The sequence below is a fragment of the Bacillus sp. FSL K6-1012 genome, assembly GCF_037964915.1.
Taxonomy (GTDB): domain Bacteria; phylum Bacillota; class Bacilli; order Bacillales; family Bacillaceae; genus Bacillus; species Bacillus halotolerans.
In genome coordinates this window covers 3,917,506-3,975,176 of record NZ_CP150175.1, presented here as the reverse complement: position 1 = coordinate 3,975,176, position 57,671 = coordinate 3,917,506, and the positions used below count along the sequence as shown (strand labels likewise).

Below are 57,671 nucleotides of genomic sequence, written 5' to 3'. Positions count from 1 at the left end.
CGCTATCGACAACTTAATCACATCTTGGCTGGCCGTAGAAGGAGACGTCGTATCCCAATCCAAAGAAGCGTATACCACATCGGAGGAAAATCTGGCACTCATGAAGGCTGAAATCGACAGCCATCCCAAGCAGGTAATAAAACAAATTGACGAAATGATTCAATTGCTTGAGCCGATTGCTTCGAGCAGCTACAGCTGGTGGGACGCGGCATTGATCCCAATTCGAGAAGGGATGGAGGCGCTGCTTGTCATCGGGGCGCTTTTGACCATGACAAAAAAAGCCCGTGTCACCCGTTCTTCTGCATGGATCTGGGGCGGCGCGTCAGCCGGCATGTTCGTTTCCTTAGCAGCCGGAATCGGCGTCACCCTCCTGTTCTCCTCGAATGTATTCGGAGAAAACAATTTCTTGCTAGGCGGAATCACCGGCTTGCTGTCCGCTGTCATGCTTTTGTATGTCGGGGTGTGGCTGCATAGAAACGCCTCGATGGACAGGTGGAGAGAAAAAATCAATATCCAGAAATCACAGGCACTGAAAAAACGAAGCCTGCTGTCCTTTGCGCTCATTGCATTTCTGGCAGTCGTGAGGGAAGGGCTCGAAACAGTCATCTTTTTCATCGGCCTTGTTGGAAAGCTCTCTCTCACTGAGCTGATCGGCGGGACAGCCGCGGGGCTTGTCGTTCTCGTCATCGTCGGTGTTCTTATGATGAAGCTCGGAATGCGCATTCCATTGAAGCCGTTTTTTCTGCTGTCAATGGCGGTTGTCCTGTATATGTGCGTGAAATTTCTCGGAACAGGCGTCCACAGCCTGCAGCTCGCGGGGATTCTTCCGTCTGACGCAGAAAGCTGGCTGCCGTCTGTGTCCGTTCTCGGAATTTATCCGTCCGTGTACAGTACGATTCCGCAATTACTGATTTTGCTATTTTTACTGATTGCGCTTATCTCAGAAGCGGCAAAACATTATACAAACGGAAAGGAACTGACAAAATGAATATCACAAAGATTGCTGTAACAGCCGGATGCATCCTTGCACTGTGTGCGGGATGCGGAGCCAATGACACTTCGTCAACTAAAGAAAAAGCTTCATCTGATAAAAGCGGAGTAAGCAAAGAGATCGCAGCTTCCGTTGATAAAATGGAGAACATGATTTCCGAGCTGAATGAATCAGCTGAAAAAGCTGATCAAAAAGAGATTCAAAAGAAGGGGAAAGAATTAAACAGCTACTGGCTTTCTTTTGAAAATGATATTCGCAGCGACTATCCGTTCGAATACACAGAAATCGAAAAGCATCTTCAGCCAATCTACACAGAAGCGCAAAAATCCAAACCGGATTCAGACAAAATCAAGACAGAATCCGAGTCACTGAAAGCGTCCTTAGAAGACCTGACAGAAGCGAAGAAGAGCAGCAAAAAGGCAAGCGATCAGCTGGCAAAAGCGGCAGATGAATATAAAGACTACGTCAAAGAGCAGAGCGATCAGCTTGTGAAGGCGACTGAAGCATTTACAGCTGCCGTGAAGGCAGGCGATATTGAAAAATCAAAGACGTTATATGCGAAAGCGCGCGTCTATTACGAAAGAATTGAACCGATTGCCGAAAGCCTCGGAGATCTTGATCCGAAAATTGATGCCCGTGAAAACGATGTAGAAGAAGGGGACAAATGGACAGGGTTCCACAAGCTTGAGAAAGCCATTTGGAAGGATAAACATATTTCCGGGGAAAAGGCAACGGCTGACCAGCTTGTCAAGGATGTGAAAGAGCTTGACGGTTCGATTGAATCATTGACATTAACGCCTGAACAAATTGTGGCTGGCGCGATGGAGCTTCTGAACGAAGCAGGTATTTCTAAAATTACGGGTGAAGAGGAGCGCTACTCACGAATCGATTTAGTCGATCTTATGGCAAATGTTGAAGGCTCCGAGGCTGTGTATCAAACTGTGAAAAGCGCGCTAGTAAAAGACCACTCTGATCTGACGGAAAAGCTGGATACCGAATTCAGCGAATTTGAAGTTTTAATGGCAAAATACAAAACGAATGATCAGGCCTATACGTCTTATGATAAATTAAGTGAAGATCAAATCAGAGAGCTGAGCACAAAGCTGACGACTCTTTCTGAAACCATGTCGAAGATTGCGAATGTGCTATAAAAGGAGTTTTGTAACAGCATGAGCGATGAACAGAAAAAGCCAGAACAAATTCACAGACGGGACATTTTAAAATGGGGAGCGATGGCTGGGGCGGCCGTGGCGATTGGCGCCAGCGGCCTCGGCGGTCTCGCTCCGCTTGTTCAGACCGCGGCTAAGTCATCGAAGAAGGACGAAAAAGAGGATGACCAGGTTGCTCCATTTTACGGAAAGCATCAGGCCGGAATCACTACTGCCCATCAGACGTACGTGTATTTTGCCGCGCTTGATGTGACGGCGAAGGAGAAAAGCGATATCATCACGTTATTCAGAAACTGGACCAGCCTGACACACATGCTGACGTCAGGCAAAAAAATGTCGAGCGAACAGAAAAATCAATACCTGCCGCCGCAGGATACAGGTGAATCGGCTGATTTACCGCCTTCCAACTTAACGGTTACATTTGGCTTCGGGCCTGACTTTTTCGAAAAAGATGGGAAGGATCGTTTCGGACTGAAAAGCAAGAAACCAAAACACCTTGCTGCCCTTCCGGCTATGCCGAATGACAATCTCGATGCGAAGCAGGGAGGCGGAGACATCTGCATCCAAGTATGCGCAGATGATGAACAGGTGGCGTTTCACGCGCTGCGAAACCTATTGAATCAAGCGGTGGGCACCTGTGAAGTCCGCCTGATAAACAAAGGCTTTTTAAGCGGAGGCAAAAAAGGAGAAACGCCGCGCAATCTATTTGGGTTTAAAGATGGAACAGGAAACCAAAGCACCAAGGATGACACCTTGATGAATTCGATCGTGTGGATTCAGTCCGGCGAGCCTGACTGGATGACCGGCGGAACTTATATGGCTTTTCGGAAAATCAAAATGTTCCTTGAAATTTGGGACCGCTCTTCCCTGAAAGATCAAGAGGATACTTTCGGCCGCAGAAAAAGCTCAGGGGCACCTTTTGGCCAAAAAAAAGAAACAGACCCTGTCAAGCTGAATCAAATCCCGTCAAATTCGCACGTCAGTCTTGCGAAATCTACGGGGAAACAGATTTTGCGAAGAGCCTTTTCTTATACAGAAGGCATTGACTCAAAAACCGGCTATATGGATGCAGGTCTCCTGTTTATCAGCTTTCAAAAAAATCCCGACAATCAGTTCATCCCCATGCTGAAGGCACTTTCGGCAAAGGATGCGTTAAATGAATATACGCAAACGATTGGTTCTGCTTTATATGCAATCCCCGGCGGGTGCAAAAAAGGAGAATATATTGCTCAGCGGTTGCTTGAATCGTAAAGAGAAGCCATGCAGGCTTCTTTTTAAAAAAAACAGTTGTAACTTTTATTGTTACAGTTTAAAATCAACCTATACGAAAGGAGACAATCATGACAGTACAGATAAAAGTTTATTCAGATTACGTGTGCCCATTTTGTTTCATTGGAAAAGCCGCTTTTGAAGAGGCGATAAAAGGAAAGGATGTTGAAGTCGAGTGGATGCCGTTTGAATTGCGTCCAAGTCCTTCACCGCAGCTTGATCCTGTAAACGACCCTTCCAAGAAGTATATGTGGCAAACCTCGATCAGACCGATGGCGGAGAAATTGGGAGTCGATATCAAATTTCCAAACGTCTCGCCTCACCCATATACAGACTTGGCTTTTGAAGGCTTTCACTTTGCCAAAGAATACAACAAAGGACATGAGTACAATACCCGTGTATTTGCAGCATTTTTCCAAGAGGGCCAAAACATCGGGGAGATTGATATCTTGACGAAGCTGGCGGAGGAAGTTGGCTTAGACGGAGCATTATTCAAAGCTGCGCTGGAAGCAAGAACATATCAGGACGTGCAGCGGCAAGCTCTGAAGCACGCCTATGAAGAAGCTGACATTACAGCCGTACCAACCTTTGTCATCGGCGACACCGTGATTCCAGGAGCAGCCGGCAAGGAAGTATTTGAAAACGCGATTTCTCAGGAACAACAGAAAACGTAACCTAAGAAAGCTCTCTAAACAAAAATCTGTTTAGAGAGCTTTTTTTAATCCTGATCCATATGAATTCCCGTATGCGCCTTCACTTGTATTTCCGCAAATGTATCTTCGTTAACCGTTTTATCAGAAGACAGAAGCGTTCCAAGCCACGCACCGAGGAAACCGAGCGGAATCGAAATGATGCCCGGATTAGACAGCGGGATGAGCGGCTCGCCTACAAAAATAGCACCTCCGGCCGGGTCCCACACACTCGGGCTCATCGACACGAGGACAAGTGCACTGATCAGCCCAGTCAGGCTGCCCCATAATGCGCCTGAGGCATTGAATCTTTTCCAAAACACAGTAAACACAATCAGCGGAAGATTTGCGCTGGCGGCAACGGCAAATGCCAATGCGACAAGAAAGGCGACATTTAAGGATTGAGCAAAAATCGCAAGAATGATAGACAGCGCTGACACGGCGACAGATGCCCATCTAGCCGCTTTCATCTGTTCTTTCTCAGTTGCTTCTCCTTTTCTGATAATCTGGCTGTAGATATCATGGGCAAACGCAGAAGCGGCAGACAGCACCAAGCCTGTCACCACTGCCAAAATCGTGGCAAAGGCGATGGCTGATACAAACGCGAACAAGAAATCTCCCCCGAGTGCTTTTGCCAGAAGCGGCGCCGCCATGTTTCCCGCTGGATCGGCCGTTGTAATCGCGTCAAAACCGACAAACGCGGCTGCACCAAATCCGAGAAATACCGTCATAATGTAAAACACACCGATGATCCATGTTGCTGAAACGACTGATGCCCGGGCAGTTTTGGCATCCTTAACTGTATAAAAGCGAATTAAGATATGCGGAAGGCCGGCGGTCCCCAGCACAAGTGCCAAATTCAGCGACAGGGTTTCAAGCGGGACCTTGTATTTGTTCCCTGGATTTAAAAAATCAGCGCCAAGCGGGGTAGCGGTTTTCATTTGCTCAAACATTGTATTAAGGTTAAAACCAAATTTAGAAAAAACGATGATGGAGATGACGAGGGTGCCGGCCATCAGCAAAACGGCTTTGATAATCTGAACCCAGCTCGTCGCGATCATTCCGCCGAACACGACATAAATGGTCATGAGCACTCCGACAATCAGAACGGCCGCGGTATAATCGAGCCCAAGCAGCAGTTTAATCAGCGCCCCTGCCCCCACGAGCTGAGCGATCATATAAAAGGTAGAGATGGCGATGGTATTGAGAGCGGCGACACCGCGGATCTTCTTTTCTTTAAAACGCGCCGCAATCATGTCCGCCATCGTATACTTTCCGAGATTCCGAAGCGGCTCCGCCACGATATAGAGGACAACGAGATAAGCGACAAGAAAACCGATGCTGTAAAAAAATCCGTCGAACCCATATAACGCAATCATTCCGGCAATGCCGAGGAACGACGCGGCAGACATGTAGTCGCCGGCAATTGCCAGTCCATTCTGAACACCGGTGAGCCCGCCGCCGGCCGTATAAAACTCACTCGTCGTTTTCGTTTGTTTCGCTGCAAAATACGTAATCACAAGCGTCAGTCCGACAATCGCTAAAAATAACAGAAACGCTGTCAGGTTCATGTCTGTTCACCCTTCAGCTCTTCTTTTAAAGCGTTTACAAATTGGTCGTAACGAGCTGCCTTTCGGGAATACACCGTACAGAGTGTCCACGTCATAGCGAATTGAGCGATAGCAAACAGCCAAGCCCATGAAACAGCACCAACTGCCGGAGTATTCAAAAAGGTGAAATAAGACGTTAAAACAGGGAGTGAAAAATAAAAGACAAAAAAGAAAATCGCAGTTGGAACAATAAAGGCCCGTTTCTGCTTCAAAAAGGCTTGAAAAGATGGAGACCCAGCAATCTTTTGGTAATCAGCTTGCGATCTGTACATGGCTTTCCTCCTTTTATTCTGCTGAAAAATAAGCATAAAGGTACACCAATAGGTATGTACAGAAAGTCTGATTTATTCTTCAGGATCATAAAGTGGACGAAAAAAGCAGGAAACGTGAAGATAAGAACGCGGGGGTATAAAACGGGCGAAGGTTTTCCAGCTGCCGCATATTAACAAGTTTGCTTTCAAAACCTCACCAAATGCAGCCTTGCAAAGCTGCTCTTTTTCTAAAGTCCGGTTTCATGTTCGCATCACCTCTTTATGACAATGCATGTGCCAAGAGGTGACCGCATCACCAGCTGTCTGTCATATTTTAGGCTGAAACACCGTTTGTCCTCAAAATCGGCGCAGTATATAAGCTATCGAATAGAGGAAATGGTGAAAACTCAGATCAGATGATAGAAAAGCCAGAGGTAAAAGATCCGCCTGTCCGGATTAGTCTTGGCGGACGGTTTTTTTGTGATTGGTTTTCCTCATCGCTGTTTCAGATTCTAAAAACTGCCTCACATCATGAATGCCTAACCCAATGGATCTAGCTTCTTGAATCAACATATGCCAATCTTTGTCCAAATCTTTTTTAACTTGAGTTTTCATAGTAACCTCCAATTGTATAAAATGTTTTCCTGCAACATCCTGGCAATAAAAGGCAAGCCGGTGCGATGATGAGGCGAGTACAACAAATTTCACACATAGTTGCTCGGTGTTCACAAACTGAAGGAAAAATCACCTACCTATTCCCTAAAAAAATGACTAATATAACCAATGGACCTTATTTATAATAATAAACAATTAAATACTGACTGGATAGTATGTAAATGAAAATAAATCCTATTGCCTATTAAATATGACCCCTTAACAACCGAATAGCATACCTCTGGAAAGAAATAAATACCGCAAAAGATTGATCCGGTGTAAGATAAGGGTAATCATACCGGCTGGAGAAAAATATGAAAAAAAACAAATTTCAAATTAAAAGAGAGCAAACATTTGAAAAATTTATAGAGGCTGGCCTGAATTTATTGATTGACCGAGCGTATGACCCTGTGTCTGTGGAAGAAATCAGCAGAGCTGCCGGGTACAGTAAAGGCGCATTTTATGTTCATTTTGACAACATGGAAGACTTCCTGCAGCATATCTTCGAAAATCATCAAATGAAAAAACAGATTATCATCGGCTACCTGGATGAAATCGAGCGGACATCTGCGAAACCGCTGACGCTGCATGAGGCTGCAAAACATGCCGCAGAGCTGCTGTTTTCTTACTACAAAAATAAACCATCATGGGACATCACCTCGTTTGCAATGAATATGCCGACCTTTAAAGCTGTCCAAAAATGCAAGGCTTATGTAGGGCTATACGAATTGTGGGTGGAAGAAAATACTTCATATATTCATTGGCTGAAGGAGAGAAAGCTGGTTGACGACAGTATTGATCCTGTATATACGGCTAAAATAATATGTGCGGTGCTTGACGGAATCATCAAACAATCGCGTGTATTGGGCCATCCGGCCACATTCCGCAGCTTTTTTGACGCGCTTTCCGTTTTTGTTACTTTTAACCGCGAATACGCAAAGCTAAGAAATTTGAAAAGTTTTTCAGAAAGCGAGGAACATCAGTGAAGTATAGAGAAATGATTATGTATATCATTATGGGAGTTTTCACGACAATCGTGAATATCGCCAGCTTTTATATATTGGTAGAGATCATGAATGTGGATTATAAAGCTGCTACAGTAGCCGCTTGGATTTTGTCTGTTCTGTTTGCTTACATCACAAATAAAGTATATGTGTTTCAGCAGAAGACAGATGACCTGCAAAGCCTGCTGAAAGAGCTCACTGCCTTTTTCAGCGTTCGGGTGCTGTCTCTCGGCATAGACCTTGGCATGATGATCATCCTTGTCGGACAGTTCCATACAAATGAAACGCTGGCCAAAATACTCGACAATGCGGTGATTGTTGTCGTCAACTATGTCGCAAGCAAATGGCTCGTCTTTAAAAAGACAAAAGAAGAAGGGGTATGACAAGGGCGGCAGCATATGATCTTCCGTTTTCGTTACAGAAAGACCGGGAAACAAAAAATAAAAACCATGAAAGGTGATGCACATGCGGGAAGAATTGAAGGGGATATTTGCAAGTGTATTCGGAGAGAAAGAGGGATTACGGTTTTTTTTCGCACCGGGAAGAGTGAATCTGATTGGAGAACATACGGATTATAACGGCGGGCACGTGTTTCCGTGCGCGCTGACCATGGGTACATATGCTGCTGTTGCAGAAAGAAAAGACGGGCTGGTCAGATTGTATTCGGACAACTTTCAGGAAGCCGGCATAAAGGAATGCAGTCTTGACGGCATCCGTTATCAAAAAGAAGATGACTGGGCCAATTATCCGAAAGGCGTCATATATGAATTTCAGCAAAGGGGTTATTCGATTCCGCATGGCTTTGACATCGTGTTTTCAGGGAATATTCCAAACGGGGCAGGGCTTTCATCTTCCGCTTCCATTGAGCTGCTGATGGCGGTCGTGCTCCAAAGCTATTTTCATCCTCAACTCGATGCGCTGGAGCTTGTCAAAATGGCACAGCATGCGGAAAACACATTTATCGGTGTCAATTGCGGAATTATGGATCAATTCGCAATCGGAATGGGGAAAGAACATCATGCGATGCTTCTGAACTGCGATACGCTGGACTATGAATATAGCAAACTCGATGTCTCCGGGCTTGCGCTGGTTATTGCGAACACGAACAAAAAAAGGACCTTGGCGGACTCAAGCTATAATGCGAGACGCCAAGAGTGCAGTGACGCATTGCTGGATCTGCAAAAGGAGCTCGACATTACATCACTTGGCGACATCAAGCCTTCTGACTTCGACGCCCACTCTGGCCTGATCCAAAATGAAACGAACAGACGCCGCGCAAAGCACGCCGTATATGAAAACCACCGCGCCATCAAGACCGCCGACATGTTTAAAGAAAACAATATTCAGGAAATCGGGCGGTTAATGAAGGAATCCCACCTTTCATTGAAGGATGATTACGAGGTGACATGCCCGGAACTCGATGAGCTCGTATTTGCAGCGTGGGAGCAAGAAGGAGTGATCGGCTCAAGAATGACGGGAGCGGGTTTCGGCGGCTGCACGATCAGTATTGTAAAGGATGATTTTGTTGATGACTTTATCCAAAAGGTTGGAGACAAATATCAAGAAAAAACAGGACTCAAAGCGGATTTTTATGTCGCTGATATTGGTGAAGGAGCGAGAGAACTAAAGGGGGAGTGATACATGAGCATTTTTGAACATCTGGAACAGCTGATCGAGTATGGGCTGGAACGAAAACTGATATCGATTTGGGATCAGGAATACACGAGAAACCGACTTTATGAAGCGCTGGACATCAAACATCCCCAGCCGGTCTCAAGCACACTCATTAAGCAGAGCAAGCGTCTTCCTGACTTGCTTTCTCCCATTTACAAGTGGGCGGCAGAAACCGGCCGTATAGAAGCAAATACAGACACCTATCGAGATTTGCTCAGTGCAAAGCTGATGGGCTGTTTTGTCCCGCCTCCGTCTGAGGTCATCCGCAAGTTTGAAGAGACAAAGGCGTTATACGGACCGAAACAGGCGACAAAAGAGTTTTATCAGTATGCAGAGGATGTCTATTATATCAGGTCTGACAGAATCGCCAAAAACGTTCATTGGACGGTGCCGACCGAATATGGCGAGCTGGAAATGACAATTAACCTGTCAAAGCCCGAAAAGGACCCGAAGGCGATTGCGGCTGCCAAAGAACAGACGCAGACGAATTATCCGCCGTGTGTGCTTTGTAAGGAAAATGTCGGCTTTGAGGGAAGTGTGAACCATCCGGCCCGGCAGAATCACAGAATTATTCCTGTTATTCTCAGAGACGAGCAATGGTATTTGCAGTTCTCTCCATACGTGTATTATCCGGAGCATTGCATCGTTTTAAAGGGTGAGCATGAACCGATGGAGATCAGCAAAAAGACGTTTGAAAGACTGCTCTCATTCCTCGGGCAATATCCGCATTATTTTATCGGATCAAACGCAGACCTGCCGATTGTCGGAGGCAGCATTCTAAGCCACGACCATTTTCAAGGCGGGGCGCACGATTTTCCAATGGCGCGTGCCGAAATGACGGACAGATATGAATTGACCAGTTATCCCGGCTTGTCACTGGGCTTAGTGAAATGGCCGATGTCTGTGCTCAGGCTTCAGGGAGACGATCCGCATATTATCGCTGACGCAGCGGACCATATATTCCGTGCATGGCAGCAATATTCAGATGAAAAAGCCGGCATAGCCGCCTTCACAGGTGATACGCCACATAATACGGTCACACCGATTGCAAGACGCAGGGGAGGCTCATATGAACTCGACATCGTGCTGAGAAACAATCGGACGGATGAGGAGCATCCATTAGGAATCTTCCATCCTCATCAGGAGGTTCATCATATTAAAAAAGAAAATATCGGCCTGATTGAGGTTATGGGCTTAGCGATTTTGCCGGGCCGTTTACAGGAAGAAATGAAAGCAACGGCAGCGTCCCTGTGCTCTGCTGATCCGAAAACAGCATTAGAAGAAAATGAGCTGACGGCTAAACATAAGGATTGGGCTCTTCGTCTGATGGAAAGAAGAACCATAACAAAAGGGAATGCGGAACAGGTTATAAAAGAAGAGCTTGGCCATGTATTCGCACGCATTCTTGAACATGCCGGCGTATTTAAACAGACACCCGAAGGAAAACAGGCCTTCAACAGGTTTATCCATTGTTTAGGCGTCAAACAAGTAAAAAGCCTCAACCGTTAAGGGAGAGGCTTTTTACTATTGAAAAAAGAGCCCAAAACGTGACGCTTGGGGCTCTTTTGCTCTTATCCTCTTTTTCTTGCTAAGAGGCTTACTAGAAATACAACAATGGCTGAACCGATAATCGCCGGGATAATGGCAAATCCGGCAAGGTGCGGTCCCCATGTTCCAAGCAGCCCGTGGCCGATCCAGGCACCGATAAGACCTGCGATCATCGACCCGATAATTCCTCCGGGCATATCTCCTTTTACAAACAGGCTGCCAACCCATCCGATAATAATAGCGACGATAAGTGAAATTATGAAACTCATCATGCAACACATCCTATTTTAAATTTATTTGCTTATATCATTCCTCCTTTTTGTATAAGATAAACAATTGAATGTGCTAATAAAAAAGCGGGATCAGTTCAGAGCATATCGCCGCTCTATTCAGCCTTTTCTTTCAATATTGGTTGCGTTAAAATGGTAATCGTGTGAAAAGGTGCTAGGCAAGGAAAAATTAATTCCCTTGTAGAATGTTTAACAAAATGAAATTTTTGATTGACCTTGGTTTTTTATTGTGGTAAACCTTTATTTGTCAGTAGAATTAGTTCTTCATCATCTTTCTTTACTTATATGCGGAAATAACTAGAAACTTTTCATCTTAAGCGATAGATATGAATAAAGTTGGAGCAATTTTTGTCGATTTTATGACATTTAAGCGAAAATGGGCTGAAGTTTATAAAAAAATAAAGCTAATAAGTGAAGTTTTTGATAGCATAACAAAGTAGAGAAAAGATTTTGAGGAAGTATGCACTTCAGATTTATTACATCAATAGGAAGGATGGTGATCTTCTTGTTCAGAGCAATAAAACCGTTACTTGTATTAGCGCTGTTAACTGTGGTTTTCGTCCTTGGGGGATGCAGCAATGCCTCAGTACTAGATCCGAAAGGGCCTGTGGCTGATCAGCAAAGTGATTTAATCCTGTTATCTATCGGATTTATGCTGTTTATTGTCGGGGTCGTCTTTGTTCTATTTACCATTATTTTAGTAAAATACCGCGACCGTAAAGGCAAAGATAATGGATCTTATAACCCAGAAATTCACGGTAACACGTTCTTAGAAGTAGTCTGGACAGTGATCCCAATTTTAATCGTCATCGCACTTTCTGTGCCAACCGTACAGACGATATATTCGTTAGAAAAAGCTCCTGAAGCAACAAAGGATAAAGAGCCTCTTGTTGTTTACGCTACTTCGGTAGACTGGAAATGGGTATTCAGCTACCCTGAACAGGATATTGAAACGGTCAACTACTTAAACATTCCTGTCGACCGCCCGATCTTGTTTAAAATCTCATCTGCAGATTCAATGGCATCGCTATGGATTCCTCAGCTTGGAGGACAAAAATACGCGATGGCAGGAATGCTGATGGATCAATACTTACAGGCTGATGAAGTGGGAACTTATGAGGGCCGCAACGCGAACTTCACAGGTGAACATTTTGCCGACCAAGAGTTTGATGTGAATGCTGTAACAGAAAAAGACTTTAACAGCTGGTTGAAAAAGACTCAAAATGAGGCTCCTAAGCTGACAAAAGAGAAGTATGATCAATTGATGCTTCCTGAAAATGTGGACGAATTAACGTTCTCTTCTACTCACTTAAAATACGTTGATCACGGACAAGACGCAGAATACGCGATGGAGGCCCGCAAACGCCTTGGCTATCAAGCCGTTTCACCGCACTCTAAAACAGATCCGTTTGAAAACGTAAAGGAAAATGAATTTAAGAAGTCTGATGATACAGAAGAATGATATTGATCAGGAAAGGAGGAAGCCCGCATGAAATTTAAATGGGATGAATTTTTTGTAACAGGTGACCCATTAATTCTGGGCGCACAAGTTTCCATTGCACTATCTACCATCGCCATCATTGTTGTACTTACCTACTTCAAGAAATGGAAATGGCTCTGGTCTGAATGGATAACAACTGTTGACCACAAAAAACTCGGAATCATGTATATTATCTCTGCTGTAATTATGTTATTCCGCGGCGGTGTTGACGGTTTGATGATGCGTGCCCAGCTAGCGCTTCCGAATAACAGTTTTTTAGACTCAAACCACTATAATGAAATTTTTACGACTCACGGTACGATCATGATTATCTTCATGGCGATGCCGTTTTTAATCGGTCTTATTAACGTTGTTGTACCTCTTCAAATCGGTGCTCGCGACGTTGCATTTCCTTACTTGAACAACCTGAGCTTCTGGACGTTCTTCGTAGGGGCTATGCTTTTCAATATTTCTTTCGTTATCGGAGGTTCTCCGAACGCAGGCTGGACAAGTTATATGCCGCTTGCAAGTAACGACATGAGCCCTGGGCCGGGTGAGAACTACTACCTCCTCGGACTTCAGATTGCCGGTATCGGTACCCTGATGACAGGGATCAACTTTATGGTCACAATCTTAAAAATGAGAACAAAAGGCATGACACTGATGCGTATGCCAATGTTCACATGGACAACACTGATCACAATGGTTATTATCGTGTTTGCTTTCCCTGTGCTTACAGTAGCTTTAGCACTATTATCATTTGATCGTTTGTTCGGCGCTCACTTTTTCACACTGGAAGCAGGCGGTATGCCGATGCTTTGGGCCAACTTGTTCTGGATTTGGGGACATCCTGAAGTATATATCGTTATTCTTCCGGCGTTCGGTATTTTCTCAGAAATTATCTCAAGCTTTGCAAGAAAACAATTGTTTGGTTACAAAGCGATGGTTGGTTCTATTATCGCCATCTCCGTATTGAGTTTCTTAGTTTGGACTCACCACTTCTTCACAATGGGGAACAGTGCGTCCGTTAACTCATTCTTCTCAATTACGACAATGGCAATCTCGATTCCGACCGGGGTTAAAATCTTTAACTGGCTCTTTACAATGTATAAAGGCCGAATCAGCTTTACAACGCCTATGCTGTGGGCGCTTGCGTTCATTCCTAACTTCGTTATCGGCGGGGTTACAGGGGTTATGCTTGCGATGGCAGCAGCGGATTATCAATACCATAATACGTACTTCCTGGTATCTCACTTCCACTACGTGCTGATCGCGGGTACTGTATTTGCTTGTTTCGCAGGATTTATTTTCTGGTATCCAAAAATGTTCGGCCACAAACTGAACGAAAAAATCGGAAAATGGTTCTTCTGGATCTTTATGATCGGGTTCAATATTTGTTTCTTCCCGCAATATTTCTTGGGGCTTCAAGGCATGCCTCGCCGTATTTACACATACGGACCGAATGACGGCTGGACAACATTGAACTTTATCTCAACAGTCGGAGCTTTCATGATGGGTGTAGGATTCTTAATCCTTTGCTATAACATCTACTACAGCTTCCGTTACTCTACTCGTGAAATCAGCGGAGATTCATGGGGTGTGGGACGTACGCTTGATTGGGCGACTTCATCTGCGATTCCGCCGCACTACAACTTTGCGGTGCTTCCTGAAGTCAAATCTCAAGATGCATTCCTGCATATGAAAGAAGAAAAAACTGAATTATACCCTGAAAGCAAATTCAAGAAAATCCATATGCCAAGCAACTCAGGCAGACCGTTCTTTATGTCTGTTGCCTTCGGTATCGCCGGCTTTGGACTTGTCTTTGAATGGTACTGGATGGGCGTAGTCGGATTGATCGGAGTCCTGCTCTGCATGGTTCTGCGTTCATTCGAATACGACAATGGCTACTACGTTAGTGTTGATGAAATAAAAGAGACGGAAAGAAAGATTTCCGAATAAGGAGGCGTGAGTTATGGAACATGCAGAACACGGCAATTCTAACGCGCCTATGGAATATCAATCTGAAACCGGCAGACTTAATATTCTCGGGTTTTGGATCTTTTTAGGGGCAGAAATTGTGTTGTTCTCAACACTATTTGCAACCTTCTTCGTTCTTCAAAACAGAACAGCAGGAGGTGTCTTACCGGACGAACTGTTTGAAGTGAATCTGGTAATGATTATGACGTTCTTGCTGCTTATCAGCAGCTTTACCTGCGGGATCGCTGTTCATGAAATGCGCCGCGGAAGTTTAAAAGGCGTAGTCATTTGGACAATTATTACTCTTCTTCTCGGCGCCGGCTTCGTCGGTTGTGAGATCAACGAGTTTGTCCACTATGTACATGAAGGAGCATCTCTCGGTACAAGTGCGTTCTGGTCTGGATTCTTTGTTTTACTTGGAACTCACGGAACTCACGTAACAATCGGTATTTTCTGGATTACAGGAATTCTGATTCAGTTGAAGAAACGCGGCTTAACTCCGCAAACTTCATCTAAAATCTTTATCTCAAGCTTGTACTGGCACTTCTTAGATGTTGTATGGATTTTCATCTTTACAGGTGTCTATCTCATGGGATTGGGGGGTCTGTAAAATGGCAAACAAATCTGCTGAACACAGTCACTTTCCATGGAAGCACATTGTAGGTTTTGCACTGTCTATTGTTTTGACCCTGCTGGCTCTATGGGTTGCAGTGTATACTGACCTGAGCTCATCAGCAAAACTTTGGATCATTTTCGGCTTCGCCTTCATTCAGGCGGCGCTCCAGCTTCTCATGTTCATGCACATGACAGAGAGCGAAAATGGCGGTATCCAAGTCGGAAACACGCTGTTCGGATTCTTCGGTGCGATCGTTATCGTGCTTGGATCCATCTGGATTTTCGCGGCCCACTATCATCACGGTGACCATATGGACGGAAATCCTCCTGGAGGCGCTGAACACTCAGAGCACTCAGGCCACAACGAATAAGCAAAAAAACCCTCTTCGTCTAGAAGAGGGTTTTTTTGCTGTTTCAGCTGCTGCTTCGCTTTCTGCGAAGATAAGGAAGGCCATAAATGATAAAGGCCGCGATATGAGCGACAATGACGTTGACGGCAAACAGGATAATCATGAGAGTGTGTCCGAGTGGAGAAAGGCTTTCTGTTGCGTAAAAGAAGAAGAATACCCACATTAAAATAATTGGCGGAATAGCAGAGAGTGCGACTTTTTTGTTATCGAGCCAAATAAAGAGGGGAGTAGCGCTGGCAACCAATAAATAAGCAAAAAACATGTCCATCATACCCGTCTCCTTTCATTTTGTGACAGCGTTTACAAAAATGAAGTAGAGGAAATGAATTGTGTCTGTTTTGTGGTTGTTTTGTGAACATTTTGTTACAATTATTATACCATGTTTTCCAGAAATTGATACAGGTATTTGCAGAAATGGTCTGGCACTATTGCCTTATTTTTTATCGCCAATCCGCTAGGAGAATGTATGGAAACCGTGAATGGAACAGTTTGTTTACTTAGGCATTGGTTTTCTGGGAACTTGATGTACGATAGGAACATTCAATAAATCTTTGAGCAAATCAACTTATTTAATAAGAGGCTGCATTCATAACCCTTGAGAAATAGGGTTTTTTTCATATGAAAAGTTTTGTGTCAATCGAAACATTTCGGTTTATGATACGTCATATTTCGTGTAGCTGAAAAAGCGCCGCTAATGCGCGCAAAAAACAAAAAAGGAAACGAGCTTCACGTGTCATCTTGAACGTGGTTCATGTATAATAAACATTAGTGATTTTCCGATGAAAATGTAAGGCGGGATAGAATGAGTCGATATAAGAAACAGCAAAGCCCCTTTTATCAGGGGGATTTGATTTTTATATTTGGTGTGTTTTTTATCATAAGCGTAGTATCAATTTATGCTGCCGGTCAGTTTGGGCAGTATGGGAATACGGATTGGATACAGCAAATTGTGTTTTATTTTTTGGGGGCTGTTGCCATTACAGTTCTTCTGTATTTTGATTTAGAACAGCTTGAAAAATTAAGTTTATATATTTTTATCATTGGTATTTTATCTTTGATTATTCTTAAAATCAGCCCTGAGTCCATTGCACCTGTCATTAAAGGAGCAAAAAGTTGGTTTAGAATTGGAAGAATAACTATACAGCCGTCAGAGTTTATGAAGGTTGGTTTGATTATGATGATTGCGTCAGTCATCGGAAAAGCTAACCCTAAAGGAGTTCGGACGCTTAGAGATGATATTCACCTTTTATTAAAGATTGCGGGTGTAGCTGTTATCCCTGTTGGTCTTATCCTGATGCAAGATGCTGGGACGGCGGGAATATGTATGTTTATCGTTCTTGTAATGGTTTTTATGTCAGGGATAAATTGGAAGTTGATCACGATCATTGCCGGTTCAGGTATCCTATTCATTTCACTCATTTTATTAGTCATGATTAACTTTCCTGACGTTGCTAAATCAGTTGGGATACAGGATTATCAAATTAAGCGGGTCACTTCTTGGGTTTCTGATTCAAGTGAGACGCAGGAAGATGCAAATAGCAGCTGGCAGGTTGATCAAGCTATCATGGCTATAGGATCTGGTGGCATTATAGGAAATGGTATTTCTGATTTAAAGGTTTATGTTCCGGAAAGTACGACTGACTTCATTTTTTCTATAATAGGTGAATCATTTGGCTTTTTAGGCTGTGCCTTTGTTGTTATCATGTTCTTCTTCTTAATCTATAGACTTGTTGTTTTGATTGACAAGATCCATCCATTCAACCGTTTTGCTTCTTTCTTTTGCGTAGGTTATACGGCGTTAATTGTTATCCACACATTCCAGAATATCGGGATGAATATCGGTATTATGCCTGTTACCGGGATTCCGCTGCTGTTTGTCAGCTATGGGGGTAGCTCGACGCTTGCCACGTTAATCGGTTTCGGTATTGTGTATAATGCGAGTGTTCAGTTGACGAGATACAGAAGTTATTTGTTTAATTCATAAAATGCAGACAGCCTCTAAAGGGCTGTCTTTTTTTGTTTCAGAGCATTTCACTTTTGACTTCACTTTTTTTGGGATATGATAAACAGATAAGGAGGTCCTTGTGATGAACAACACAATTGAAACCATTTTAAACCATCGGTCGATCCGATCTTTTACTGATCAGCTTCTGACAGCTGAGGAAATTGATACATTAGTGAAAAGCGCGCAGGCTGCGCCTACGTCCAGCTATGTGCAGGCTTATTCGATTATCGGTGTTTCCGATCCGGAGAAAAAGCGTGAACTGTCTGTGCTTGCGGGGAATCAGCCTTATGTAGAAAATAACGGGCACTTTTTTGTGTTTTGTGCGGACTTGTACCGACATCAAAAACTGGCTGAAGAAAAAGGCGAACCTATTTCTGAGCTGCTGGAAAATACGGAAATGTTTATGGTCAGTTTAATTGATGCTGCGCTTGCGGCTCAAAATATGAGCATCGCCGCAGAATCAATGGGGCTTGGCATATGTTATATCGGAGGCATTCGGAATGAACTGGACAAGGTGACAGAGGTGCTGCAAACGCCTGACCATGTGCTCCCGCTTTTTGGCCTGGCTGTAGGACACCCTGCCAACCTATCCGGCAAAAAACCGAGATTGCCGAAGCAGGCTGTATATCATGAAAATACCTATAACGTGAATGACGATGATTTTCGTAAACATATGAGTGCATATGACAAAACCATTTCTGATTATTATAGAGAAAGAACAAATGGTCAGCGGGTGGAAACGTGGTCTGACCAAATTCTGAACTTTATGAAGCAGAAACCGCGTACGTACTTAAATGAATATGTGAAGGAAAAAGGCTTTAATAAGAACTAAATGTGAAACCTCTCCGCTGGCGGAGAGGTTTTTATGTTTCACGTGTAACATATTCCGACAAATAGAGACAAGCAGACACAAATAAATGACGATTGATCGGGGGACACTGATGAACAGTGTGAGCGGCTTAGAAGAAAAAATAATGGATCAGTGATACGATGAGGACGAGGTGGTAGGGATGTTATCATTAAGTATATTAGATCAATCTCCGGTGTCCGAGGGAAGCTCTGCAGAAACGGCATTACGGGAAACCGTTGAGCTTGCCCAGGCGGCTGAGGATCTTGGGTATAAGAGATTTTGGGTTTCAGAGCATCACTTTTCAAAGCGTCTGGCAGGGTCCAGTCCAGAGGTGCTGATCAGCCACATTGCGGCGAAAACGAACCGGATCAGGGTGGGATCAGGAGGTGTCATGCTGCCGCACTACAGTGCCTATAAAGTAGCGGAGAATTTTCGTGTGCTGGAAGGTTTGACTCCGGGAAGAATTGATCTCGGCCTCGGAAGAGCGCCGGGAGGAATGCCGATTGCATCTTGGGCGCTGAATGACGGCGGGAAACGCAATGCCGATCAGTACCCGCAGCAAATCAAGGAGCTGACGATGTATTTGCATGATTTGGCGGATGACAGTCACCGGTTTCCTAATTTAACGGCTGCACCGCATATTTCAACTGCGCCTGATGTGTGGCTGCTCGGTTCATCTGGAGAAAGCGCGCTGCTCGCCGCTGAATTGGGTGCCGGCTATATGTTTGCCCATTTTATCAATGGCGAGGGCGGGGAGGATACGGTCAGACAATATATGAGACGATTTAAGCCGTCTGTGTTAGGAGAAACACCTCGGGCGGCAGTTGCTGTTTTTGTTCTATGTGCGGATACAGAAGAGAAAGCGGAGCAGCTGGGGACAGTGCTTGATTTTACTCTCTTGGCGGGTGAGCAGGGCATACCTTTAGAAGGCGTTCCTGATTATGAAGCTGTCCGGAAAAATACGTACTCTCCTTATGAACAAAGACGAATTGCTGATAACAGAAACCGAATGATTGTCGGTACGAAAAAACAGGTCAAGGAACAGCTGATGTCCTTGAGTAAGGCTTATGGTACAGAGGAAATCATGGCGGTGACCATTACGAACCGATTTGAGGATAAACTTCATTCTTATCGCCTTTTACAGGAGGCGTTTGCTGAGGCATGAAGCCGCTAAAGCCTGCATGAAAAAAGCCCCGCCGATGTTTCTCGGCAGGGCTGCTTTTTATTCAACAGTAAATGGCTCTTCGGTCAGGACTTGACTTGATTTGCCTTTGTTCGCTGCATAGGCGAGCATATAATATTCACCGGCTGGAAGTTTTGTACCCCCATTGATCGTGCCGTCCCAGTCAAAGTACTGATAGCCCTTATCTTGGTTTTTATAAATGCCGGCTTGGCCTGCAAAGTCAAGGTTGCTGTCATAGACGAGAAATGCCAGCTCTTCCGCTCCCGCAGGAAGGTAGGTTTCAATTTCATAGGTGCCTTGTTCAGAGCCCTCATTAACTGAGACAGACGTTACCCTCGGATAATCCGGCTCTTTTACGATCAGCAATGTAGGAACCTTGGCGACGGTTTTTCCGCCTTCTCTAACGATGACTGTTCCTTCATAGGTGCCTGCTTTTGTTTTCTTTGTGTCGACCTTTACTTTTGCAGTGGCTTTTCCGGTTTTATGAGCCGGAATCACAACACGGCTTGTGCCGGATGTGGAAATGCCGCTTCCGTTAAAAGAGTATTCTAGCGTATATGATTTTCTAATGGAAGATTGGTTTTCAATTGTAAAGGTTTCTTTTTTCGTTTCGGTTCCTTTTTCCTTCAAAAATGTGCCGTACGAGTAGCTTCCCGGTGTGACGAACGAGTCGGCTTTGATCGCGTTCATAATTCTTGCGCTGCCTGCGCCTTGAGCGTTATGCGGATATACTTCTCCGTCGCCATCCTTTAATGTGACGGCGGTATTCATGATGGCAGCCTTGATCTGTTCAACGCTCCATTTCGGTTTAGCTTGTTTGATAACGGCAACCGCTCCGGCAATATGAGGTGATGCCATGCTTGTTCCTTGTTTTGACCCGTAGCCATATGGATTGTCAGGATCATGTGTCGGAATGGTGCTGACGATATTGACGCCTGGCGCGGAAATATCCGGCTTAATCATCCACGTGTCCATCACAGGGCCGCGGGATGAGAAATCGGCAACCTGTTCACCGAGCGCTTTTGAGACCGTCAACTTGAATGTTGCTTTTGTCTCGCCTGCTTTCATGGCGCTGATGAGTTTTTCGCCGTCTTCTAATGAAAGCTTAATCGTTGGCACAGACATGCCTGGCACATTGGCTTCAACTTCTCCGGACAGGTTGTTATACACAACCATGCCGATGGCGCCTGCTTTTTTGGCGTTGTCCGCTTTATCCACAAAAGCAATGCTGCCCCGTTTGACGAGTGCCACTTTGCCTTTCAGATCTTTTCCTTCAAAGTCCTTTTCTTCGCCGAGGCCAGCGTCGACAAGCTCAACCTCTTTATTGTGAAGCGCCTTGACGTCCTCTTCTTTGTCATAGCCCATGACTTTTGCTGAAGAGTAAGAGCCGAATGAGACGGCGTATTCATTGAGCGGGAGCTGCGTTGCGCCGACAGAAATCGCTTCTCTGGATGTGCCTGGCGATCCCACTGTCCAGCCGTTTGGTCCGCTGTTGCCATTTGATGTAACGGCGACAACGCCTTCTGACATGGCCCAGTCAAGCGCTGTGCTCGTCGCCCAATCCGGGTTGTTTAACGAGTTTCCGAGAGACAGGTTCATCACATCTGCTCCGTCCTGAACTGCACGTTCTACACCGGCGATGACGTTTTCTGTTGTGCCGCTTCCTCCCGGTCCGAGAACGCGGTAAGCGAGAAGTGTTGCATCAGGCGCTACGCCTTTAATCGTACCGTTTGCAGCGACAGTTCCGGCCACGTGTGTTCCATGGTCAGTGGCTCCGCCTCTTGGATCGCCTGTCGGTGTTTCTTTCGGATCGTAATCATTGTCTACAAAATCGTATCCTTTATATTGTCCGAAGTTTTTCTTCAGATCAGGGTGATTGTACTCAACCCCTGTATCAATAACAGCCACTTTGACGCCTTTCCCTGTGTAGCCTAAATCCCATGCATCATTTGCTCCGATATATGGCGCGCTGTCATCCATTTGCGGAGAGACAGCGTCCTCGGAGATGGTGATGTCTTTCTCCTTGATATTGTCTGTTTTGTAAGTGACGTTCGGGTACACAGCTTTAACGTCATCTACTGCTAGAAGTTTTGGAATTTCATTAGCTGGAAGCTTCATAGAAAATCCGGAGAATACCTGCTCATATTCTCGTTTTACTTTTCCGTTTTTCACCGCTTTCACGGCTTTATTTTTTGCTTTTGAGCGGGCGTTTTTGAGCTTGCTTTTCGTTTGGTTTACTCCCGCTTCTTTCGCCTCTGCTAAGGATTTTTCTTTTAATTCCACAATCACCGTTGTTTGTTTGCTTGTTGTCATGTCAATATCACCGAATACCTCGGCCTTTTCCAGGTCCGCCGATCCTTTTGAAGAAACCGGTGCTGCCTGTACACCTGTAATGCCTGTGGATAACGTAAAGAATAAAACCAAACCTAGAAGCAGAAAACGAATAATCCCGTTTTTCAATGTGTTTCCCCCTTTGTGTTTAGAAAAAGTGTTAAATATCTAGTATATATTTCTTGAAAATTCAAAAAAATCCTTGTGTCATTTGGACCATTTATTGGATTTTGGTTGTGTATAAGGAAGGAGTTATACACAGAACCCTGTGTATAAGTGAATAAAGCTGTGTATATATATAGTTGGGAATATATGTTCTTATACAAAATATAGATGGGGTTTGTGGACATGTGGATATCTCTTGTGATTAAGTTGTTCTTATCTTTGGGATAACTTGTGTATAAACTTTTTAAAGCGGTTCTCCAATTTTCATTTCATTTCTTTCAGCTTTCAACAAAACTTCTTAAAACTAGTTTGTTTTTTCACTCATATTGTGACAAAGAATTCTCTTTCCACGGTCTATCATAGAGTCATGAGTTTTGCTAGAGCTGCTAGTTTGCGAGAAAAGAAATCGGCCGTCTTTTCCTGTGAGCTGCGGCTGAAAAAACGGGCTGCTAAAAAGGCTGCCTGCCAAAAAGAAGCGGAGGGATGTTTTTCTATGAAACGTTTGCTTGTATCTTTACGGGTGTGGATGGTCTTTTTGATGAACTGGGTGGCGCCGGACCGAAAACATGCGGCTGCCGCTATTTATTCGGCTCAGCGTACATATCAAAGAAAAGCGGCGGTGCAAGCCGCAGGACTGGTTTCGTTTTATGAATGGCGGATGGCTGTGAATGACGAAGAAAAACAGAAAGCGAAAGCCGCCGCTCTCTATAAAAGAAGATGTCTGCAAGCCTTCAAGGAATCGCCAAAGCAGGAGAGGGCCGGCCCGCATCTTTACATGGCGGTCAAAAGGAGGTAAAATCCCAGTCATAAAAGCTAATTGGCGGGAGAGAGAGCCTCTTGAAAATCTATAAGGTATTAAACAACAATGCGGCTTTAATCAAAGAGGATGATCAGGAAAAAATCGTCATGGGTCCGGGCATCGCTTTTCAAAAAAAGAAAAATGATCTCATCCCTATGAATAAAGTAGAAAAGATTTTTGTCGTGCACGACGAGAATGAAAAATTTAAACAAATCCTGCAAACACTGCCTGAGGAGCATATTGACATAGCTGAGGATATCATCAGCTATGCGGAAGGGGAGCTCGCGGCGCCGCTGAGCGACCATATTCATATCGCGCTTTCTGACCATTTGTCCTTTGCGATCGAAAGGATTCAAAATGGGCTGCTTGTGCAAAATAAATTATTGCATGAGATAAAGGCGCTCTATAAAAAAGAATACGAGATCGGCCTGTGGGCGATCGGACATGTAAAAGAGACATTGGGCGTGTCTCTGCCTGAAGATGAAGCGGGTTATATTGCCCTTCACATCCATACGGCAAAGATGGATGCAGAGAGTATGTATTCAGCGCTGAAGCATACGACGATGATAAAAGAAATGATAGAGAAAATAGAAAACTACTTTAATCGAAAGGTGGATGAAAACAGCATTTCCTATCAACGCCTTGTCACGCATTTGCGATACGCGGTCAGCCGGTTGGAATCAAATGAAGCGTTTCATGCCATGGACGAAGAGATGCTTTATTTCATCCAAAAAAAGTATTCATTTGCCTATCAATGTGCGCTGGAGCTGGCGGAGTTTCTGAAAAATGAATATCAATTACATTTGCCGGAGTCCGAGGCCGGCTATATCACGCTGCATGTCCAGCGTCTTCAAGATCTCTCGGAATAACCGCTTTGACTTGCAGGGAGTGATCTCTGGAAGTTTTTTTATTGATCGGCATTCAGCGTGTGATACATCCAGCCCATCATCACAATTCCTGCGGCCAGATTGCCGAGTGTAACAGGAATTAAGTTTCTGGCTGCTCCCGCCAGTGTGACTGTATCAGGGTGATCGATCAAAAGTGAGATCGCAAATGTGCACATATTGGCAATGCTGTGTTCAAAACCGGAAATAAAAAAGCAGAAAACGAAAAGCATCATGGCAAACAGCTTTGCCCCTTCTCCTTTGAGAGACATCGGAATGAAAAAAGCGAGACATACAAGCCAATTGCACAGCATTCCTCGGAAAAACAGCTCTGAGGCAGGCGGCTCCATCTTGTGCTCTGCCAGATGAATCAAAAAGGAATGGGATGCCCCCTCGAAGAGCCCGGTTGCGCTGATAAGAATCGCAAACAAAACGGCTCCGATCAAATTGCCGGTATAGCTGAAAACCCACAGGTACAGGGTGTCGCGCCAGCGGATTCTTTTCCGGAGTGCGGTATAAGTGAAATAAAAGGTGTTGCCGGTGAATAAATCCCCGCCTCCGTAGGCAATTAATACGATAGCAGCTCCAAATGTCACAGCGGCAGCCGGGAAGGCAAACGGTGAGTCGGCAATAGAGAAATAGCTGCCTGTTTTGCTTGCGGCTGTAATGCCAAAACCGATAAACATGCTGGCCAAAATGGATCTGAGCAAATAACGGATTTTGCTTGAAACGAATATGTTTTGTTTTCTTAAAGCATACTGTTCAACCTTTTGCAATGCTTGAGTTTCCATTGTCTTTTCCTGCTTTCTTTGATAGATGAGCATAGTATAGCACGATATTGTGAAGTATTTCACAATTAATATTTACGACTTTTTGTCTAAATGTTTTACATCACTTTTTATCTAAAAAAACAGTTGACGAAAACGCTGTCATCAATTATGATGAAAGCGTATTCTTCATTCGAATAAGCGGGATTGTGACTGGTAAAGCAGGCAAGACCTAAAATTTGCGTAAATGAAAAAGGATCGCTGTGTCCTTTATTCGTTGGCGAATTTTAGGTCTTTTTTGTTTATAAAAGGGGGAGAAGAAGATGGATTACAAAGAGACTGCAAAACGCCTCATTGAGCTTCTCGGGGGACAAGAAAACATCATCAGCGCGGCTCATTGTGCGACAAGACTGCGTTTGGTGATTAAGGATGAATCAAAGATAGATCAAGCACAAGTAGAAGAGCTTGAAGGCGTCAAAGGCGCTTTCAGCAGTTCAGGCCAATACCAGATTATTTTTGGAACAGGCCTTGTCAATAAAGTGTATGACGCTTTTTCTAAGGAAGCCGATGTAGAGCGTGAAGAACATGTGAATCACCAGGATGCTGCTAAAGAGAAACTGAACCCTGCAGCGAGATTTGCGAAAACGCTTTCGAATATTTTTGTTCCGATCATTCCAGCCATCGTAGCCAGCGGCCTGTTAATGGGGTTATTGGGAATGATCAATGCCTTTCATTGGATGAGTAAGGACTCTGCGCTGCTGCAGCTCCTCGATATGTTTTCAAGCGCGGCATTTATCTTCCTGCCGATTTTGATCGGGGTCAGCGCTTCAAAAGAGTTTGGAAGCAATCCGTATTTAGGAGCGGTCATCGGGGGAATCATGATACACCCCACTCTTTTGAATCCATGGGGTCTGGCGGAAGCATCACCTGATTATATGCATCTTTTCGGGTTTGATATCGCGCTTCTCGGATATCAGGGAACTGTCATCCCTGTTCTGCTGGCAGTTTACGTCATGAGCAAGGTAGAGAAATGGACAAGAAAAGTGGTTCCGCATGCGGTCGATTTGCTTGTTACGCCTTTTGTTACTGTCATTGTCACCGGGTTTGTCGCATTTATTGCCATCGGTCCTCTAGGAAGAGCGCTTGGCTCCGGTATTACTGTTGCTTTAACATATGTGTATGATCATGCCGGTTTTGTCGCAGGCCTTCTTTTCGGAGGCACCTATTCACTGATCGTCCTGACAGGTGTTCATCACAGCTTCCATGCGATTGAGGCGGGGCTCATTTCAGATCTTGGCAGGAACTATTTATTGCCGATTTGGTCTATGGCGAATGTCGCCCAAGGCGGGGCCGGCCTTGCTGTCTTCTTTTTAGCGAAAAAGGCAAAAACGAAGGAAATCGCTCTTCCGGCGGCATTTTCCGCTTTTCTAGGCATTACAGAGCCTGTCATTTTCGGGGTGAACCTTCGATACCGGAAGCCGTTTATCGCCGCCATGATCGGGGGCGCGTTGGGCGGCGCGTATGTCGTATTTACACATGTTGCTGCAAACGCTTACGGGTTAACAGGCATTCCGATGATCGCCATTGCAGCACCGTTTGGCTTTGGAAATCTAGTAAACTATATGATTGGAATGGTTATTGCAGCAGTATCAGCGTTCATTGCGGCATTTGTCATGAAAATTAACGAAGATGAGGAGAGAAAAAAATGACAGCACATGATCAGGAGCTGCGTCGCCGGGCTTATGAAGAAGTTGAAAAAAAAGAACATATCGCTGCCAGCGATCCGTACCGCCAGCACTTTCACATCATGCCTCCGGTTGGTTTGCTGAATGATCCAAATGGCGTGGTGTATTGGAAAGGAGTCTATCATTTGTTTTTTCAGTGGCAGCCGTTTCAGACGGGGCACGGCGCAAAGTTTTGGGGGCATTATACGACACGCGATTTTGTGAATTGGAAGCGGGAAGAGATTGCACTGGCTCCGAGTGATTGGTTTGATAAAAACGGCTGCTACTCGGGCAGCGCTGTTGTCAAAGATGACCGGCTCTATCTGTTTTACACAGGAAATGTCAGGGATCAGGATGGGAATCGGGAAACGTATCAGTGCCTTGCTGTATCGGATGATGGGCTGACCTTTGAGAAAAAAGGTGTTGTCGCCCGCCTTCCGGAAGGCTATACAGCTCATTTTCGCGATCCGAAGGTGTGGGAGCATGAAGGAAAATGGTATATGGTGATCGGTGCGCAAACGGAGAACATGAAAGGCCAAGCTGTTTTGTTTACTTCCGATAACCTGACAGAATGGGCGTTTCTCGGCCCGATAACAGGTGCCGGCCTCAACGGACTGAACGGTTTCGGGTATATGTGGGAGTGCCCTGACCTGTTTTCTCTTCAAGGCTCCGAAGTGCTGATTGTCTCGCCCCAAGGACTTGAAGCTGACGGCTATCATTATCAAAATGTGTATCAATCTGGATATTTTGTAGGCCGGCTCGATTATGAAAAAACGGGGCTGATGCATGCTGCGTTTACGGAGCTTGATCAAGGCTTTGATTTTTACGCGCCGCAAACACTTGAAGACGATCAGGGACGCCGGATACTGTTTGCGTGGATGGCTGTACCTGATCAGGATGAGAAGGATCATCCGACGAAAGATTATCACTGGATTCACTGCATGACGCTGCCGAGACAGCTGACGCTATCAGGGGAGAAGCTGATTCAGCAGCCGCTTCCCGAGCTGAAAGCGATGCGGAAAAATGGGCAGGAAGTTCAAATCAACATGTATGGATCGTCTGGTACGCTGCCAGTCGAAAATCCTGAAAGAGCTGAGATTTTGATTGAAGACATTAGTACGGAGTCTGGTTTTGAAATCGATATCCGAGCCACTGCCACATTCTCTTTCCAGAAGGAAGAAGGGCTTATCACGCTAACGCGCACAAGCTTTGACGGTACAAGAACAGAAGCTAGACATTGCCGAATCAGCAATCTGCACACAGTGCACATGTTTATCGACGCGTCATCTGTGGAAGTCTTTATCAATCATGGGGAAGAGGTATTCAGTGCGAGATATTTTCCTTTCCCGGGAAATGATGAAGTGACAGCGAGATCAAATGGAAAATCTGAAATGAAAGTCGGAATTTGGACACTCATGTAGAAAATCCTCCTATTTTCTTATGTGAAATCTGTGCCATCTGTGCTATTCTTCAACGATAACCTACTATTTTTTTTCTGTAAAAGGAGTTGTTTTCTTGAATATACATGAACAGAAGATAACACCGGAATGTTTAGAAAAGGCTGCGGATCATGTTGAGGATAAGCGGGAAGAGTATAAGGATGTGCTTCTTCAGCTGAAAAAAATGCTTCGGGGAACATCGCCGCATAGTGAAGCGGCAGAAACCCTTTCACGGGCATATGAACAAATGAAGGAATATGCACTTTTTGTTCAGTCGATAGAAACATTTTTGAGATCATCTGCGAACAATTTAAAAACCAAATAAACAGGCTGCCGATGTGATCGGCAGTTTTTTCTGTTGCAAAAGAGGACTACTTTCAAGTATGGAAGCGGCAGATGAAACGCACAAAGACTCTTGTGATATAGACATTTTTGAGGCGGACGGTTACGAAGATGTGAAATGGAATGCGACAGAGCGTCCCAATATGTAAGATTGAACATAAAAACAGGCTGCCTCTTTATAAGGCAGCCTGTTACGCTTATGATTGCTTATTCAGGCGCAAAGCAGAATGCTTCGTAGGTCCGACATACTGATTCAGCGGGAAGGATTCTTTAATCGCAGCTGTAATAAATTCTTTCGCCGCGTAAATCGCTTCTTTGACTTCCGCACCTTTTGCGAGTTCTGCTGTCACCGCTGCGGAGAACGTACAGCCGGCGCCATGTGTATAAGGCGTATCAATCATTTCGCTTTCAAGGACTTCCGCTGTTTCTCCGTCATACAGAACGTCTACAGCTTTTTCGTGCTTCAGCTTGCCTCCGCCTGTAATCACAACATATTGAGCACCGAGGGCGTGGATTTTTTTCGCCGCTCCTTTCATGTCTTCAATCGTTTTTAATTCGCCCATGCCGCTGAGCTGGCTGGCTTCGAACAGATTTGGCGTAATCACGGTAGCGAGCGGTGCCAATTGTTCACGCAGGGCTTGCGCGTGCTCTGGATAAAGGACCTCATTTGCCCCTTTGCAAACCATAACCGGATCAATCACGACGTTTTGCAGTTGTTTTTCCTTGATCGTTTTCGCCGCAAGCTCAATAATTTCAACGGTTGGCAGCATTCCTGTTTTCATGGCGTCCACACCGATGCCGTCTACAATCGTTGCGAGCTGGGCGCGAATCGTGTCAGGATCGATCGGAAAGACTTGATGGTCCCAGCTGTTGTTTGGGTCCATCGCGACGATCACCGTTAAGGCCGTCATCCCGTATACGTTTTTTTCTTGAAATGTTTTTAAATCAGCTTGAATTCCCGCGCCGCCGCTGGAATCGGAGCCGGCAATCGTGAGTGCTTTATGCATAGACATGTGTTGAACCTCCATCAATGTTTTATATCTCATTATAGTTAGATTTTCTGCTTATCACAATATGAAAGGTTTATAGGAATCAATTGACAATATCAGGGTGATTTCATAAAATGCTACATAAGAAAACTAGGTAGGGGTTTTGTCATGTTAAATCGTGAGCTGATTAAAGGCAGCACTGTGATATTGGTATTAACGCTCCTGAGTGAGAGGCCGATGTATGGCTATGAGCTTGTAAAAGAGATGGGAAGCCGCAGCGATCATGAACTGCAGATGAAAGAGGGAACATTGTATCCTTCTCTTCATAAACTTGAACGGCAAGGATATATTTCTTCCTATTGGGAGAAGCAGGAGAAGGGCCCGGATCGTAAGTATTATCGGATTACAGAAGACGGCAGAGAGATCCTGGCAGAGCGCACAAAGGAATGGAGCATGTTTTCAGCCATGATGGACCGAATGCTGAAGCGGGGCGGACAGAATGGATAAAGAGACTTATTTATATAAAGTGAAAAACGGGCTTAAAGGGGTTTCTGATTGTGAAGCGATGATCGAAGAGATCGAAAACCATATTGAACACCACTTGTTTCACTCCATTCAAGAGGGGAAGAATGAGATGGAAGCCATGGAATGTTTGCTTCGGGATTTTGGCACACCGGATGAGATTGTATCTTCCTTTCAGAAAGAACAGCCTGTATCCGCCCGTACGTTTTTATTATTCCATCTTTTCTGCAATAGTGCTTTATTTGCAGCAGGTATTATCATTACGGCATTGCATGCATGGTTAGAATCTCCCTTTGTTCATGCAGTGTGGAAAGGCATTTCTGTTTCTGTGTGGCTGATTTTAGCTGCTTATATTCTCTATTGGGTGCTGATTGGGTACCAAGGCGTCAGGGAGTTCGGGCAACGCGGTGAACGGCTTGTTTTACATACGATTCTTATTTCCATGGTGCCGAACGTTATTTTTATGTTTGTTTTTCTGTTTGATCTCGTTCCTGCTGCGCTGTTTCAATCTTTGCTGACACCTTGGTTTATAGGGGCGTGTGCTTGTGCTACGCTGTTATTTCCGGCGTGCGGGCGAATAGGCTGTTATTTTGGCAGGCGCCAGCTTGCCTGATTTTTTAGGTATATACATAGAAATTCTATGTAATAAGGGGGATTGTCATGAGACTCGGCTCTTGTTTATATGGCTTTGTTATTCATGTGGCTGTATTTTTGTTTGTGGGTGCCTCCATGCTTTTGGTTATGGCTGTGGCCGTACCGCTTGTTTTTTTGCTCGATAGGCTGCCAGATGTTGTTTTTACTGCTGGTGCAATCATTTTTCTATTATTCTTCTATTCTATAGGCTGGTTTTGGGCACTCAGGCTTGCTTGCCACCAACGCATGCGTCTGTTTGATGTTCAATTGGGGTCCTTTGTTCTGCTGACCTTGCTGATTGGTTTGTTCTTATCAGATGGAACGAGTGTTTCTGAAATTGTGAGGGATTGGGACGATGCAGGCTGTGCTTTTGTTCCGCCGGCATTCACTTTTTTGTGCCTTTCTTACGCATTGGTGCTGCTGCCGGTCTATCAATCGAAGCTGTGGCATCTCGTCCTGCCGAATGGCGTCCGCCTGAAAGATGTTATTCGTGTATGCGCAGATCTGATGCTGATTATGGTGCTTCTGGTAGGCGTCACATTGCTGTTTCTGTAGTTTCCATTTCACAGTTCGGTAGGATCTTCCCACTGATCTCCCGTCCAATATATGTTTTAATAGTACATGACTATGAAAATGAGAAGGAGAGCATCATGAAGATTTCTATCGTAATTGTGACCTATAATCGGATTCCGGCTTTGTGCGAGCTGCTGGAGTCGATTTCGCAGCAGACTATGAAGCCGTATGAAGTCATTATTGTCAATGATGCCGGGGAATCGGTTGAGCGGGCCAAAGCACTGTATCCGGATCTGCCGATTGTTGTGATTGATTTAGAGAAGAACTCAGGTCATGTGGCCGCGAGAAATGCGGGTGTCAAAGAGGTGTCAGGCGACTGTATCATGCTTTGTGATGATGATGATTTCTTCACGCCGGGCCATCTGGAAAGAATGGCGAAGGAAATGGAAACGGCAGATTTCGTTCATTCTGATGCCGAAATTGTGTCGTTTGAAGAGAGGGAAGGGACAAGATATCCGATTTCGCGGAAGTTATTTGCGTATACCGCTGATTATGAGGATATGAGAGTGTTCTCGACCTACGTGCCGTCGGGCAGCATGTACAGACGTTTCCTGCACGATGAGATCGGGTATTTCGATGCTGATGTGCATAATTATTGGGACTGGGATTTTTACTTGCGTGCAGCGAAGGATTACCGGGTCAAGCGTGTGCCTTGTGCCAGTGTGATATATGCATTCAGTGACGCGGGAGACAATCAGTCCGCAGACCTTGGCGCCAAGCGGAAGCAATACTTGGATCGTTTAAGCGAGAAGCACGGACTAGGGGAACTGCCGACGAAAAACTTTGCCGTCCTGCTTGAAGAGCCTGACATGAAGAGGCGGGAAGCACAAAGTGAGATTGTTTGGGATGGCAAACCTGTCTATTCCAGACTTCATCGTTCGTAAGGAGGTTTGCATCTTGAAACAGCTTTTACAGGACAGCTGGTGGGAACAGCTGAAGGAAGAGTTTGAAAAACCGTATTATCAAGAGCTGAGAGAAATGCTGAAGCGGGAATACATGGAGGAGACGGTCTATCCGGACAGCCGCGATATCTTTAATGCGCTGCACTATACGCCGTACGATGATGTCAAGGTGGTCATTCTCGGCCAAGATCCGTATCACGGGCCTGGACAGGCTCAAGGCTTAAGCTTCTCCGTAAAGCCGGGCGTGAAGCAGCCGCCTTCATTAAAAAATATTTTTCTCGAGCTTCAGGATGATATCGGCTGCAGCATACCGAATCACGGGTCGCTCGTCAGCTGGGCGAAGCAGGGGGTTCTTTTGCTGAATACCGTGCTCACGGTGCGGCGCGGACAGGCGAATTCCCATAAGGGAAAAGGCTGGGAGCGGCTGACTGACCGGATGATTGACGTGCTGAATGAAAGAGAGCGGCCGATCATCTTTATATTGTGGGGCCGGCATGCCCAAATGAAAAAAGAACGGATCGATACGTCCAAGCATTTTATTATTGAATCGACGCATCCCAGCCCGTTCTCAGCAAGAAACGGATTTTTTGGCAGCAGGCCATTTTCACGGGCAAATGCCTTCTTGGAGAAAATGGGTGAGGCTCCGATTGATTGGTGTATAAAGGATTTATAAAAAGCGCAGATGGCCTGCGCTTTTTTATTTGAGTATTTTTCGAATCAAACGCAGGCCGTTTTTGGAGGATGGATAACGGAAAGCGAAGTCGAAGCGGTTCGTTTGCTTGACGACGCTTTTTTTGTGCGTAAATGTATTAAAGCTGTCAAATCCGTGATAGCTGCCGATTCCGCTTTCTCCCACGCCGCCGAATGGCAAATACGGTGTCGCGGCATGCATTAACGTATCGTTGACACAGCCGCCGCCAAACGACAGGTTTTCTAATACCTCTCGTTCAATTGTTTGGTTTGTCGTAAACACATACAGAGCGAGCGGCTTGGGACGCGACTTGATTTTCTCAATGACTTCATCGATGCTGCGATATGTAAACAGCGGAAGAATGGGTCCGAAAATTTCCTCTTGCATTACAGGGGAATCATCTGTGACTTGATCGAGAATGGTCGGCGCTATTTTGTGGTGCCTGTGATCGGCTTGGCCGCCGCTTAGCGCGACACCGTCTTTCAGAAAGCTCAGCAGCCGCTGATAGTGGCGTTCACTGACGATCTTGCCATAAGCCGGATTCAGTTCGGGCTGCGGTCCGTAAAACTCGCCAATGACACGCTTCATTTCTTCCGCAAGCACTGTTTTGATGTCTTCGTGAACGAGCAAATAATCCGGTGCGATGCAGGTTTGGCCCGCATTCGTAAATTTCCCGAAGACGATGCGTTTGGCGGCAAGCTTGATGTCAGCATCCTTATGCACGATGCAGGGGCTTTTGCCTCCGAGCTCTAAGGTGACAGGGATTAATTGTTTGGCAGCCGCTTCCATGACAACTTTTCCTATGGCGACGCTTCCCGTAAAAAATATGTAGTCGAACGGCTGCTGTAATAAAGCTGTGCTGATGTCCGGCCCGCCTTCCGCCAAAGCGACATAATGATCCGGAAAAACGTCGCGGATGAGATCGGAAAGAACAGCCGAAACAGCTGGCGTATATTCTGAGGGTTTGAGAACGACCGTGTTTCCGGCCGCAATGGCTCCGATCAGTGGAGAAAGCGCCAGCTGGAAGGGATAGTTCCATGGCGCAATCACCAAGACGGTGCCATACGGCTCGGCGATAATGACACTTTTGGAACCGATATGGGTCAATGGCGTTTTGACTCTTTTCGGCTTGGCCCATTTTTTCAGCCGTTTCATCACAAAGCTGATTTCCTCCAGAACGATGCCGATTTCCGTTGAGTATGCTTCTTGTTCAGATTTGTGAAGATCCTGATAGAGAGCGGCTGTGATGTCTGCTTCATACGCTTTGATGGTGTGTTTCAGTTTCTTTAAGACGTCCAGTCTTGAGTCAATTGATTTTGTATGCCCTGCCGCGAAAAATGCTTGATGGCTGCTGACAATAGAGGGGATGCTGTTCATATTCTCTCTCCTTCCTGCGGGTCATGGTGATTCATTATGTGAAAATTGTCTTCTGCTTGTCAAATGCGAGGCGCTTGTCAGAAAAAATAACAAACTCTTGTCTGCGTTTGCGGCGGGAATTTGATAAAATGCAGGGAGACTACATTTTATTTTTGGAGGATTTTTTATGAACATTCATATATCCGCTTTGATTCAGAAGATGGAAGAGGAATTGAAGAAAGCAAAGACGGCTGAAGGTGATGAGGAGCTGAAGCGTCAAGTGGCGGTCGTCCGTTCTTTGTGCGACGTCGTGCTGGATCAGCCGGAGACGGGGAGCGCGCCGCGCATTCAGCCGAGTGTCACGGCAAGTCCTTCGGCGCCGCCTTCGACAGACCAGCTGCTGATGGAAAAAATGATGGGCAGCGCGGGATTAAACAAATATCGGAAGCAGGAAAAAGATAAGCAGGAAGAGGATGGAAACGGAGAGTCTTTATTTGATTTTTAATCAGAAAGGTTGAGCTTACGTGAAATTGGTTCTTGGCGCTCTGCAATGGACAGCGTTTATGATTGCGGCGGCGATTGTTGTTCCGGTGGCGGTTGCCCAGTCGTTTCATCTGGATCATTCAGATTCAGCACGGCTGATTCAAAGCACTTTTTTTGTATTGGGAATTGCCGCAGTTATTCAGTGTTTGAAAGGACACCGGCTGCCTATAAATGAAAGCCCTGCCGGCTTGTGGTGGGGAGTGTACACGATCTACGGCGGCCTGACCGGAACGGTGTTTGCGACATATGGCGAAACATTGCGCGGCTTGCAGGGGGCGCTTCTTGTAAGCGCTGTATGTTTCTTTTTGTTAAGTGTCTTCAAGGTCATTGACCGGCTTGCTGCCTTGTTTACTCCGGTTGTGACAGGGGTCTATTTGCTGCTGCTCGTCATGCAGCTGAGCCAGCCGATAATAAAAGGGCTTCTCGGCATCGGCTATTTAAAAGACAGCGTGGACGGTCTTGTATTTGTCCTGGCGCTGGTTGTCGTCGCCGCAGCTTTTATCATGTCAAATTCTCATATCGTTTTTTTAAAGCAATATTCTATTTTATTGGCCCTTTTCGGCGGATGGGTGCTGTTTGCGGCTGCGGGCGTTGCGAAACCGATCGAAATGCCGGATCGGCTGTTTCAGCTGCCGTCTCTGTTTCCGTTCGGTGCTCCGTTATTTAACAGCGGCCTAGCCATCACCTCGGTTTTTATTACGATCCTGCTGATCGTTAACATGCTGGCAAGTATGAAGGTTGTGGACATTGCGGTGAAAAAATTCGGCAAACAGACAGATGGAAAGCGTCATGAGCGCCCTGCCGGTTTTGCGGCTGCATTCAGCCATTTGCTGAGCGGTTTGTCTGGAGCCATTGCACCGGTTCCGATTTCGGGAGCCGCGGGTTTTATTGAAACGACAAAGATGCCTTCTAAAAAGCCGTTTGTTCTCGGCAGTATGCTGGTCGTTTTCATCAGCGTGATTCCGTTTTTTATGAATGCGTTTGCGAGTCTGCCGTCACCCGTTGGATTCGCGGTAAACTTTGTTGTGTTCTCGGCAATGGTTGGTTTGGCGTTTACTGAATTTGATTCCTATGAGAAATCAGAGCTGAAAAGAGTGCGGGCTGTGATCGGCATTTCACTGCTTACAGGTGTCGGCATTATGTTTGTGCCAGAAAGTGCATTAAAGGATATGCATCCGGTGTTTATTTCTCTGTTAAGCAACGGGCTTGTCTTAGGGACGCTTGCTGCAATAGCGATGGATCAGTTTCAGCTTTGGCGCAGGAGAAAATCCGACAATCTCGTGTCATCAGAGAACAAACATTGAATTTTCATACAGGTGCGATATGATAATTGATATGAGTTTAACGAAAAGGCGGGAGAGAATAGATGAAAGTATTTATTATATTAGGCGCTATTAATGCCATGCTTGCCGTGGGCCTCGGGGCATTTGGCGCACACGGATTAGAAGGGAAAATTCCTGATAAATATCTTCAGGTTTGGCACACAGGCGTGCAGTATCATATGTATCACGCGCTGGGGCTTTTTGTTGTCGCGTTTCTTGCGGATAAACTGTCTGGCATCGGCAGCGTCACAACAGCCGGCTGGCTGATGTTTGCGGGGATTGTACTGTTTTCCGGAAGCTTATACATCCTCAGTGTGACGCAAATTTCCATTCTCGGGGCAATCACGCCGCTTGGCGGTGTGGCGTTCATTATTTCTTGGATCATGATCGTTGTCGCAGCCGTCAAATATCTATAAAGAAAAAAGCCAATCCTCATGATATGAGAGATTGGCTTTTTTTCTTTATCTTGGCGAATAGGATGACATCGAGTATGGGTACGTATATGCAATTTCTTCATCAAAGGTAACGTAATCAAGATAGATCGTCAGCAGAAGATAGCGGGTTCCTGTCTTTGGATCGCTGATAATAATGTGATCCCGGCCCGCAGCCTCGATGACGCCGCGAAAAATCTTTGATCCCCACTCTTTGCTGTTTTCAAATGTCATATAGATGGTAGCCGTTTTTCCCCTGTTCAGGCGCAGTATATTCTCGATATATGATTCCTCGACAGGCAGCATGCCGGGAATGTTTTGGCCGCCCGATGGCGTCGGCCCCGATGGAATTTGAAACCCGCCGCCCTGGCCTTGCTGCTGAGTGGGGAATCCGAAGCCTTGCTGCCCCTGCTGCATGGGCATTTGCTGCATTTGTCCCATAGTCTGCATTTGCGGGCCTTGCATTTGCGGGCCTTGCCCTTGCGGCTGCGGGTACGGATTTGGGCCGAATTGAGGCGAATACCCCTGCATATCATATCCCTGCATTTGCTGATATTGATTTTTTTTCGGTTTCATATCGTTCCTCCTTTTTATGAAAACCATTCAGAACATGTTCCGGATGTATAAATAAACGATCCGAGATGACTCACCTCCGATGACAAACGATCTTAGTCGCTATTGCGATTTTTATCTCTTTCACCTTATGAGGCCAAAGCTTGGAATATGCTGAAAAAAAGAACAGTGAGCGTGCCGATTTCTCTGGCCGATCACTGTTTTTTCAATGGACGTACACAATCTTTTCGCATATTAGTCTGTATTCCTAGCGCAACTTGCGCTTAAGCAACATAAGATAACGTTAGTTTCAGGTGTGAAAATTCAAGAAGGAGGTGTAGGATTTGCCGAAAGTTTCAGTGATCATGACGAGCTATAACAAAAGCGATTATGTGGCAAAGTCCATTTCAAGCATACTCTCACAAACTTTTTCTGATTTTGAATTGTTTATTATGGATGACAACTCAAATGAAGAGACGCTGGATGAAATCCGTCCCTTTTTGAATGATAACCGTGTGCATTTCTATCAAAGCGATGTATCTGGAGTGAAGGAAAGAACGGAAAAAACGAGATACGCGGCCCTGATCAATCAAGCGATTGAGATGGCAGAGGGTGAATATATCACCTATGCGACGGATGACAACATCTATATGCCGGATCGGCTGTTAAAGATGGTGCGTGAACTCGATGATCACCCGGAAAAGGCTGTGATCTACTCAAGCTCGAAAACCTATCATTTAAACCAGAATCGAGACATTATAAAAGAAACTGTCAGGCCCGCCAGTCAAGTAACGTGGAACGCTCCGTGCGCAATTGACCATTGCTCGGTGATGCACAGGTATTCGGTGCTTGAGAAGGTGAAGGAGGCGTTTGGCTCTTATTGGGATGAAAGCCCGGCGTTTTATCGGATCGGTGATGCCCGGTTCTTTTGGAGAGTCAATCATTTTTATCCGTTTTACCCGCTGGCCGAGGAGCTTGATCTGAACTATATTACAGACCAATCCATTCATTTTCAGCTGTTTGAGTCAGAAAAAAACGAGTTCGTTCGGAATCTTCCTCCGCAGCGCAACTGCCGCGAACTGCGTGAATCATTAAAAAAGCTTGGAATGGGGTGAGAGTTTGTCGGCCTATTTAAGCAATTATTGGGTGTTGTACCGGAAGTATGCGGAGCTTTTTGACAGGCTTCGCTACAAGGGGATTCCGCTCGGGCTTATCAGTAATTTTTACCAATACATCAGCCCTGAGCTGAGAGTGATGATGGAAGAAGAACCGGAATTATTCGGGCCTGCGGATCAGCATATCGATGAAGGCCAGATTCAGACGTTTTTTGAAGAGAAAAAACAGAGCATTGCCAAAACAAATGACGCGCCTGTTAAGGGAAAAGTGATCTTGCATTTTGATCACCTTCGTTTTGTAAACGCTAATTACTACCAATTTGATCCTGAGAAAACAGCTGTTTTGGCAAGATGGAGTATGCCGAATTATTGCGATTTGCCTGTGATCAGCAAGCCTGAAGTGGCTGCTTCATGTGAAAAAGGCGATCCGAAGCCGTATCTTGAAAAGGCTTTTTCGATTCTTTCGGCTTATGATGACCACCCGGCATTCGGTGATCAAGCATTTCGTGAACGGCTTTTCAAGGATATTCCTTTGTTCATGGAAGCCATTGACACAGTAGATGCTTTATTCAAGAAAGAGAACATTTCTGCCGTTGTTGTAGGAACGACAGAAGACATTTACAGCAGGGTGCTCGCTCTTATGTGCGAAAGGAGAGGGGCCGTGAGCATCTGCCTTCAGCATGGAGCGCTGATGGGTGATGAAGCCTTCTTGCCCGTTTTTACAACCTATCAGGCTGTTTTTGGCGCATATGAAGCTGGTTGGTATCAGCAAAAAGGCTGCAAACCAGAACAGATTCTCATAACGGGACATCCCCGCTTTGACGAAATTTTTAACAGGACATCTATTGACATGTCAGTATTTTATCGAAAGCTGGCCTTTCACCCGTCTAAAAAAATCGTTTTGATCGCGACACAGCCCTTTTCCGAGGAATTTTATTCAAGTGTGTTAGCGGAGCTTACCACGCAAAAACAGCTGCAAATCATCATTAAACCTCATCCATGGGAAATCGGAAAAAACAAGCTGGATCTGTATCATGCGGCGGCAAAAAAACATAAAGCATGCAGAGTCATCAAAAAAGAGATGGATCTGTACGATATTCTGGCGTATGCTGACGCCGCTGTGACACAAACCTCAACGGTGGGCCTTGAGGCCATGCTGTTTCAAAAGCCCGCACTGATCGGGAAATCGACCGGAAACCGCACGTATCCGTATTACGAGTCTCTTGGCGATTTTATATTTGAAAAACCGGAGGAATTAGCGCGCACCCTGATTGAGGTTCTTCAAAATCCCGCCATGTATCAGAAGGCAGAAGCGGCGCGTCTGTCATTTACGGCTTCCAATTACCCGGTTACTGAGTCGACGCTCGCCTTGTTTTCGGAACTGAAAGCAAAAACAGGAGTTGATTACAGGCGGGATCATTCTGAATAAAACGATAGGAGCGCAAAGAAATGGTGCAAAAGAGAAATCATTTTCTTCCTTATTCCTTGCCGCTGATCGGAAAGGAAGAAATTCAGGAGGTCACAGAAACGCTTGAATCCGGATGGCTTTCCAAAGGCCCGAAGGTTCAGCAGTTTGAAAAAGAGTTTGCCGCGTTTGTCGGAGCCAAGCACGCCGTGGCGCTGAATTCATGTACCGCTGCTTTATTTTTGGCTTTAAAAGCAAAAGGGGTCGGACTGGGTGATGAAGTCATAACCTCTCCACTGACGTTCAGCTCAACCGCCAATACGATTATTCATACCGGAGCAACGCCGGTGTTTGCGGATATAGATGAAAAGACGCTTAACATTGATCCGAAAAAGCTTGAGACGGCGGTCACACCGCGGACGAAAGCCGTTGTACCCGTCCACTTTGGGGGGCAGTCCTGTGACATGGACGCAATTTTAGCCATTGCCCAAACGCACGGTCTATTTGTGCTCGAGGATGCGGCGCACGCAGTATACACCACTTATAAGCAGAGAATGATCGGCTCCATCGGGGATGCGACAGCATTCAGCTTCTACGCGACCAAAAACCTGGCGACAGGGGAAGGCGGCATGCTGACGACGGATGATGAGGAGCTTGCCGACAAAATCAGGGTTCTGAGCCTTCACGGCATGAGCAAAGGCGCGTGGAACCGTTATTCTTCAAATGGCAGCTGGTACTATGAGGTCGAGTCGCCCGGCTACAAAATGAACATGTTTGATCTGCAGGCGGCGCTCGGGCTTCATCAGCTGAAACGGCTGGATGACATGCAAAAACGGAGAGAAGAGATTGCAGGTCAGTATCAAGCCGCTTTTCAGCAAATCCCGGGGCTGATCACGCCGTTTGTTCACAACGAAGGACGGCATGCCTGGCATTTATATGTCCTGCAAGTTGATGAAAAACAGGCCGGCGTCACTCGGGATGAAATGATTACGGCTCTAAAGGATGAATACAATATCGGGACCAGTGTTCATTTTATCCCAGTGCATATTCATCCGTATTATCAAAAGGAATTCGGATTTAAGGAAACAGACTACCCGCTCGCCATGAAGTATTACAAACGCACCCTGTCACTCCCGCTGTATCCATCAATGTCTGACGAAGATGTCAACGACGTGATAGAGGCCGTGCGGGACATCGCAAAAGGGGCTGGTTAGGTGTACACGATAAAAGAGAATGTTTCCAAAGAGGCGATCATGGAATTTTTCCAAAGCAAACAGATGACACTTGACGGGTCGTATCAATTTTCGCTCGGCCTATTTGAAAACAGCCAGCTTCAAGGCGTGATGCTGTATGAAGACGCCCTTTGGGAAAGCAAAATGCTTCAGAAAAAAGCCATGAATGTAAAGCTTCTCGCGGCTAACAGCACAGGACAGCTGAAACGGCTATTTCAGGCCTTTTATTCTGTTCGGCAAACGGATGAAACGGATTTTGTGTTTGTGCGTGTACCGGCAGAGGATATCGGAGCAGTACATGTCATTCAGCAGCAGCCGTCATCTTATTTTGTCGGCAGTTTGCTTAAACTGGCGAAGACCCCGTCTATATATGAAAAAACGCCGCCATTTTTTGAACTGGTTCAGCCTGAGCCTGGAGACACCGAAGAGATTTGCCAGTTAGCCAGCGACGCATTTACGAAAAGCAGATATTTTCACGATCCTTATCTCAGCCGTGAGGCAGCGGACAAAATCTTTCAAGAGTGGACACGAAACAATCTGATGGGGAGAGCGGATATCAATATTGCCGCTAAATATAATGGGGAAATAATCGGCTACCTGCAAGGTTTATCAAAAGGTGATGAGTATGTGCTTGATTTGATGGCTGTGAAGCCGGGGTATGAAGGCAAGCGTATCGCGTTTCATTTATTGGCGCATCTCATAGAACAACCAGAGACGCTGAAGCATAAAACGGTAACAGCGGGGACGCAGCTTCATAATGTAAGAGCGATCCGCCTATATGAAAGAATGGGCTTCACCGCTGTTCAATCATATTACTATTACCACATTTGGCCGGGCAAGGAGGCGAAATAATGGCGGGTTTTCAGATCGCAAACAAAACTGTCGGCAAAGATGCTCCCGTTTTTATTATTGCCGAGGCAGGAATTAATCATGACGGAAAATTGGATCAGGCCTTTGCACTGATTGATGCCGCGGCGGAAGCGGGTGCAGATGCCGTTAAATTTCAAATGTTCCAGGCTGATAAGATGTATCAGAAAGATCCTGGATTATACAAAACGGCTGCGGGCAATGATGTATCAATTTTTTCTCTTGTTCAGTCCATGGAATTCCCCGCGGAGTGGATTGATCCGCTTTTGGACTACTGTCGCAAGAAACAGGTGATTTTTTTAAGCACGGTGTGTGATGAAGGATCAGCTGATCTGCTGCTTTCCACTTCTCCAAGTGCTTTTAAAATCGCATCCTATGAAATTAACCATCTCCCGCTGCTCAAGTACGTCGCCCGCATGAACAGGCCGATGATTTTTTCGACAGCCGGAGCGGAAATTGCTGATATTCATGAGGCTTGGCGCACCATCAGAGCAGAGGGCAACCACGAAATTGCCATTATGCATTGTGTGGCGAAATACCCTGCACCGCCTGAATACAGCAACCTCAGTGTGATCCCGATGCTTGCCGCCGCTTTTCCGGATGCGCCCATCGGTTTTTCGGATCATAGCGAGCACCCGACAGAAGCGCCATGTGCCGCGGTCCGGCTCGGCGCCAGACTGATAGAAAAGCATTTTACTATCGATAAAAACCTGCCGGGGGCTGATCATTCATTTGCATTAAATCCGGATGAATTAAAGGAAATGGTCAAGGCCATCAGGGAAACGGAAGCCGAGCTGAAACAAGGCATCAGGAAGCCAGTTTCTGAAAAGCTGCTGGGCAGTTCATACAAAACAACAACTGCCATTGAGGGTGAGATCAGAAAATTTGCATATAGGGGAATTTTCACAACGGCTCCGATTCAAAAAGGGGATGCCTTCAGCGAAAACAATATTGCCGTGCTCCGCCCCGGACAAAAGCCTCAGGGGCTGCACCCGAGATTTTTTGAGCTATTGACCGGCGGCGTGCGTGCGGTAAGGGACATCCCGGCAGACACAGGCATTACGTGGGAAGATATTTTAACGAAGGACAGCCCGTCCCATGGATGACATACTTTTTATCGTGCAGGCGAGAATGGGATCGGAACGCCTTCCTGGAAAAGTACTGCGTCCGCTTGGTTCGGAGCATTTACTCGATATTCTCGTTCAGCGCGTACGGCAAAGCGCGTTCTATCAAAAGGAGCGCGATAATCTTGTCATCGCTACATCTGACAAAAAAGCCGACGATGTATTAGAGGCACACTGCATCAAGAACGGCATTCGCGTTTTCCGCGGCAGTGAGGAACGGGTTCTCGACAGATTTGCGCGAGTCATAAAGGCTGCGAAACCGGAAGTCGTCATCCGCTTAACGGGGGATAATCCGTTTGTCGATCCAGAGTTGCTCGATATGATGATTTCAGCTCATCTTGATCAAGGTGCGGATTATACGTATATCCTGAACACGCCGTTAGGCATTTGCGGTGAAGCGGTGAGCGCCAAGCTTTTGCTCGATATCAGCGGCATCAAAATGCTGGAGGATAAATACCAAGAGCATGTCACCTTGTATGTCCGGAAACATCCCCATCTTTACCGTTTGCAGTTTTTAGAGGCTCCGGAACAGCTCTGCGCTCCTCAATATCGGTTGACCGTCGATACGGAGGAAGATTATCAATTGGTCTCAGCCCTCTATCAAAAAGCAGGCGAGCGCCCTGATGTCTCGGCTGCAGAGTTAATCAGCCTGCTGAACCAGCACCCTGATCTGGCGGCGATGAACGGTATGACAAAGCAAAAAGAGGTTGAGTAGCATGCATATCGGGATATTCGCAGACGGCGGGTTCGAGAAAGGAATGGGGCACGTCGTTCGAATGAAAAGGCTTGCGCAAGAACTCAAACACCGCTGTTCCATTACGTTTTACACAAATGACGAGTCTGAACAATTTCTTCAAGAAGAGTACTGGCAGGTCATCGTAAAACCGGGGCTTCAGCAAAATGAATGTATTCTCCGGGAAATAAACGATAAAAAGCTCGATCTGCTTTTATTCGATATCCTTGGTGCACCTGTCGATTTATTAACAAAAATAAAAGCAGGCACAGATGCCAAAATCGTTCTGTTCGAAGAAAAAAATGAGAAAGCGATAGGTCAAAGTGATGCGGTCATTAACGGAATTTACGGCGATGTCAGAAGCAAGGTTTACGATCAGGGAAACGCCCGTGTCTATGAAGGCCCGGATTATCTTATTCTCCACCCTGCCTTTCAAGCCGCAAGAGCTGATTACGCACTTAAGGAAGACTGCCGCAATATTCTTGTTGCATTAGGAGGAAGCGATCCAAAGCAGCTTGTTTTTAAAGTGATAGCAGCGGCCGATCAGCTCCCGGACAGGAAAGACAAGAAAATGATTTTTATCATGGGCAGCGCTTCGCCGCATCAAGAGGCGGTCCGTAAATTGATTCAAAACAAACCCCAATACGCACTAATCGAGCAGACAAATGACATGGCTGTGTTTATGAAACAAGCAGATGCAGCCATTGTCGCCGGCGGCATCTCGCTTTATGAAGCGATCTGTATCGGCGTGCCGTGCCTCGTGCTTTCTCAGGTTGCCCATCAAACCGCAACCGCTGCAAAATTTGCGGAACATGGCGCCGTTCTTGATCTTGGCCTGGGAGAGAATATATCCGTTGAAAAGCTTGCTTATCATATGTCACAAATATTCAGCAGCTATCCTCTCCGTCTTTCTCTGCACGAGGGAGGAAGGCCGCTCGTAGATGGAAAAGGAATGAAACGGGTATCAGCCATTCTTTATGATTTGCTTGATGATAAGATATAAAAATGCACGTAAGGAAGTGTTAATGTGAAAGGTGTCATTTTAGCCGGAGGAAACGGCTCACGCCTTATGCCCTTAACCAAAGCCGTCAACAAGCATTTGCTTCCTGTAGGCCCTTATCCGATGATTTACTGGTCGATAATGAAGCTTGAGGAAGCCGGAATTAAAGAGATTTTACTCATCAGCCAAAAAGAGCACATGCCGCAGTTTTATAAGCTGCTGGGAAGCGGGGAGGAGCTTGGCGTCTCCGTCACTTATCAAGTGCAGCCCGCCGCATCGGGAATTTCAGATGGGTTATCATATGCAAAACGCTTTACCGGAAAGGAGCCTTTCATTTTATTATTAGGTGATAATATATTCGAAGATTCATTAAAGCCTTATACGGAGCGATTTCAACAGCAGGGAAAAGGGGCGAAAGTGCTTCTGAAAGAAGTGGATGATCCAGAACGTTTTGGGATTGCTGAAATTGATGAGAAAAACAAACACATTCGATCCATTATTGAAAAACCTGCACATCCGCCGACCAACCTTTGTGTAACCGGTATTTACATGTATGATGCAGAAGTGTTTTCGTATATTGAACAAATATCACCATCGAAGCGCGGCGAGCTGGAAATCACTGATGTAAATAATTTATACATTGAAAACAGCAAGCTGACGTATGATGTGTTATCGGGCTGGTGGGTCGATGCAGGAACACACGAATCGCTTTATCTCGCCTCCCGGCTGGTACATCAGGCTTTACAGAAAGGACAGGACGAATAGCTATGGCAAAATCATATTTCATTACAGGCGGGGCCGGGTTCATAGGGCTCACGTTTACAAAGCTCATGCTCAAGGAAACGGATGCGCGCATTACTGTTCTAGATAAATTAACGTATGCCAGCCACCCGCAGGAAATCGAAAAACTAAAGGGAAACAGCCGGTTTCGGTTTGTAAAAGGGGATATCAGCATTCAGGAGGATATCGACCGGGCGTTTGACGAGACCTATGACGCCGTGATTCATTTCGCCGCGGAATCGCATGTAGACAGAAGCATCTCCCAAGCGGAGCCGTTTATCACAACGAATGTCATGGGCACATACCGTCTGGCGGAGGCAGTCTTGCAAGGAAAAGCCAAAAAGCTGATTCATATTTCAACAGACGAGGTGTACGGGGATTTAGAAGCGAATGATCCCGCATTTACGGAAGCAACGCCGCTTTCTCCTAACAACCCTTATTCCGCGAGCAAAGCGAGCTCTGACCTTCTTGTTCTATCGTATGTGAAAACACACAAACTGCCGGCTATTATTACACGCTGCAGCAACAATTACGGCCCATATCAGCATAGTGAAAAAATGATCCCAACGATTATCCGCCATGCAAAACAAGGCTTGCCGGTTCCGCTCTACGGTGACGGGCTTCAGATCAGAGACTGGCTTTTTGCAGAGGACCATTGCCGCGCCATCAAGCTTATTTTAGAAAAAGGAACCGACGGTGAGGTGTATAATATCGGCGGCGGAAATGAACGCACGAATAAAGAGCTGGCGAGTATCATCATGAAACATTTGGGCTGTGAGGAATTGTTTGCTCACGTCGAAGACCGAAAAGGGCATGACAGGCGCTACGCGATCAATGCGTCAAAGCTGAAAAATGAGCTTGGCTGGCGGCAGGAAGTGCCGTTTGAAGAAGGCATTGCGCGCACGATTCGCTGGTATACAGACAATGACCGATGAGAAGGTGATCCGATTGACAAAGGTATTGGTAACCGGTGCGGGCGGACAGCTTGGCTTGGAGCTGTGCCGCCAGCTGAAGCAAGCCGGATATGAGGTCATTGCGTTAACAAAGCAGATGATGAACATCGCCGATCAGCGTTCTGTACGGCATTCGTTCGGGCATTATCAGCCGGATATCGTGGTCAATACCGCCGCGTTTACGTCCGTCGACAAATGCGAGACGGAGCTGGATAAAGCTTACTTGATCAACGGAGTTGGCGCTTATTACACTGCGCTGGAGTCATCCCGCATCGGAGCGCAATATGTTCATATCAGCACGGATTATGTATTTGACGGGAAGGGGACCCAGCCATACAGGGAAGACGGCCACCTTGACCCAAACACCATCTACGGTAAAAGTAAAAAACTCGGAGAAGAGCTGATCCAGTTAGCAAGAACCGACAGCACGATCATCAGAACATCGTGGGTGTATGGACAAAGCGGCAGCAATTTTGTTCATACGATGCTGAAGCTCGCAGAAACAAAACAAGAGCTGCGGGTTGTGAATGATCAAATCGGCTCGCCGACCTATACGAAGGATTTGGCGGAAGCGGTCATCAAGCTGTTCAGTCATCCGCCGGGCATCTACCATGTCAGCAATTCAGGCATATGCAGCTGGTATGAGTTCGCAAAGGCCATTATGGAAGAAAGCGGGCTGAACACAACGATTACGCCCGTGACGACAGAGGAATACGGGAATCCGACACCCCGGCCGGCTTACTCTGTGCTGAGCCACCGGGCCATTGAAGAAGCCGGCATACGCCCGCGCCATTGGCGGGAAGCTTTACGGGAATTTTTGCAGGAAAGGAGCAGTGCGCGTGATTGAAGGAGTCAATGTTAAGAAACTGACAAAGCATTGTGATGACAGAGGTTTTTTTGCCGAACTGGTTCGCGATGATGAGAACCTTCTTGAGCATTTTGGGCAGGCGTCTTGGTCCAAAAGCTATCCGGGTGTGATTAAAGCGTTTCATTATCACGAGAAGCAGGACGATCTCTGGTTCTTCCCGACAGGCCACGCTCAGGTTGTCCTTTACGACCTGCGGGAGGATTCAGAAACAAAGGGAGAAACCGATGTCTATTATATGGGAGAAGACAACCCGATGCTGTTATTGATTCCAAAAGGCGTCGCTCACGGATACAGAGTGCTGGGCGAAACGCCGCTGACAATTATCTATTTTACGACAACCTCGTATAACCCTGATCAGCCCGATGAAAAAAGAATCCCATGGAATGATGAGACAATCGGTTTTAACTGGAATACCGAATTTAAATAAATCATAGAGCAGTTATCCATCGAAGATCATCAGGCATCTTCGACTTTTTTTGTCCTGTTTTGATATCAGGACAAAAGATAGAGATACAAGGCGCATATTTTACTAGATACGGATCAGAAATAGTCTATTAGAATCTTGTGTAAATAGGATGAATTTATTACATCATTCCAAGTGTTAATATTCCTGAAAAAACATTTACTTCCATGGAAAATGGTGATAGATTAACTTTTAAGAAAAAGAAATGGTAATTCGCGAGTTACGGTAAAACGCTTTTTCTGCAGAGGACGCTCTGGCCAAATTCCAACCGTGATTTGAGGAGGAAATGTCATGTTAAAAAGAAATTCATTCGTATCTTCATTTTTCATCAGTTCAGCTGTCCTGCTATCAATCTTGCTTCCTTCAGGCCAAGCGCATGCACAGTCTGCATCAATTGAGGCAAAAACCGTAAACAGTACAAAAGAATGGACGACTTCAGATATTGAAGTAACTTATAAACCAAACGCAGTGCTTTCTCTGGGAGCAGTCGAGTTTCAATTTCCTGACGGATTCCACGCGACAACAAGAGATTCTGTGAATGGAAGAACACTGAAAGAAACACAGATTTTAAACGATGGAAAAACGGTCAGGCTCCCGCTTACGCTTGATTTGTTAGGGGCGTCTGAATTCGATCTCGTCATGGTGCGCAAAACGCTTCCGCGTGCAGGCACATACACGATTAAAGGCGATGTGGTAAACGGTCTGGGAATCGGCAGTTTTTATGCTGAAACACAGCTGGTTATCGACCCTCGTTAATATCAATAGAAATGATCAGGGGCTGGTGTGATATCAGCCTCTTTTTTTGTATGGTTAAAAAACTGGTACGAATCTTGCATGTAGATAAGGGTGAACCCAATCAAGAAAGGAATTGATCTATTACAGTTTTTTAAAAGCGCTTACATTTTTCTGGAGATAAAAATATGATGAGGTGAAAAAACATGTCAGAAAAACAAATCACAAAGGATGAAGAAAAAGAAGCTCTCAATTTATTTCTGTCTACGCAAGCGATCATAAAGGAAGCCCTGCGGAAATTGGGCTATCCGAGCGGAATGTATGAATTAATGAAAGAACCGATGAGAATGCTCACTGTACGAATTCCGGTGAAAATGGATAACGGCAGTGTGAAAGTGTTTACAGGCTATCGTTCACAGCACAATGACGCGGTCGGCCCGACAAAAGGGGGCGTGCGTTTTCATCCCGAGGTGAATGAAGAGGAAGTGAAGGCGTTATCGATTTGGATGACGCTCAAATGCGGGATCACGAATTTGCCATACGGCGGCGGAAAGGGCGGCATTATTTGTGATCCGCGGACGATGTCGTTTGGAGAATTGGAACGGCTGAGTAGGGGGTATGTCCGCGCCATCAGCCAGTTAGTCGGCCCGACAAAGGATATTCCCGCTCCCGATGTATACACCAATTCGCAAATTATGGCGTGGATGATGGACGAATACAGCCGGCTTCGGGAATTCGATTCCCCGGGTTTTATCACAGGAAAACCGCTCGTTTTAGGCGGCTCACAGGGCCGGGAAACAGCAACCGCTCAAGGCGTAACCATTTGTATAGAAGAAGCGGTTAAGAAAAAAGGAATCAAGCTGCAAAACGCGCGCATCATCATACAGGGCTTTGGGAACGCCGGCAGTTTTCTGGCTAAATTTATGCATGATGCCGGCGCCAAGGTTATCGGTATTTCGGATGCCCACGGCGGTCTGTACAACCCGGATGGCCTCGATATTCCTTATTTGCTCGATAAGCGGGACAGTTTCGGAATGGTCACCAATTTATTTACAGATGTCATCACAAATGAAGAGCTGCTCGAACAAGAATGCGATATTTTAGTGCCGGCGGCTATTTCAAATCAAATCACAGCCAAAAACGCCCATAACATTAAGGCCTCAATTGTGGTCGAAGCGGCTAACGGGCCGACGACAATCGACGCGACAAAGATTTTGAATGAAAAAGGCGTACTCCTGGTGCCGGATATACTGGCGAGTGCCGGCGGCGTAACGGTTTCTTACTTTGAATGGGTTCAAAACAACCAAGGATATTATTGGGCAGAAGAAGAGGTTGCTGAAAAGCTGAGAAACGTGATGGTCAATTCATTTGAAACGATTTATCAGACCGCGGCCGCACACAAAGTCGATATGCGCTTGGCGGCTTACATGACGGGCATCAGAAAATCTGCAGAGGCGTCTCAATTCCGCGGATGGGTTTAGGGGGGATAATCCCCCCTTTCTCCTGCAAAAATATTTTGCGTTTTTGTTTGCGAACGACATAAAAATAGCAAAGTGATTTTGCACTTTATACTCATAAAAGGGAAAATGTTTAGATTTCTGACAAAGTTCTCTGCGATTCTACAAGTTTTTTTGTGAAAAGACGAAATATTGGTACGAATCTTGCTTTTATATTCGTATGAAGACACATTACATAACGAGGGGGATTACATATGACCGTTTCATATGCGCACGAACCATTCACTGATTTTAAGGAAGCAAAGAATAAAACAGCCTTTCAAGAATCACTGGCCTTTGTAAATACTCAGCTCGGCAAGCATTATCCGCTTGTCATTAATGGAGAAAAGATCGAAACGGATCGTAAAATTGCTTCGATTAATCCGGCCAATAAGGAAGAAGTGATCGGCTACGCCTCAACGGCTAATCAAGAGCTTGCTGAAAAAGCGATGCAATCAGCGTTACAGGCATTTGAATCGTGGAAAAAACAAAGACCGGAGCACCGTGCGAATATTCTTTTTAAAGCTGCGGCTATTTTGCGCAGAAGAAAGCATGAATTTTCAAGCTATCTTGTAAAGGAAGCGGGAAAACCGTGGAAGGAAGCAGATGCTGACACAGCGGAAGCAATAGACTTTTTAGAATACTACGCGCGCCAAATCTTAAAACTGAAGGACGGGGCTCCGGTAAAGAGCCGGGCAGGCGAGTACAATCAATATCATTATGAAGCGCTTGGCGTCGGCATTGTCATTTCGCCATTTAATTTCCCGCTCGCCATTATGGCAGGGACTGCTGCGGCTGCGATTGTCACGGGGAATACGATCCTGTTGAAGCCGGCAGATGCTGCGCCAGTAGTGGCTGCTAAATTTGTCGAGGTGATGGAGGAAGCGGGTTTGCCAAACGGCGTTCTCAATTACATTCCGGGAGACGGAGCGGAAATTGGTGATTTCTTAGTAGAACACCCTAAAACAAGATTTGTATCATTTACAGGCTCCCGTGCGGTCGGCTGCCGGATTTATGAGCGTGCCGCAAAAGTACAGCCGGGCCAAAAATGGCTGAAACGCGTGATTGCTGAAATGGGCGGGAAAGACACAGTGCTTGTCGACAAAGATGCTGATTTGGATCTTGCTGCCTCTTCTATCGTTTACTCCGCATTCGGGTACTCAGGGCAAAAATGTTCAGCGGGTTCCCGTGCAGTGATTCATCAGGATGTCTATGATGAAGTCGTAGAAAAAGCAGTTGCGCTGACCAAAACGCTGACAGTCGGAAGTCCGGAAGACCCTGATACGTATATGGGGCCTGTGATTCATGAAGCTTCCTACAATAAAGTCATGAGCTATATTGAAATCGGCAAGTCTGAAGGCAAGCTTTTGGCCGGCGGAGAAGGCGATGATTCAAAAGGCTACTTTATTCAGCCGACGATCTTTGCAGATGTTGATGAACATGCGCGTCTCATGCAGGAAGAAATCTTCGGTCCGGTTGCTGCCATCTGCAAAGCGCGTGATTTCGACCATATGCTTGAGATTGCAAATAACACAGAATACGGACTGACAGGCGCTCTGCTGACGAAAAACCGTGCGCACATTGAACGGGCTCGCGAGGATTTTCATGTCGGAAACTTATACTTTAACAGAGGCTGTACCGGAGCTATTGTCGGCTATCAGCCATTCGGCGGGTTTAATATGTCCGGAACAGACTCAAAAGCAGGAGGTCCGGATTATTTAATTCTTCATATGCAGGCGAAAACAACGTCCGAAGCGTATTAATTGAGAAAACCGAAATAGTGCGATTGTTTTTAGATCGCACTATTTACATGTTTGGATGAGGGGGATGATGTATGCTCTATACAAAAATCAGTCACATGCCGCCGGCAGAACGGGTTGAGACACTGACAAAGTCTCTGGTCAGCCTCAGCAGTGTAAACGGCACCATCGGCGAAGGGACGAAAGCAGATTTTATCAAAGAAGTCATCATGAGCTATCCTTACTTTCAGGAACATCCTTGCCATGTATGGGAACAGGCTATTCCTATTGACCCGTACAACCGGAAAAATATTTTTGCGTTTGTGGAAGGCAGCGGGGAAAGCCGGAATACTGTCATTTATCACGCCCACTTGGATACGGTGGGAATTGAAGATTTCGGCCCGCTTAAGGATATCGCTTTTGATTCTGGAAAATTGGCTGAGTATTTCTCCAACTATGACTTTGATGAAGACGTTCAGCGGGACGCCAAGTCGGGTGAGTGGATGTTCGGCAGAGGCTCTGTCGACATGCAAAGCGGCATCGCGGTGCATTTGTCCAATCTCCTGCACTTTTCAGAGAACCCCAAAGCATTGCCGGGAAATCTATTATTTATGGCAAACCCGGATGAAGAAAGTCAGCATGCCGGTATTCTCGCCAGTATTTCTGAGCTGAACCGATTAAAAAAGGAAAAACAGATTCAGTATTTGGCTGCCATTAATACCGATTTTATTACGCCGCTGTACGATGGTGATTCAACCAGATATATTTATACCGGAGCCGCGGGAAAGCTGCTGCCTTGCTTTTATATATCCGGCCGGGAAGTGCATGTCGGAGACACGCTTGCTGGCATCGATCCAAATCTCATTTCTTCTGAAATCACAAGACGCATCCACAACAATATTCATTTAGCAGAAAAGATTGAAGGCGAATTGGTTCTGCCCCCATCCTGCTTGTACCAGCGTGATAACAAGGAATCCTATAACGTCCAAACCGCCGTCAGCAGCTATTTGTATTTCAATTATTTTATTTATGAAAAAACAGCAAAGGAAGTCATGGACCAGCTTACCCAAGTCGCTGAGGAGGCGTGCCGGGACACAAAGCGAAAATTATCAGAGTATTATGAAGAATATCTGAAACGAACAAATCTTCCGAAGAGACATTTGTCTTGGGATATTCAAGTCTTCAGTTTGGATCAATACATGGAAAAGCTAAGAAGCCGCGGCGTCGATCCTGAGCAGTGTATAGAGCAAGCATTCAAAGCCAATGAGCACCTTGAACTGCGCATGAGATGTTTTCATGCAATTGAAGAACTCCAAAAGCTTGATCCCGATCAGGGCGCAAAAGTCATTCTGTTTTATGCTCCTCCTTATTTACCGCATAACTATTTAAAAGAAGAAAGCACAAGAGACCAGCTATTGCAGCATGTGATCAAAGAAGCGGTGGACAAAATCGCCGAAACGACAGGCGAAACCTTTGTTTTCAAAAAGTTTTTTCCTTACTTGGCAGACGGCAGCTTTTTATCGCTGCATGAAACCGATGACGAAATTGATTCCTTTATCAGAAACTTCCCGGGGTGGGAGATGATTGGAACCATTCCGTTCAAAGACATACGGAAACTGAACATTCCTTCCATTAACATGGGGGTATACGGAAAAGACGGACATAAATGGACTGAAAGAGTATACAAGCCGTACACATTTCATGTATTGCCTGATCTGATACAGCAGACCACTGTTCACCTTCTGCAAAGCTATCGGATGAATATCAGCACAAAAGAGCCGAAGGGAGAAGGATGATGCAGGATCATAAAAATGAATTGCAGCGCAGTATGAAAAGCCGGCATTTGTTTATGATTGCCTTGGGCGGCGTCATCGGCACCGGTCTGTTTTTAGGTTCCGGCTTTACGATCAGCCAGGCGGGTCCTCTCGGAGCCATTGTCGCCTATATGATTGGCGGATTTTTAATGTATCTGGTCATGCTTTGTTTAGGGGAGCTGGCTGTCGCCATGCCGGTGGCCGGATCGTTTCAAGCCTACGCCACAAAGTTTTTGGGGCCGTCGACAGGTTTTATGATCGGATGGCTGTATTGGTTCAGCTGGGCGAATACAGTCGGCTTGGAGCTAACGTCAGCGGGCATTTTGATGCAAAGATGGCTGCCCTCCGTGCCGATCTGGATATGGTGTCTCGTTTTCGGTGTCATCATCTTTTTGATTAATGCGCTGTCTGTCCGAAGCTTTGCGGAAATGGAATTTTGGTTTTCGAGCATCAAAGTGACAGCGATCATATTATTTATCGTGATCGGCGGGTGCGCCGTGTTTGGCTTGATTGATTTTAAAGGCGGTCAGGAAACGCCTTTTCTATCTCATTTCATGACTGATAAAGGACTGTTTCCAAATGGCGTGCTGGCTGTTATGTTTACGCTGGTTATGGTCAATTTCTCATTTCAGGGGACGGAGCTGGTCGGAATTGCGGCAGGGGAGAGTGAAAGTCCGGAAAAGACATTGCCAAAGTCCATTCGAAATGTCATCTGGCGAACACTGTTTTTCTTTGTGCTGGCTATGTTTGTCTTGGTTGCCATTCTTCCGTATGAAACGGCTGGGGTGATTGAGAGTCCGTTTGTAGCGGTGCTTGATCAAATCGGCATCCCATTTGCGGCTGATATGATGAACTTTGTCATATTAACGGCCATTTTATCTGTTGCCAATTCTGGTTTATATGCAGCCTCGCGTATGATGTGGTCGCTTTCAACTAACAAAATGGGCCCGGCCCTTTTAACGAGACTGACCAAAAAAGGGGTGCCGATCAATGCCCTGCTGATTACGATTGGGATTTCCGGCTGTTCGCTGCTGACTAGCGTCATGGCTGCAGAAACCGTGTATTTGTGGTGTATATCAATCTCTGGCATGGTGACAGTTGTCGCGTGGATGTCCATTTGCGCCTCGCAATTTTTCTTTCGCAGGCGGTTCCTCGCTGAAGGCGGAAACGTGAACGACCTGGAATTCAGAACCCCTCTTTATCCGTTGGTGCCGATTCTTGGGTTTGTATTATACGGATGCGTATTGATAAGCCTTATATTCATCCCAGATCAAAGAATCGGCTTGTACTGCGGTGTACCAATCATTATTTTCTGCTATGCGTACTATCATCTGAGCGTCAAGAAACGCTTACAAAATGAACCGCTGAAAAAAGAGCAAACAGAAGCGCAATAGAAGAAGCTCTCCGGGAGACCGGAGAGCTTTTTTACGCGTTACGTCTGACAAGAAACACATAGGACAATATCGCGAGCACATCAAAGCCGAATATACTCAACGCCATCGGCCGCGCGTTTTCTTCCCCGGCTACACCGGCGAGCGCCGTTGATGGCAAACGGCATGCTGAACATCTGAGCCGACACACCGTAAATGTTTTGCAGGATAAACGGCGAACCGGAAATATACGCAAACATGCCGGTCCCGATATAGGCCTGGCTGAAAGCAAAACCCATAAACGCCCGGTCGCCAAGCAAGTGCCGACATGTGATCAGCTTTCAGGCAGTGATTCAGGCAATGCGGTCAGAACCGTGACAAAAATAAGACACCCGGTCCCTGCCAGCATGATAAACAAAGTTGACCAGTCAGTAAATTGAAGGATGAATCCTCCCGAAATCGGGCTAACTGTGAATAACCTTGATTCATCACCTGACCCGCCTTAACAAATGCATTACTATAGCATATCCCAGGATATGTTTTTGTTTTATTTTAAATTTGAAACAAGAAATCCCTTATTCGTATTTGAATGCAAATAATAAAAAGAAAATTATTTTCGTTCGAATTGTAAATTGCAAATAAAGGATGCTAAACTATAATTCAACTTTATTTTAAGATTCCGGAAGAGGTGTTAAGGGAGAATGAACAGTAAACAAAACAATCACATCAAATCAAAACATCATTTTCCGCTATTTCTTGCGCTGGCTTTAACAATGGGCGTATTTGCGGCTGGATCTGAAGAGCTTGTCATTTCACCGCTGCTGCCTGATTTAGCAGATGCCTTCAACTCAGATGTCAGCGTGCTTGCGCTATCTATCAGTATATATGGGATCATGATCTTTATCGGTGCCCCGCTGCTGGTGCCTTTAGGGGATAAATACTCGAGAGAACTGAGTTTAATGCTGGGACTCGTGATCTTTATTATAGGAACCGTGATATGCGCTTTGGCGCAAAATATTTTTTTCTTCTTTTTAGGCCGTGCGCTTTCAGGGTTGGCGGCAGGTGCGTTTGTCCCGACCGCTTACGCAGTTGTCGGGGATCGTGTTCCGTATACATATCGGGGGAAAGTGATGGGTCTGATCGTATCAAGCTGGTCGCTTGCACTGATTTTCGGTGTGCCGATCGGATCATTTATAGGCGGCGTCTTACATTGGAGATGGACATTCTGGATTTTCGCCTTGATGGGTGCACTTGTTGTTTTGCTCGTCCTATTTGAAATGCGCCGCCATAACGATAATAAAAACACCGTCCAGGAGGAAAAAGACGAGCCGGCGGGGACATTTCGAGACGCGCTTAAAGTGCCGCGTGTTCCCGTTTATATCATAATCACTTTGTGCAATATGATTGGTTTTTACGGTATGTATTCGTTTTTAGGCTCTTACCTACAGGACGTTTTTACCGGAGGCAATACGGCTGCCGGCTTATTTATTATGATTTATGGCATCGGGTTTTCCATGAGTGTCTTTACAGGTAAGATTGCCGACCGCATTGGAAAAATGCGCTCTCTGATCATTGCGCTGGCGGTCATCAGCGTTCTGCTGGCTTGTATCGCGTATGCGCCCGCATCAATGCCTCTGTTAATCATCAGTCTATTCATCTGGGGGTTAATGCAAAGCTTGACGGTGACGCTGCTCAGCACCATTTTGAGTGATTGCTCAGAGCGTCATCGCGGGAAAATTATGGCGTTTTACAGCCTTGCCTCAAATTTGGCTGTGACATTAGGTTCTGCTTTGATGGGACCTGTATATGTGGGATACGGGTATGCAGCTGTCGGAATGATTTGCGCCATCATTACAGTGCTCGGTTTTGTGCTCAGTGTATTCGCATATAAAAAGTACGGAAAGCATGAGCAGAAAGCAGATCATTCCTTATCCCAATAAACAAAGTTTCTAAATTCCTATAACAAAAAACCCTTTCTTAAGGGTTTTTCTGTTTGTATGGGAATAATTATCAGTATTTTCAAAAAATGTTGACAGTTCGATTTCCGCTGGATAAAATTTACTTAAAATTTAAAAGATTGGTTGGTGCTCATGATTATATTGGATAATAGCATTCAGACAAAAAACAAAGCTTATTCAATATCAAAACTGATTACAGTCAACACGCTCGGCCCAGAAGGGACAAGCAGTGAGTACGCAGCAAAACATTTCATCTCTAATTTTACTCTTCTCCAAGGGCTAAACAGTAAATTATCTTTGCATGATACATTTGAATCATGCATCGAAAGGACTCTTCAAAGCCCGCTGGAATACACCATCGTTCCACATGCTTATGACGGCATTAAACATTTCTACATGAGGCCGGATTTGCAGCTTTTGCAAATCTTCAGGTGCGATACACCGATGTACGGCCTGGCTGTCCGTCCTGATTTCACATTCAGCGACGACATGCTTGACACATCTATTATTGTTTCACACCCATCACCTATCAATTTAATTAAATATTTTACCCGGAAAGACGTCAGGTTCGAGCTGGTCAACTCAACCAGCGCCGCAGCAAAAAAAGTAAAAGAAGGTCTTTCTGACATTGCTTTAACCAATGAACTGGCAAGACAAAAATACGGGCTCAAGTTTGTTAAGACATTTAAAAGCATTCCTATGAGCTGGTCATTATTCGGAAAAGGAGACGGTGATTATGAAAACTGAACAAGATGTGAAGGAGATTTATTTCCCAACACCAAAATTAATAGAGTGGGAGAACGGAGTGAGACAGTATTCCACCGTCCGCGGCGATACTGAAGTGCTAATGTCTTACGTTCCGCCGCATACGAACGTTGAACCGCATCAGCACAAGGAAGTCCAAATCGGCATGGTCGTTTCAGGCGAGCTGTCCATGACTGTCGGAGACGTCACAAAAAAAATGACAGCCTTGGAATCGGCATATATCGCGCCGCCGCATGTGCCCCACGGAGCAAGAAATGAAACAGACCAAGAAGTCATTGCCATTGATATTAAACGGTATAAAGCTGATGAAACGTATACAAGTCCTGAAGATTACTTTTTGAATATTTTCAAAACGAGAGATTTATTGCCTGGCATGGAAGTCACGTTCTTTGTTGAGGATTGGATAGAAATTATGCTGGCCAAGATTCCTGGAAACGGCGGCGAAATGCCTTTCCATAAACATCGCAATGAACAAATCGGCATCTGCATCGGCGGCGGATATGATATGACCGTTGAAGGCTGCACAGTAGATATGACATTCGGCACCGCCTATTTCTGTGAACCTCGTGAAGACCACGGTGCCATCAACCGTTCTGAAAAAGAATCTCAATCCATTAACATCT

General features: G+C 45.7%; 57 protein-coding genes and 1 pseudogene (2 of these 58 only partly in view). 47 read left to right on the top strand and 11 right to left on the bottom strand.

Translation table 11 applies throughout. The features are described from left to right. The 4 genes from NSS75_RS20600 to NSS75_RS20585 form a co-directional block, all read left to right on the top strand. Window positions 1-988, top strand: the 3' portion of a protein-coding gene (locus NSS75_RS20600; protein ID WP_339234767.1) for an FTR1 family protein. 458 nt of this gene lie to the left of the window's left edge; the window shows 988 of its 1,446 coding nt (coding positions 459-1,446); its start codon lies beyond the left edge, outside the window; it ends in the stop codon at window positions 986-988. After that, window positions 985-2,142 (top strand): iron uptake system protein EfeO, encoded by a 1,158-nt coding sequence (gene efeO / locus NSS75_RS20595; protein WP_103671828.1) that lies wholly within the window; start codon window positions 985-987, stop codon window positions 2,140-2,142. The genes NSS75_RS20600 and efeO overlap by 4 nt, the downstream gene beginning before the upstream one ends. An 18-nt stretch (window positions 2,143-2,160) precedes the next feature. Beyond that, window positions 2,161-3,411 (top strand): iron uptake transporter deferrochelatase/peroxidase subunit, encoded by a 1,251-nt coding sequence (gene efeB / locus NSS75_RS20590; protein WP_339234762.1) that lies wholly within the window; start codon window positions 2,161-2,163, stop codon window positions 3,409-3,411. 89 nt (window positions 3,412-3,500) lie between these two features. Next, the gene (locus tag NSS75_RS20585) at window positions 3,501-4,103 is read left to right on the top strand and encodes a DsbA family protein (RefSeq protein WP_095712732.1); all 603 of its coding nucleotides are present in this window, start codon (window positions 3,501-3,503) and stop codon (window positions 4,101-4,103) included. A gap of 44 nt (window positions 4,104-4,147) precedes the next feature. Here NSS75_RS20585 and NSS75_RS20580 read toward each other — a convergent pair whose 3' ends face one another. The 3 genes from NSS75_RS20580 to NSS75_RS20570 form a co-directional block, all read right to left on the bottom strand. Continuing rightward, the gene (locus NSS75_RS20580) at window positions 4,148-5,689 is read right to left on the bottom strand and encodes a cation acetate symporter (protein WP_339234758.1); all 1,542 of its coding nucleotides are present in this window, start codon (window positions 5,687-5,689) and stop codon (window positions 4,148-4,150) included. Next, window positions 5,686-6,000, bottom strand: a complete 315-nt coding sequence (locus NSS75_RS20575) for a DUF485 domain-containing protein (RefSeq protein WP_024123298.1) — start codon at window positions 5,998-6,000, stop codon at window positions 5,686-5,688. The genes NSS75_RS20580 and NSS75_RS20575 overlap by 4 nt, the downstream gene beginning before the upstream one ends. 435 nt (window positions 6,001-6,435) lie before the next feature. After that, on the bottom strand, window positions 6,436-6,594 hold the full coding sequence (locus NSS75_RS20570) for an anti-repressor SinI family protein (RefSeq protein ID WP_044159932.1): 159 nt from the start codon (window positions 6,592-6,594) through the stop codon (window positions 6,436-6,438). 353 nt (window positions 6,595-6,947) lie between these two features. On the opposite strand from NSS75_RS20570, the gene NSS75_RS20565 reads away from it, so the two are divergent. From NSS75_RS20565 to galT, 4 genes are all read left to right on the top strand, one after another. After that, complete coding sequence (locus NSS75_RS20565; protein WP_095712734.1) at window positions 6,948-7,619, top strand: helix-turn-helix domain-containing protein; 672 nt, start codon at window positions 6,948-6,950, stop codon at window positions 7,617-7,619. Window positions 7,620-7,636: 17 nt separating this feature from the next. Continuing rightward, the gene (locus NSS75_RS20560) at window positions 7,637-8,020 is read left to right on the top strand and encodes a GtrA family protein (protein ID WP_024123295.1); all 384 of its coding nucleotides are present in this window, start codon (window positions 7,637-7,639) and stop codon (window positions 8,018-8,020) included. An 82-nt stretch (window positions 8,021-8,102) separates the two neighbouring features. Further along, entirely contained in the window at window positions 8,103-9,275 is a 1,173-nt protein-coding gene (locus NSS75_RS20555) for a galactokinase (protein ID WP_326230429.1), read from the top strand. A 3-nt stretch (window positions 9,276-9,278) separates the two neighbouring features. Beyond that, complete coding sequence (galT, locus tag NSS75_RS20550; protein ID WP_339234750.1) at window positions 9,279-10,820, top strand: UDP-glucose--hexose-1-phosphate uridylyltransferase; 1,542 nt, start codon at window positions 9,279-9,281, stop codon at window positions 10,818-10,820. Between the two features lie 62 nt (window positions 10,821-10,882). Here the strand turns inward: galT and NSS75_RS20545 are convergent, their stop codons facing one another. Next, the gene (locus NSS75_RS20545) at window positions 10,883-11,128 is read right to left on the bottom strand and encodes a GlsB/YeaQ/YmgE family stress response membrane protein (RefSeq protein WP_010332356.1); all 246 of its coding nucleotides are present in this window, start codon (window positions 11,126-11,128) and stop codon (window positions 10,883-10,885) included. Between the two features lie 517 nt (window positions 11,129-11,645). Between NSS75_RS20545 and qoxA the strand changes: the two genes are divergently transcribed. From qoxA to qoxD, 4 genes are read left to right on the top strand one after another with little or no spacing between them, the layout of a single operon-like run. Continuing rightward, the gene (gene qoxA, locus NSS75_RS20540; RefSeq protein WP_339237709.1) at window positions 11,646-12,611 is read left to right on the top strand and encodes a cytochrome aa3 quinol oxidase subunit II; all 966 of its coding nucleotides are present in this window, start codon (window positions 11,646-11,648) and stop codon (window positions 12,609-12,611) included. A gap of 27 nt (window positions 12,612-12,638) precedes the next feature. Beyond that, complete coding sequence (gene qoxB / locus NSS75_RS20535; RefSeq protein ID WP_010332354.1) at window positions 12,639-14,588, top strand: cytochrome aa3 quinol oxidase subunit I; 1,950 nt, start codon at window positions 12,639-12,641, stop codon at window positions 14,586-14,588. Window positions 14,589-14,601: 13 nt separating this feature from the next. Further along, window positions 14,602-15,216: a cytochrome aa3 quinol oxidase subunit III gene (qoxC, locus tag NSS75_RS20530; RefSeq protein ID WP_003236031.1), complete on the top strand. Its 615-nt coding sequence runs from the start codon at window positions 14,602-14,604 to the stop codon at window positions 15,214-15,216. 1 nt (window position 15,217) lies between these two features. Further along, window positions 15,218-15,592 carry a cytochrome aa3 quinol oxidase subunit IV gene (qoxD, locus tag NSS75_RS20525; protein WP_003222169.1) on the top strand — a complete coding sequence of 125 codons (375 nt, stop codon included), beginning with the start codon at window positions 15,218-15,220 and terminating at the stop codon, window positions 15,590-15,592. Window positions 15,593-15,635: 43 nt separating this feature from the next. Here qoxD and ywcE read toward each other — a convergent pair whose 3' ends face one another. Continuing rightward, window positions 15,636-15,902 carry a spore morphogenesis/germination protein YwcE gene (ywcE, locus tag NSS75_RS20520; RefSeq protein ID WP_081638379.1) on the bottom strand — a complete coding sequence of 89 codons (267 nt, stop codon included), beginning with the start codon at window positions 15,900-15,902 and terminating at the stop codon, window positions 15,636-15,638. Between the two features lie 531 nt (window positions 15,903-16,433). Between ywcE and rodA the strand changes: the two genes are divergently transcribed. The 3 genes from rodA (at window position 16,434) to NSS75_RS20505 (ending at window position 19,651) form a co-directional block, all read left to right on the top strand. Further along, entirely contained in the window at window positions 16,434-17,615 is a 1,182-nt protein-coding gene (rodA, locus tag NSS75_RS20515) for a cell shape-determining peptidoglycan glycosyltransferase RodA (RefSeq protein ID WP_024123289.1), read from the top strand. 103 nt (window positions 17,616-17,718) lie between these two features. Beyond that, window positions 17,719-18,468 (top strand): oxygen-insensitive NADPH nitroreductase, encoded by a 750-nt coding sequence (nfsA, locus tag NSS75_RS20510; RefSeq protein WP_024123287.1) that lies wholly within the window; start codon window positions 17,719-17,721, stop codon window positions 18,466-18,468. Between the two features lie 178 nt (window positions 18,469-18,646). Next, entirely contained in the window at window positions 18,647-19,651 is a 1,005-nt protein-coding gene (locus tag NSS75_RS20505) for an LLM class flavin-dependent oxidoreductase (RefSeq protein ID WP_101859771.1), read from the top strand. Between the two features lie 57 nt (window positions 19,652-19,708). On the opposite strand, the gene vpr is transcribed toward NSS75_RS20505, so the two are convergent. Next, entirely contained in the window at window positions 19,709-22,129 is a 2,421-nt protein-coding gene (gene vpr / locus NSS75_RS20500; RefSeq protein ID WP_339234743.1) for a serine protease Vpr, read from the bottom strand. Between the two features lie 529 nt (window positions 22,130-22,658). On the opposite strand from vpr, the gene NSS75_RS20495 reads away from it, so the two are divergent. Together NSS75_RS20495 and sacT are read left to right on the top strand one after the other, a co-directional pair. After that, window positions 22,659-22,961, top strand: coding sequence for a hypothetical protein (locus NSS75_RS20495; RefSeq protein ID WP_010332348.1), 303 nt, complete (start codon window positions 22,659-22,661; stop codon window positions 22,959-22,961). 41 nt (window positions 22,962-23,002) lie between these two features. Beyond that, entirely contained in the window at window positions 23,003-23,833 is an 831-nt protein-coding gene (gene sacT, locus NSS75_RS20490) for a sac operon transcriptional antiterminator SacT (protein ID WP_024123283.1), read from the top strand. A gap of 38 nt (window positions 23,834-23,871) precedes the next feature. Here the strand turns inward: sacT and NSS75_RS20485 are convergent, their stop codons facing one another. Continuing rightward, on the bottom strand, window positions 23,872-24,639 hold the full coding sequence (locus NSS75_RS20485) for a formate/nitrite transporter family protein (RefSeq protein WP_095712743.1): 768 nt from the start codon (window positions 24,637-24,639) through the stop codon (window positions 23,872-23,874). A gap of 299 nt (window positions 24,640-24,938) precedes the next feature. On the opposite strand from NSS75_RS20485, the gene scrA reads away from it, so the two are divergent. The 3 genes from scrA (at window position 24,939) to NSS75_RS20470 (ending at window position 28,103) form a co-directional block, all read left to right on the top strand. Next, complete coding sequence (gene scrA, locus NSS75_RS20480) at window positions 24,939-26,324, top strand: PTS system sucrose transporter subunit IIBC (protein WP_024123281.1); 1,386 nt, start codon at window positions 24,939-24,941, stop codon at window positions 26,322-26,324. Next, window positions 26,321-27,760, top strand: coding sequence for a sucrose-6-phosphate hydrolase (sacA, locus tag NSS75_RS20475; RefSeq protein WP_339234739.1), 1,440 nt, complete (start codon window positions 26,321-26,323; stop codon window positions 27,758-27,760). The genes scrA and sacA overlap by 4 nt, the downstream gene beginning before the upstream one ends. 94 nt (window positions 27,761-27,854) lie before the next feature. Next, entirely contained in the window at window positions 27,855-28,103 is a 249-nt protein-coding gene (locus tag NSS75_RS20470) for a hypothetical protein (RefSeq protein ID WP_024123279.1), read from the top strand. Window positions 28,104-28,317: 214 nt separating this feature from the next. Here NSS75_RS20470 and NSS75_RS20465 read toward each other — a convergent pair whose 3' ends face one another. Then, window positions 28,318-29,133, bottom strand: coding sequence for a bifunctional hydroxymethylpyrimidine kinase/phosphomethylpyrimidine kinase (locus NSS75_RS20465; RefSeq protein ID WP_339234736.1), 816 nt, complete (start codon window positions 29,131-29,133; stop codon window positions 28,318-28,320). A 144-nt stretch (window positions 29,134-29,277) separates the two neighbouring features. On the opposite strand from NSS75_RS20465, the gene NSS75_RS20460 reads away from it, so the two are divergent. The 5 genes from NSS75_RS20460 (at window position 29,278) to NSS75_RS20440 (ending at window position 32,412) form a co-directional block, all read left to right on the top strand. Then, window positions 29,278-29,616 (top strand): PadR family transcriptional regulator, encoded by a 339-nt coding sequence (locus tag NSS75_RS20460; RefSeq protein WP_095712745.1) that lies wholly within the window; start codon window positions 29,278-29,280, stop codon window positions 29,614-29,616. Further along, entirely contained in the window at window positions 29,609-30,244 is a 636-nt protein-coding gene (locus NSS75_RS20455; RefSeq protein ID WP_339234733.1) for a permease prefix domain 1-containing protein, read from the top strand. The genes NSS75_RS20460 and NSS75_RS20455 overlap by 8 nt, the downstream gene beginning before the upstream one ends. A 47-nt stretch (window positions 30,245-30,291) precedes the next feature. Further along, a complete protein-coding gene (locus tag NSS75_RS20450) occupies window positions 30,292-30,819 on the top strand; it encodes a hypothetical protein (RefSeq protein WP_339234730.1) in 528 nt (175 codons plus the stop codon). Window positions 30,820-30,914: 95 nt separating this feature from the next. Further along, the gene (locus NSS75_RS20445; protein ID WP_095712748.1) at window positions 30,915-31,721 is read left to right on the top strand and encodes a glycosyltransferase family 2 protein; all 807 of its coding nucleotides are present in this window, start codon (window positions 30,915-30,917) and stop codon (window positions 31,719-31,721) included. A gap of 13 nt (window positions 31,722-31,734) precedes the next feature. Then, window positions 31,735-32,412, top strand: a complete 678-nt coding sequence (locus NSS75_RS20440; protein WP_024123272.1) for a uracil-DNA glycosylase — start codon at window positions 31,735-31,737, stop codon at window positions 32,410-32,412. Window positions 32,413-32,436: 24 nt separating this feature from the next. Here NSS75_RS20440 and NSS75_RS20435 read toward each other — a convergent pair whose 3' ends face one another. Then, the gene (locus NSS75_RS20435) at window positions 32,437-33,807 is read right to left on the bottom strand and encodes an aldehyde dehydrogenase (RefSeq protein WP_268496500.1); all 1,371 of its coding nucleotides are present in this window, start codon (window positions 33,805-33,807) and stop codon (window positions 32,437-32,439) included. Between the two features lie 166 nt (window positions 33,808-33,973). On the opposite strand from NSS75_RS20435, the gene NSS75_RS20430 reads away from it, so the two are divergent. The 3 genes from NSS75_RS20430 (at window position 33,974) to NSS75_RS20420 (ending at window position 36,067) form a co-directional block, all read left to right on the top strand. Continuing rightward, a complete protein-coding gene (locus tag NSS75_RS20430; protein WP_254517928.1) occupies window positions 33,974-34,291 on the top strand; it encodes a YwdI family protein in 318 nt (105 codons plus the stop codon). 19 nt (window positions 34,292-34,310) lie between these two features. After that, window positions 34,311-35,633, top strand: coding sequence for a purine/pyrimidine permease (locus NSS75_RS20425; RefSeq protein ID WP_106019756.1), 1,323 nt, complete (start codon window positions 34,311-34,313; stop codon window positions 35,631-35,633). 62 nt (window positions 35,634-35,695) lie between these two features. Continuing rightward, window positions 35,696-36,067, top strand: coding sequence for a DUF423 domain-containing protein (locus NSS75_RS20420; RefSeq protein WP_010332332.1), 372 nt, complete (start codon window positions 35,696-35,698; stop codon window positions 36,065-36,067). A 45-nt stretch (window positions 36,068-36,112) separates the two neighbouring features. Here the strand turns inward: NSS75_RS20420 and gerQ are convergent, their stop codons facing one another. After that, window positions 36,113-36,658: a spore coat protein GerQ gene (gene gerQ, locus NSS75_RS20415; protein WP_024123267.1), complete on the bottom strand. Its 546-nt coding sequence runs from the start codon at window positions 36,656-36,658 to the stop codon at window positions 36,113-36,115. Between the two features lie 320 nt (window positions 36,659-36,978). On the opposite strand from gerQ, the gene spsA reads away from it, so the two are divergent. The 16 genes from spsA (at window position 36,979) to NSS75_RS20335 (ending at window position 54,349) form a co-directional block, all read left to right on the top strand. Beyond that, a complete protein-coding gene (gene spsA / locus NSS75_RS20410; RefSeq protein ID WP_188323361.1) occupies window positions 36,979-37,749 on the top strand; it encodes a spore coat dTDP-glycosyltransferase SpsA in 771 nt (256 codons plus the stop codon). A gap of 4 nt (window positions 37,750-37,753) precedes the next feature. Next, window positions 37,754-39,178: a CDP-glycerol glycerophosphotransferase family protein gene (locus NSS75_RS20405; protein ID WP_326366001.1), complete on the top strand. Its 1,425-nt coding sequence runs from the start codon at window positions 37,754-37,756 to the stop codon at window positions 39,176-39,178. 20 nt (window positions 39,179-39,198) lie between these two features. After that, entirely contained in the window at window positions 39,199-40,368 is a 1,170-nt protein-coding gene (locus NSS75_RS20400; RefSeq protein ID WP_024123264.1) for a DegT/DnrJ/EryC1/StrS family aminotransferase, read from the top strand. After that, entirely contained in the window at window positions 40,369-41,238 is an 870-nt protein-coding gene (locus NSS75_RS20395) for a GNAT family N-acetyltransferase (RefSeq protein WP_339234715.1), read from the top strand. It begins immediately after the preceding gene. Then, the gene (locus NSS75_RS20390) at window positions 41,238-42,359 is read left to right on the top strand and encodes an N-acetylneuraminate synthase family protein (RefSeq protein ID WP_213418108.1); all 1,122 of its coding nucleotides are present in this window, start codon (window positions 41,238-41,240) and stop codon (window positions 42,357-42,359) included. Before NSS75_RS20395 ends, NSS75_RS20390 begins: the two co-directional genes overlap by 1 nt. Further along, window positions 42,352-43,092 (top strand): NTP transferase domain-containing protein, encoded by a 741-nt coding sequence (locus NSS75_RS20385; RefSeq protein ID WP_024123261.1) that lies wholly within the window; start codon window positions 42,352-42,354, stop codon window positions 43,090-43,092. Before NSS75_RS20390 ends, NSS75_RS20385 begins: the two co-directional genes overlap by 8 nt. Window position 43,093: 1 nt before the next feature. Then, window positions 43,094-44,113, top strand: a complete 1,020-nt coding sequence (locus NSS75_RS20380; RefSeq protein ID WP_106019750.1) for a glycosyltransferase — start codon at window positions 43,094-43,096, stop codon at window positions 44,111-44,113. A 24-nt stretch (window positions 44,114-44,137) separates the two neighbouring features. Further along, window positions 44,138-44,875, top strand: coding sequence for a sugar phosphate nucleotidyltransferase (locus NSS75_RS20375; protein ID WP_059292292.1), 738 nt, complete (start codon window positions 44,138-44,140; stop codon window positions 44,873-44,875). A gap of 2 nt (window positions 44,876-44,877) precedes the next feature. Next, entirely contained in the window at window positions 44,878-45,825 is a 948-nt protein-coding gene (gene rfbB / locus NSS75_RS20370) for a dTDP-glucose 4,6-dehydratase (protein WP_095712759.1), read from the top strand. Window positions 45,826-45,838: 13 nt separating this feature from the next. After that, a complete protein-coding gene (gene rfbD / locus NSS75_RS20365; RefSeq protein ID WP_095712760.1) occupies window positions 45,839-46,690 on the top strand; it encodes a dTDP-4-dehydrorhamnose reductase in 852 nt (283 codons plus the stop codon). After that, a complete protein-coding gene (locus NSS75_RS20360; protein ID WP_339234708.1) occupies window positions 46,683-47,138 on the top strand; it encodes a dTDP-4-dehydrorhamnose 3,5-epimerase family protein in 456 nt (151 codons plus the stop codon). The genes rfbD and NSS75_RS20360 overlap by 8 nt, the downstream gene beginning before the upstream one ends. Before the next feature lie 327 nt (window positions 47,139-47,465). After that, window positions 47,466-47,930, top strand: coding sequence for a biofilm surface layer hydrophobin BslB (gene bslB / locus NSS75_RS20355; protein WP_024123256.1), 465 nt, complete (start codon window positions 47,466-47,468; stop codon window positions 47,928-47,930). A gap of 182 nt (window positions 47,931-48,112) precedes the next feature. Continuing rightward, a complete protein-coding gene (gene rocG, locus NSS75_RS20350) occupies window positions 48,113-49,387 on the top strand; it encodes a glutamate dehydrogenase (protein ID WP_024123255.1) in 1,275 nt (424 codons plus the stop codon). Between the two features lie 230 nt (window positions 49,388-49,617). Next, window positions 49,618-51,165 carry an L-glutamate gamma-semialdehyde dehydrogenase gene (gene pruA, locus NSS75_RS20345; protein ID WP_213418107.1) on the top strand — a complete coding sequence of 516 codons (1,548 nt, stop codon included), beginning with the start codon at window positions 49,618-49,620 and terminating at the stop codon, window positions 51,163-51,165. 71 nt (window positions 51,166-51,236) lie between these two features. Continuing rightward, complete coding sequence (locus tag NSS75_RS20340) at window positions 51,237-52,937, top strand: M20/M25/M40 family metallo-hydrolase (RefSeq protein WP_339234701.1); 1,701 nt, start codon at window positions 51,237-51,239, stop codon at window positions 52,935-52,937. Further along, entirely contained in the window at window positions 52,937-54,349 is a 1,413-nt protein-coding gene (locus tag NSS75_RS20335; RefSeq protein ID WP_106021905.1) for an amino acid permease, read from the top strand. Before NSS75_RS20340 ends, NSS75_RS20335 begins: the two co-directional genes overlap by 1 nt. A 31-nt stretch (window positions 54,350-54,380) precedes the next feature. On the opposite strand, the pseudogene NSS75_RS20330 reads toward NSS75_RS20335, so the two are convergent. Further along, window positions 54,381-54,794, bottom strand: a pseudogene (locus tag NSS75_RS20330) (MFS transporter); the annotation flags it as partial. A gap of 232 nt (window positions 54,795-55,026) precedes the next feature. Between NSS75_RS20330 and NSS75_RS20325 the strand changes: the two are divergent. The 3 genes from NSS75_RS20325 to NSS75_RS20315 all read left to right on the top strand — a co-directional run. Beyond that, window positions 55,027-56,265, top strand: a complete 1,239-nt coding sequence (locus NSS75_RS20325) for an MFS transporter (protein ID WP_103671848.1) — start codon at window positions 55,027-55,029, stop codon at window positions 56,263-56,265. Window positions 56,266-56,415: 150 nt separating this feature from the next. Next, a complete protein-coding gene (locus tag NSS75_RS20320; protein ID WP_103671849.1) occupies window positions 56,416-57,030 on the top strand; it encodes a bacilysin biosynthesis protein BacA in 615 nt (204 codons plus the stop codon). Further along, window positions 57,020-57,671: the 5' portion of a cupin domain-containing protein gene (locus NSS75_RS20315; protein WP_103671850.1), read on the top strand. Its footprint extends 59 nt past the window's final position; 652 of the gene's 711 nt are visible here — the first part of the coding sequence; it begins with the start codon at window positions 57,020-57,022; the stop codon falls past the right edge of the window. Before NSS75_RS20320 ends, NSS75_RS20315 begins: the two co-directional genes overlap by 11 nt.

Excerpts from the sequence above, each read along its gene's own strand:
- efeO (WP_103671828.1), top strand. The coding sequence starts at position 985 with ATGAATATCACAAAGATTGCTGTAACAGCCGGATGCATCCTTGCACTG.
- efeB (WP_339234762.1), top strand. The coding sequence starts at position 2,161 with ATGAGCGATGAACAGAAAAAGCCAGAACAAATTCACAGACGGGACATT.
- NSS75_RS20585 (WP_095712732.1), top strand. The coding sequence starts at position 3,501 with ATGACAGTACAGATAAAAGTTTATTCAGATTACGTGTGCCCATTTTGT.
- NSS75_RS20580 (WP_339234758.1), bottom strand. The coding sequence starts at position 5,689 with ATGAACCTGACAGCGTTTCTGTTATTTTTAGCGATTGTCGGACTGACG.
- NSS75_RS20575 (WP_024123298.1), bottom strand. The coding sequence starts at position 6,000 with ATGTACAGATCGCAAGCTGATTACCAAAAGATTGCTGGGTCTCCATCT.
- NSS75_RS20570 (WP_044159932.1), bottom strand. The coding sequence starts at position 6,594 with ATGAAAACTCAAGTTAAAAAAGATTTGGACAAAGATTGGCATATGTTG.
- NSS75_RS20565 (WP_095712734.1), top strand. The coding sequence starts at position 6,948 with ATGAAAAAAAACAAATTTCAAATTAAAAGAGAGCAAACATTTGAAAAA.
- NSS75_RS20560 (WP_024123295.1), top strand. The coding sequence starts at position 7,637 with ATGTATATCATTATGGGAGTTTTCACGACAATCGTGAATATCGCCAGC.
- NSS75_RS20555 (WP_326230429.1), top strand. The coding sequence starts at position 8,103 with ATGCGGGAAGAATTGAAGGGGATATTTGCAAGTGTATTCGGAGAGAAA.
- galT (WP_339234750.1), top strand. The coding sequence starts at position 9,279 with ATGAGCATTTTTGAACATCTGGAACAGCTGATCGAGTATGGGCTGGAA.
- NSS75_RS20545 (WP_010332356.1), bottom strand. The coding sequence starts at position 11,128 with ATGAGTTTCATAATTTCACTTATCGTCGCTATTATTATCGGATGGGTT.
- qoxB (WP_010332354.1), top strand. The coding sequence starts at position 12,639 with ATGAAATTTAAATGGGATGAATTTTTTGTAACAGGTGACCCATTAATT.
- qoxC (WP_003236031.1), top strand. The coding sequence starts at position 14,602 with ATGGAACATGCAGAACACGGCAATTCTAACGCGCCTATGGAATATCAA.
- qoxD (WP_003222169.1), top strand. The coding sequence starts at position 15,218 with ATGGCAAACAAATCTGCTGAACACAGTCACTTTCCATGGAAGCACATT.
- ywcE (WP_081638379.1), bottom strand. The coding sequence starts at position 15,902 with ATGATGGACATGTTTTTTGCTTATTTATTGGTTGCCAGCGCTACTCCC.
- rodA (WP_024123289.1), top strand. The coding sequence starts at position 16,434 with ATGAGTCGATATAAGAAACAGCAAAGCCCCTTTTATCAGGGGGATTTG.
- nfsA (WP_024123287.1), top strand. The coding sequence starts at position 17,719 with ATGAACAACACAATTGAAACCATTTTAAACCATCGGTCGATCCGATCT.
- NSS75_RS20505 (WP_101859771.1), top strand. The coding sequence starts at position 18,647 with ATGTTATCATTAAGTATATTAGATCAATCTCCGGTGTCCGAGGGAAGC.
- NSS75_RS20495 (WP_010332348.1), top strand. The coding sequence starts at position 22,659 with ATGAAACGTTTGCTTGTATCTTTACGGGTGTGGATGGTCTTTTTGATG.
- NSS75_RS20485 (WP_095712743.1), bottom strand. The coding sequence starts at position 24,639 with ATGGAAACTCAAGCATTGCAAAAGGTTGAACAGTATGCTTTAAGAAAA.
- scrA (WP_024123281.1), top strand. The coding sequence starts at position 24,939 with ATGGATTACAAAGAGACTGCAAAACGCCTCATTGAGCTTCTCGGGGGA.
- sacA (WP_339234739.1), top strand. The coding sequence starts at position 26,321 with ATGACAGCACATGATCAGGAGCTGCGTCGCCGGGCTTATGAAGAAGTT.
- NSS75_RS20465 (WP_339234736.1), bottom strand. The coding sequence starts at position 29,133 with ATGTCTATGCATAAAGCACTCACGATTGCCGGCTCCGATTCCAGCGGC.
- NSS75_RS20460 (WP_095712745.1), top strand. The coding sequence starts at position 29,278 with ATGTTAAATCGTGAGCTGATTAAAGGCAGCACTGTGATATTGGTATTA.
- NSS75_RS20455 (WP_339234733.1), top strand. The coding sequence starts at position 29,609 with ATGGATAAAGAGACTTATTTATATAAAGTGAAAAACGGGCTTAAAGGG.
- NSS75_RS20450 (WP_339234730.1), top strand. The coding sequence starts at position 30,292 with ATGAGACTCGGCTCTTGTTTATATGGCTTTGTTATTCATGTGGCTGTA.
- NSS75_RS20445 (WP_095712748.1), top strand. The coding sequence starts at position 30,915 with ATGAAGATTTCTATCGTAATTGTGACCTATAATCGGATTCCGGCTTTG.
- NSS75_RS20435 (WP_268496500.1), bottom strand. The coding sequence starts at position 33,807 with ATGAACAGCATCCCCTCTATTGTCAGCAGCCATCAAGCATTTTTCGCG.
- NSS75_RS20430 (WP_254517928.1), top strand. The coding sequence starts at position 33,974 with ATGAACATTCATATATCCGCTTTGATTCAGAAGATGGAAGAGGAATTG.
- NSS75_RS20420 (WP_010332332.1), top strand. The coding sequence starts at position 35,696 with ATGAAAGTATTTATTATATTAGGCGCTATTAATGCCATGCTTGCCGTG.
- gerQ (WP_024123267.1), bottom strand. The coding sequence starts at position 36,658 with ATGAAACCGAAAAAAAATCAATATCAGCAAATGCAGGGATATGATATG.
- NSS75_RS20400 (WP_024123264.1), top strand. The coding sequence starts at position 39,199 with ATGGTGCAAAAGAGAAATCATTTTCTTCCTTATTCCTTGCCGCTGATC.
- NSS75_RS20390 (WP_213418108.1), top strand. The coding sequence starts at position 41,238 with ATGGCGGGTTTTCAGATCGCAAACAAAACTGTCGGCAAAGATGCTCCC.
- NSS75_RS20385 (WP_024123261.1), top strand. The coding sequence starts at position 42,352 with ATGGATGACATACTTTTTATCGTGCAGGCGAGAATGGGATCGGAACGC.
- NSS75_RS20380 (WP_106019750.1), top strand. The coding sequence starts at position 43,094 with ATGCATATCGGGATATTCGCAGACGGCGGGTTCGAGAAAGGAATGGGG.
- rfbB (WP_095712759.1), top strand. The coding sequence starts at position 44,878 with ATGGCAAAATCATATTTCATTACAGGCGGGGCCGGGTTCATAGGGCTC.
- bslB (WP_024123256.1), top strand. The coding sequence starts at position 47,466 with ATGTTAAAAAGAAATTCATTCGTATCTTCATTTTTCATCAGTTCAGCT.
- rocG (WP_024123255.1), top strand. The coding sequence starts at position 48,113 with ATGTCAGAAAAACAAATCACAAAGGATGAAGAAAAAGAAGCTCTCAAT.
- pruA (WP_213418107.1), top strand. The coding sequence starts at position 49,618 with ATGACCGTTTCATATGCGCACGAACCATTCACTGATTTTAAGGAAGCA.
- NSS75_RS20340 (WP_339234701.1), top strand. The coding sequence starts at position 51,237 with ATGCTCTATACAAAAATCAGTCACATGCCGCCGGCAGAACGGGTTGAG.
- NSS75_RS20335 (WP_106021905.1), top strand. The coding sequence starts at position 52,937 with ATGCAGGATCATAAAAATGAATTGCAGCGCAGTATGAAAAGCCGGCAT.
- NSS75_RS20325 (WP_103671848.1), top strand. The coding sequence starts at position 55,027 with ATGAACAGTAAACAAAACAATCACATCAAATCAAAACATCATTTTCCG.
- NSS75_RS20320 (WP_103671849.1), top strand. The coding sequence starts at position 56,416 with ATGATTATATTGGATAATAGCATTCAGACAAAAAACAAAGCTTATTCA.